The sequence below is a fragment of the Pantoea sp. PvP021 genome (assembly GCF_054056055.1).
Window position 1 is genome coordinate 1 of the sequence record NZ_JBSRXX010000007.1, and the last position, 56,848, is coordinate 56,848.

At 55.7% G+C, this 56,848-nt stretch carries 57 protein-coding genes and 2 tRNA genes; 24 read left to right on the forward strand and 35 right to left on the reverse strand.

The window, feature by feature from the left end:
* Positions 1-107 precede the first annotated feature (107 nt).
* The 17 genes from ACVKSX_RS17110 to rlmE all read right to left on the reverse strand — a co-directional run bounded on the left by ACVKSX_RS17110 (position 108) and on the right by rlmE (position 18,129).
* Positions 108-2,048: a DEAD/DEAH family ATP-dependent RNA helicase gene (locus tag ACVKSX_RS17110; RefSeq protein WP_010251762.1), complete on the reverse strand. Its 1,941-nt coding sequence runs from the start codon at positions 2,046-2,048 to the stop codon at positions 108-110.
* 16 nt (positions 2,049-2,064) lie between these two features.
* A complete protein-coding gene (gene yrbN / locus ACVKSX_RS17115; RefSeq protein WP_098053093.1) occupies positions 2,065-2,121 on the reverse strand; it encodes a protein YrbN in 57 nt (18 codons plus the stop codon).
* Positions 2,122-2,226: 105 nt separating this feature from the next.
* The gene (gene nlpI, locus ACVKSX_RS17120) at positions 2,227-3,111 is read right to left on the reverse strand and encodes a lipoprotein NlpI (protein ID WP_010251765.1); all 885 of its coding nucleotides are present in this window, start codon (positions 3,109-3,111) and stop codon (positions 2,227-2,229) included.
* A 129-nt stretch (positions 3,112-3,240) separates the two neighbouring features.
* Complete coding sequence (gene pnp / locus ACVKSX_RS17125) at positions 3,241-5,379, reverse strand: polyribonucleotide nucleotidyltransferase (RefSeq protein ID WP_354439241.1); 2,139 nt, start codon at positions 5,377-5,379, stop codon at positions 3,241-3,243.
* A gap of 310 nt (positions 5,380-5,689) precedes the next feature.
* A complete protein-coding gene (gene rpsO, locus ACVKSX_RS17130) occupies positions 5,690-5,959 on the reverse strand; it encodes a 30S ribosomal protein S15 (protein ID WP_003851063.1) in 270 nt (89 codons plus the stop codon).
* Between the two features lie 131 nt (positions 5,960-6,090).
* Positions 6,091-7,035, reverse strand: a complete 945-nt coding sequence (gene truB / locus ACVKSX_RS17135) for a tRNA pseudouridine(55) synthase TruB (protein ID WP_010671805.1) — start codon at positions 7,033-7,035, stop codon at positions 6,091-6,093.
* On the reverse strand, positions 7,035-7,442 hold the full coding sequence (gene rbfA / locus ACVKSX_RS17140; protein WP_010251785.1) for a 30S ribosome-binding factor RbfA: 408 nt from the start codon (positions 7,440-7,442) through the stop codon (positions 7,035-7,037). Before rbfA ends, truB begins: the two co-directional genes overlap by 1 nt.
* 65 nt (positions 7,443-7,507) lie before the next feature.
* Positions 7,508-10,201, reverse strand: a complete 2,694-nt coding sequence (gene infB / locus ACVKSX_RS17145; protein WP_010251789.1) for a translation initiation factor IF-2 — start codon at positions 10,199-10,201, stop codon at positions 7,508-7,510.
* Positions 10,202-10,218: 17 nt separating this feature from the next.
* Entirely contained in the window at positions 10,219-11,706 is a 1,488-nt protein-coding gene (nusA, locus tag ACVKSX_RS17150) for a transcription termination factor NusA (RefSeq protein WP_010251792.1), read from the reverse strand.
* A 24-nt stretch (positions 11,707-11,730) separates the two neighbouring features.
* A complete protein-coding gene (gene rimP / locus ACVKSX_RS17155) occupies positions 11,731-12,183 on the reverse strand; it encodes a ribosome maturation factor RimP (RefSeq protein ID WP_010251795.1) in 453 nt (150 codons plus the stop codon).
* Positions 12,184-12,395: 212 nt separating this feature from the next.
* Positions 12,396-12,472 (reverse strand) — tRNA-Met (locus ACVKSX_RS17160).
* A gap of 59 nt (positions 12,473-12,531) precedes the next feature.
* A tRNA-Leu gene (locus ACVKSX_RS17165) sits at positions 12,532-12,618 on the reverse strand.
* Between the two features lie 37 nt (positions 12,619-12,655).
* On the reverse strand, positions 12,656-12,994 hold the full coding sequence (gene secG, locus ACVKSX_RS17170) for a preprotein translocase subunit SecG (protein ID WP_010251798.1): 339 nt from the start codon (positions 12,992-12,994) through the stop codon (positions 12,656-12,658).
* Between the two features lie 216 nt (positions 12,995-13,210).
* On the reverse strand, positions 13,211-14,545 hold the full coding sequence (gene glmM / locus ACVKSX_RS17175) for a phosphoglucosamine mutase (RefSeq protein ID WP_010251799.1): 1,335 nt from the start codon (positions 14,543-14,545) through the stop codon (positions 13,211-13,213).
* Positions 14,542-15,381 (reverse strand): dihydropteroate synthase, encoded by an 840-nt coding sequence (gene folP / locus ACVKSX_RS17180; protein ID WP_010251803.1) that lies wholly within the window; start codon positions 15,379-15,381, stop codon positions 14,542-14,544. Before folP ends, glmM begins: the two co-directional genes overlap by 4 nt.
* Positions 15,382-15,460: 79 nt before the next feature.
* Complete coding sequence (ftsH, locus tag ACVKSX_RS17185; RefSeq protein WP_010251805.1) at positions 15,461-17,386, reverse strand: ATP-dependent zinc metalloprotease FtsH; 1,926 nt, start codon at positions 17,384-17,386, stop codon at positions 15,461-15,463.
* 113 nt (positions 17,387-17,499) lie between these two features.
* Positions 17,500-18,129, reverse strand: a complete 630-nt coding sequence (gene rlmE, locus ACVKSX_RS17190) for a 23S rRNA (uridine(2552)-2'-O)-methyltransferase RlmE (protein ID WP_010251807.1) — start codon at positions 18,127-18,129, stop codon at positions 17,500-17,502.
* Positions 18,130-18,256: 127 nt separating this feature from the next.
* Between rlmE and yhbY the strand changes: the two genes are divergently transcribed.
* Complete coding sequence (gene yhbY / locus ACVKSX_RS17195; protein ID WP_010251809.1) at positions 18,257-18,550, forward strand: ribosome assembly RNA-binding protein YhbY; 294 nt, start codon at positions 18,257-18,259, stop codon at positions 18,548-18,550.
* Positions 18,551-18,656: 106 nt separating this feature from the next.
* On the opposite strand, the gene greA is transcribed toward yhbY, so the two are convergent.
* A complete protein-coding gene (gene greA, locus ACVKSX_RS17200) occupies positions 18,657-19,133 on the reverse strand; it encodes a transcription elongation factor GreA (protein ID WP_010251811.1) in 477 nt (158 codons plus the stop codon).
* 249 nt (positions 19,134-19,382) lie between these two features.
* Here greA and dacB point away from each other — a divergent pair, with 249 nt between their 5' ends.
* Entirely contained in the window at positions 19,383-20,816 is a 1,434-nt protein-coding gene (dacB, locus tag ACVKSX_RS17205) for a serine-type D-Ala-D-Ala carboxypeptidase (RefSeq protein WP_010251813.1), read from the forward strand.
* Between the two features lie 63 nt (positions 20,817-20,879).
* Here dacB and ACVKSX_RS17210 read toward each other — a convergent pair whose 3' ends face one another.
* The gene (locus ACVKSX_RS17210; protein ID WP_191924152.1) at positions 20,880-23,147 is read right to left on the reverse strand and encodes a TonB-dependent siderophore receptor; all 2,268 of its coding nucleotides are present in this window, start codon (positions 23,145-23,147) and stop codon (positions 20,880-20,882) included.
* A gap of 250 nt (positions 23,148-23,397) precedes the next feature.
* Here ACVKSX_RS17210 and fes point away from each other — a divergent pair, with 250 nt between their 5' ends.
* From fes to ACVKSX_RS17225, 3 genes are all read left to right on the forward strand, one after another.
* Positions 23,398-24,603: an enterochelin esterase gene (gene fes, locus ACVKSX_RS17215; protein WP_191924151.1), complete on the forward strand. Its 1,206-nt coding sequence runs from the start codon at positions 23,398-23,400 to the stop codon at positions 24,601-24,603.
* A 99-nt stretch (positions 24,604-24,702) separates the two neighbouring features.
* Positions 24,703-24,921, forward strand: a complete 219-nt coding sequence (locus ACVKSX_RS17220) for an MbtH family protein (RefSeq protein ID WP_029519500.1) — start codon at positions 24,703-24,705, stop codon at positions 24,919-24,921.
* A complete protein-coding gene (locus ACVKSX_RS17225) occupies positions 24,914-28,843 on the forward strand; it encodes an enterobactin synthase subunit F (protein ID WP_191924150.1) in 3,930 nt (1,309 codons plus the stop codon). Before ACVKSX_RS17220 ends, ACVKSX_RS17225 begins: the two co-directional genes overlap by 8 nt.
* Before the next feature lie 43 nt (positions 28,844-28,886).
* On the opposite strand, the gene ACVKSX_RS17230 is transcribed toward ACVKSX_RS17225, so the two are convergent.
* Genes ACVKSX_RS17230 through fepD form a run of 3 tightly spaced genes read right to left on the reverse strand, consistent with a single transcriptional unit; the run spans position 28,887 to position 31,641 of the window.
* On the reverse strand, positions 28,887-29,678 hold the full coding sequence (locus ACVKSX_RS17230; protein WP_033769497.1) for an ATP-binding cassette domain-containing protein: 792 nt from the start codon (positions 29,676-29,678) through the stop codon (positions 28,887-28,889).
* Complete coding sequence (fepG, locus tag ACVKSX_RS17235) at positions 29,675-30,655, reverse strand: iron-enterobactin ABC transporter permease (RefSeq protein ID WP_163850461.1); 981 nt, start codon at positions 30,653-30,655, stop codon at positions 29,675-29,677. Before fepG ends, ACVKSX_RS17230 begins: the two co-directional genes overlap by 4 nt.
* Complete coding sequence (gene fepD / locus ACVKSX_RS17240) at positions 30,652-31,641, reverse strand: Fe(3+)-siderophore ABC transporter permease (RefSeq protein WP_072171285.1); 990 nt, start codon at positions 31,639-31,641, stop codon at positions 30,652-30,654. The genes fepG and fepD overlap by 4 nt, the downstream gene beginning before the upstream one ends.
* Before the next feature lie 145 nt (positions 31,642-31,786).
* On the opposite strand from fepD, the gene entS reads away from it, so the two are divergent.
* Positions 31,787-33,031, forward strand: coding sequence for an enterobactin transporter EntS (entS, locus tag ACVKSX_RS17245; protein WP_191924149.1), 1,245 nt, complete (start codon positions 31,787-31,789; stop codon positions 33,029-33,031).
* Here the strand turns inward: entS and fepB are convergent.
* Positions 33,026-33,994 (reverse strand): Fe2+-enterobactin ABC transporter substrate-binding protein, encoded by a 969-nt coding sequence (fepB, locus tag ACVKSX_RS17250; protein ID WP_060681576.1) that lies wholly within the window; start codon positions 33,992-33,994, stop codon positions 33,026-33,028. The two genes, entS and fepB, sit on opposite strands and share 6 nt — an antisense overlap.
* Before the next feature lie 177 nt (positions 33,995-34,171).
* Between fepB and ACVKSX_RS17255 the strand changes: the two genes are divergently transcribed.
* Genes ACVKSX_RS17255 through ACVKSX_RS17275 form a run of 5 tightly spaced genes read left to right on the forward strand, consistent with a single transcriptional unit; the run spans position 34,172 to position 39,027 of the window.
* The gene (locus ACVKSX_RS17255) at positions 34,172-35,350 is read left to right on the forward strand and encodes an isochorismate synthase (protein WP_033769492.1); all 1,179 of its coding nucleotides are present in this window, start codon (positions 34,172-34,174) and stop codon (positions 35,348-35,350) included.
* Positions 35,351-35,360: 10 nt separating this feature from the next.
* Positions 35,361-36,977: a (2,3-dihydroxybenzoyl)adenylate synthase gene (locus ACVKSX_RS17260; protein ID WP_191924147.1), complete on the forward strand. Its 1,617-nt coding sequence runs from the start codon at positions 35,361-35,363 to the stop codon at positions 36,975-36,977.
* 18 nt (positions 36,978-36,995) lie between these two features.
* Positions 36,996-37,850, forward strand: coding sequence for an isochorismatase family protein (locus ACVKSX_RS17265; protein WP_191924146.1), 855 nt, complete (start codon positions 36,996-36,998; stop codon positions 37,848-37,850).
* Complete coding sequence (gene dhbA, locus ACVKSX_RS17270) at positions 37,847-38,605, forward strand: 2,3-dihydro-2,3-dihydroxybenzoate dehydrogenase (RefSeq protein ID WP_022625267.1); 759 nt, start codon at positions 37,847-37,849, stop codon at positions 38,603-38,605. The genes ACVKSX_RS17265 and dhbA overlap by 4 nt, the downstream gene beginning before the upstream one ends.
* Positions 38,606-38,607: 2 nt before the next feature.
* On the forward strand, positions 38,608-39,027 hold the full coding sequence (locus ACVKSX_RS17275) for a hotdog fold thioesterase (RefSeq protein WP_029519501.1): 420 nt from the start codon (positions 38,608-38,610) through the stop codon (positions 39,025-39,027).
* Positions 39,028-39,099: 72 nt separating this feature from the next.
* Here ACVKSX_RS17275 and cgtA read toward each other — a convergent pair whose 3' ends face one another.
* From cgtA to rplU, 3 genes are all read right to left on the reverse strand, one after another.
* The gene (cgtA, locus tag ACVKSX_RS17280) at positions 39,100-40,272 is read right to left on the reverse strand and encodes an Obg family GTPase CgtA (RefSeq protein WP_003851092.1); all 1,173 of its coding nucleotides are present in this window, start codon (positions 40,270-40,272) and stop codon (positions 39,100-39,102) included.
* A gap of 242 nt (positions 40,273-40,514) precedes the next feature.
* Entirely contained in the window at positions 40,515-40,772 is a 258-nt protein-coding gene (rpmA, locus tag ACVKSX_RS17285; protein ID WP_003851093.1) for a 50S ribosomal protein L27, read from the reverse strand.
* Positions 40,773-40,787: 15 nt separating this feature from the next.
* Entirely contained in the window at positions 40,788-41,099 is a 312-nt protein-coding gene (gene rplU, locus ACVKSX_RS17290; RefSeq protein ID WP_008925416.1) for a 50S ribosomal protein L21, read from the reverse strand.
* A gap of 257 nt (positions 41,100-41,356) precedes the next feature.
* Here rplU and ispB point away from each other — a divergent pair, with 257 nt between their 5' ends.
* Together ispB and ACVKSX_RS17300 are read left to right on the forward strand one after the other, a co-directional pair.
* Positions 41,357-42,328, forward strand: a complete 972-nt coding sequence (gene ispB, locus ACVKSX_RS17295) for an octaprenyl diphosphate synthase (RefSeq protein WP_031592018.1) — start codon at positions 41,357-41,359, stop codon at positions 42,326-42,328.
* A gap of 237 nt (positions 42,329-42,565) precedes the next feature.
* Positions 42,566-42,850, forward strand: a complete 285-nt coding sequence (locus tag ACVKSX_RS17300) for a helix-turn-helix domain-containing protein (protein WP_022625265.1) — start codon at positions 42,566-42,568, stop codon at positions 42,848-42,850.
* 73 nt (positions 42,851-42,923) lie between these two features.
* Here ACVKSX_RS17300 and murA read toward each other — a convergent pair whose 3' ends face one another.
* The 8 genes from murA to ACVKSX_RS17340 all read right to left on the reverse strand — a co-directional run bounded on the left by murA (position 42,924) and on the right by ACVKSX_RS17340 (position 47,958).
* On the reverse strand, positions 42,924-44,183 hold the full coding sequence (murA, locus tag ACVKSX_RS17305) for a UDP-N-acetylglucosamine 1-carboxyvinyltransferase (RefSeq protein ID WP_010251868.1): 1,260 nt from the start codon (positions 44,181-44,183) through the stop codon (positions 42,924-42,926).
* A 66-nt stretch (positions 44,184-44,249) separates the two neighbouring features.
* Complete coding sequence (gene ibaG / locus ACVKSX_RS17310) at positions 44,250-44,507, reverse strand: BolA family iron metabolism protein IbaG (protein ID WP_010251880.1); 258 nt, start codon at positions 44,505-44,507, stop codon at positions 44,250-44,252.
* A gap of 113 nt (positions 44,508-44,620) precedes the next feature.
* The gene (gene mlaB / locus ACVKSX_RS17315; protein WP_010251883.1) at positions 44,621-44,926 is read right to left on the reverse strand and encodes a lipid asymmetry maintenance protein MlaB; all 306 of its coding nucleotides are present in this window, start codon (positions 44,924-44,926) and stop codon (positions 44,621-44,623) included.
* Positions 44,926-45,561 carry a phospholipid-binding protein MlaC gene (gene mlaC, locus ACVKSX_RS17320; RefSeq protein WP_010251887.1) on the reverse strand — a complete coding sequence of 212 codons (636 nt, stop codon included), beginning with the start codon at positions 45,559-45,561 and terminating at the stop codon, positions 44,926-44,928. The genes mlaB and mlaC overlap by 1 nt, the downstream gene beginning before the upstream one ends.
* A 15-nt stretch (positions 45,562-45,576) precedes the next feature.
* Complete coding sequence (gene mlaD / locus ACVKSX_RS17325; protein ID WP_010251890.1) at positions 45,577-46,122, reverse strand: outer membrane lipid asymmetry maintenance protein MlaD; 546 nt, start codon at positions 46,120-46,122, stop codon at positions 45,577-45,579.
* A 4-nt stretch (positions 46,123-46,126) separates the two neighbouring features.
* A complete protein-coding gene (mlaE, locus tag ACVKSX_RS17330; protein WP_010251894.1) occupies positions 46,127-46,909 on the reverse strand; it encodes a lipid asymmetry maintenance ABC transporter permease subunit MlaE in 783 nt (260 codons plus the stop codon).
* A 4-nt stretch (positions 46,910-46,913) separates the two neighbouring features.
* A complete protein-coding gene (mlaF, locus tag ACVKSX_RS17335; RefSeq protein WP_010251897.1) occupies positions 46,914-47,729 on the reverse strand; it encodes a phospholipid ABC transporter ATP-binding protein MlaF in 816 nt (271 codons plus the stop codon).
* Positions 47,701-47,958, reverse strand: a complete 258-nt coding sequence (locus ACVKSX_RS17340) for a hypothetical protein (RefSeq protein WP_124889623.1) — start codon at positions 47,956-47,958, stop codon at positions 47,701-47,703. The genes mlaF and ACVKSX_RS17340 overlap by 29 nt, the downstream gene beginning before the upstream one ends.
* Here ACVKSX_RS17340 and ACVKSX_RS17345 point away from each other — a divergent pair.
* From ACVKSX_RS17345 to npr, 11 genes are all read left to right on the forward strand, one after another.
* Complete coding sequence (locus ACVKSX_RS17345) at positions 47,957-48,937, forward strand: calcium/sodium antiporter (protein WP_010251901.1); 981 nt, start codon at positions 47,957-47,959, stop codon at positions 48,935-48,937. The genes ACVKSX_RS17340 and ACVKSX_RS17345 overlap by 2 nt on opposite strands.
* Positions 48,938-48,953: 16 nt before the next feature.
* Complete coding sequence (gene kdsD / locus ACVKSX_RS17350; RefSeq protein ID WP_010251903.1) at positions 48,954-49,937, forward strand: arabinose-5-phosphate isomerase KdsD; 984 nt, start codon at positions 48,954-48,956, stop codon at positions 49,935-49,937.
* 13 nt (positions 49,938-49,950) lie between these two features.
* Positions 49,951-50,517, forward strand: coding sequence for a 3-deoxy-manno-octulosonate-8-phosphatase KdsC (gene kdsC, locus ACVKSX_RS17355; protein ID WP_010251905.1), 567 nt, complete (start codon positions 49,951-49,953; stop codon positions 50,515-50,517).
* On the forward strand, positions 50,514-51,086 hold the full coding sequence (lptC, locus tag ACVKSX_RS17360) for an LPS export ABC transporter periplasmic protein LptC (protein ID WP_010251907.1): 573 nt from the start codon (positions 50,514-50,516) through the stop codon (positions 51,084-51,086). The genes kdsC and lptC overlap by 4 nt, the downstream gene beginning before the upstream one ends.
* Positions 51,061-51,612, forward strand: a complete 552-nt coding sequence (gene lptA, locus ACVKSX_RS17365) for a lipopolysaccharide ABC transporter substrate-binding protein LptA (RefSeq protein ID WP_010672013.1) — start codon at positions 51,061-51,063, stop codon at positions 51,610-51,612. The genes lptC and lptA overlap by 26 nt, the downstream gene beginning before the upstream one ends.
* A gap of 5 nt (positions 51,613-51,617) precedes the next feature.
* Positions 51,618-52,343, forward strand: coding sequence for an LPS export ABC transporter ATP-binding protein (gene lptB / locus ACVKSX_RS17370; protein ID WP_003851107.1), 726 nt, complete (start codon positions 51,618-51,620; stop codon positions 52,341-52,343).
* Between the two features lie 48 nt (positions 52,344-52,391).
* On the forward strand, positions 52,392-53,825 hold the full coding sequence (gene rpoN / locus ACVKSX_RS17375; protein ID WP_010251911.1) for an RNA polymerase factor sigma-54: 1,434 nt from the start codon (positions 52,392-52,394) through the stop codon (positions 53,823-53,825).
* 21 nt (positions 53,826-53,846) lie between these two features.
* Positions 53,847-54,134 carry a ribosome hibernation promoting factor gene (gene hpf, locus ACVKSX_RS17380; protein WP_010251913.1) on the forward strand — a complete coding sequence of 96 codons (288 nt, stop codon included), beginning with the start codon at positions 53,847-53,849 and terminating at the stop codon, positions 54,132-54,134.
* 152 nt (positions 54,135-54,286) lie between these two features.
* On the forward strand, positions 54,287-54,766 hold the full coding sequence (gene ptsN, locus ACVKSX_RS17385; protein ID WP_010251916.1) for a PTS IIA-like nitrogen regulatory protein PtsN: 480 nt from the start codon (positions 54,287-54,289) through the stop codon (positions 54,764-54,766).
* A gap of 47 nt (positions 54,767-54,813) precedes the next feature.
* Positions 54,814-55,668 carry an RNase adapter RapZ gene (gene rapZ, locus ACVKSX_RS17390; protein ID WP_010251920.1) on the forward strand — a complete coding sequence of 285 codons (855 nt, stop codon included), beginning with the start codon at positions 54,814-54,816 and terminating at the stop codon, positions 55,666-55,668.
* A complete protein-coding gene (gene npr, locus ACVKSX_RS17395) occupies positions 55,665-55,937 on the forward strand; it encodes a PTS phosphocarrier protein NPr (RefSeq protein ID WP_010251923.1) in 273 nt (90 codons plus the stop codon). The genes rapZ and npr overlap by 4 nt, the downstream gene beginning before the upstream one ends.
* Before the next feature lie 3 nt (positions 55,938-55,940).
* On the opposite strand, the gene mtgA is transcribed toward npr, so the two are convergent.
* Positions 55,941-56,660 (reverse strand): monofunctional biosynthetic peptidoglycan transglycosylase, encoded by a 720-nt coding sequence (mtgA, locus tag ACVKSX_RS17400; RefSeq protein WP_010251926.1) that lies wholly within the window; start codon positions 56,658-56,660, stop codon positions 55,941-55,943.
* Positions 56,661-56,848: the final 188 nt, after the last annotated feature.

The following is a 56,848-nucleotide window of genomic DNA, read 5'->3' on the forward strand; positions in this document are numbered from 1 at the left end:
CAGCGGCCGCACCTGTCGCTGAAATACAAAACGCCTGATGCAGTGCATCAGGCGTTTTAACGGCATAATGTGTCAACTTATGCCAGGACTAGTCAGACGCTAAGTCGTTATGCATCACGACGACGTGGAGCGGCGGCTGCGCCCTCTTCACGACGTGGACCACGGCTACCTTCACGGTTGAAAGTACGTCCGCCGCCTTCACGACCACCTTCACGGCGTTCAGAAGAGAAGCGACGACCACCTTCACGGTTAGCTGCGCCCGGACCGCCTGCACCTGGACCGCTGCGACGCTCACCGCCAGCACCAGCTGGACGACGGTCACCACGGCCTTCGTTCGGCTGTGCATCACCCAGTAACTGCATATTCATCGGCTTGTTCAGAATACGGGTACGGGTAAAGTGCTGCAGCACATCGCCTGGCATGCCTTTCGGCAGCTCGATAGTCGAGTGGGTACCGAACAGCTTGATGTTACCGATGTAACGGCTGCTGATGTCGCCTTCGTTAGCGATAGCGCCAACGATGTGACGAACTTCAACACCATCATCGCGGCCTACTTCGATGCGGTACAGCTGCATTTCGCCAACATCACGACGTTCGCGACGTGGACGATCGCCATCACGGCTTTCGCGGTTTTCACGCGGAGCACGAGAATCGCCACGCGCTTCACGGCTGTCACGACGGCCATCACGCTCGTCACGATCGCGGTATTCGCGACGTGCCGGACGCGGTGCTTCTGGTGGCAGAATCAGAGGACGTTCGCCCTGTGCCATCTTCAGCAGTGCGGCTGCCAGTGTTTCCAGATCCATTTCGTCTTCTGGCTGCATTTTAGCCAGCAGAGCACGGTACTGATCCAGATCGCTGCTTTCCAGCTGCTGCTGAACTTTAGCAGCAAACTTAGCCAGCCGACGCTCACCCAGCAGTTCTGCGTTAGGCAGTTCTACCTCAGGAATGGTCAGCTTCATGGTACGTTCGATGTTACGCAGCAGACGGCGTTCGCGGTTCTCAACGAACAGCAGCGCACGGCCAGCACGACCAGCACGACCGGTACGGCCGATACGGTGAACGTAAGATTCTGAGTCCATCGGGATGTCGTAGTTAACAACCAGGCTGATGCGTTCAACGTCCAGGCCACGGGCCGCAACGTCGGTTGCAATCAGAATGTCGAGACGACCATCTTTCAGGCGCTCAAGCGTCTGCTCACGCAGCGCCTGGTTCATGTCACCGTTCAGCGCGGCGCTGTTATAGCCGCTACGTTCCAGCGCTTCTGCCACTTCCATGGTTGCGTTTTTGGTACGCACGAAGATGATGGCAGCATCAAAGTCTTCTGCTTCCAGGAAGCGAACCAGTGCGTCTGTTTTACGACCGTAAGCGGTCCAGTAGCTCTGGCTGATATCAGGACGCGTGGTCAGGCTTGACTGAATACGCACTTCCTGTGGATCTTTCATGAAGCGTTTGGTGATACGACGAATCGCTTCCGGCATGGTTGCAGAGAACAGCGCGGTCTGATGATCGGCTGGAATTTGCGCCATGATGGTTTCAACGTCTTCGATGAAGCCCATGCGCAGCATTTCATCTGCTTCATCCAGCACCAGGCCACGCAGGTTAGAAAGGTCTAACGTGCCGCGTTTCAGGTGGTCAAGCAGACGGCCAGGCGTACCCACAACAACCTGTGGTCCCTGACGCAGTGCGCGCAGCTGCACGTCATAACGCTGGCCGCCGTAAAGGGCAACCACGTTCAGGCCACGCATGTGTTTAGAGAATTCGGTAACTGCTTCAGCAACCTGTACCGCCAGTTCGCGGGTAGGTGCCAGCACCAGGATTTGTGGCGCTTTAACAGTAGGATCAATGTTGTGTAACAGCGGCAGAGAGAACGCCGCGGTTTTACCACTCCCGGTCTGCGCCATGCCTAACACGTCACGGCCCGCCAGCAGGTGAGGAATACACTCAGCCTGGATTGGGGATGGCTTTACGTAGCCCATGCCATTCAGTGATTCAAGGATGTCGGCGTTCAGGCCAAGGTCAGCAAAAGTGGTTTGAATATCAGTCATGTAGTACACGTGCCTCTTAGATTGCGGCGGCCAGTCTACATAACTCGTCGTGAAAACTTTCAGTCATTTTCATCAAAAAGTGTGAACCGGCTCAAATTAAAAGTTTTGACGAACAGAAAAGCCTTCATCCTTTAAGATGATGACTTAACAGGTTTTACAGGCAAATTAAGTTCGTCAGCTATTGCTGGTCAGATTCTGATAAATCGTCTTGTGCCTGGCCGAGTTGCGCCAGTTCCAACAATGCGTATCGGTGTTCAACAAAGTTATTGACGTTGTTGGCCACCGCCAGTTTGAACAACGCTTTCGCGTCGTCCTTCTCCCCCAGACTTAGGTAGTACTTACCTAAATAGAAGTTGGTTTCACTGAGATGTTCAGCGAGCGAGGTGTTATCCGTTGCGTCCGCCTTGAGACTTTCCATCAACGTTTTCTCGTTGATATCTCCAAGGTAGAACTCGACAATATTCCATCCCCATTGATCTCTGACCGCTTTGTCGTGACGCTGTTGAAGCGCGACTTTTGCCTTGTCGACATCCATCTCACGTTCAACGAGATAGAGCCACAAACTGCGGAAAGGATCGTTAGGATCGTCTTGATAAAACGCCAGCAGATCATCTTGCGCTAACTTGTATCGACCGCCGTAATAGAGGGCGATACCACGGTTTAAATGCGCATAGTTGTAAGTTGGATCAAGCTCAAGTACAGAATCAAACGCTTCATAGGCGGCATCAAAGTTGCCCGCCTGCGTTAAATATATGCCTAAGTAGTTAAACACTTCGGGCATATCTGGTCTTATAGACAGCGCTTGCGAAAAATCGTTCCGCGCTAATGCCCGCAGACCTAAACTATCATACAACACTCCGCGCTCATATAACAGCTGTGCGCGTTCATCATCGGTGAGAGCGCGACTGGCAAGAATTTGTTCCATGCGCGCCAGTATCACTTCCTGCTGCAGTGTGGGCTGTAAAGGCACTGCAAGAACTTCGTTCTTACGCCAATTGGAGTTGCTGCATCCTGCCAGCGTCAAAGCTGTCGCAACAAAACACCAGCGCAGAAAAGGCTTCATTTCCCACTCCCGAATACAAACATTGGGATAACCATCCTGTCATCCGCCTGCTGTGCACAAGGATTCCCGCCCTCGCGATGATACAAACGCCCCTCTCTGCCAGGCAGAGAGGGGCAAATCAGCAACGACTTATTCAGCAGCGTCAGGCGTGGTCACCGCGACAGCTTCTTCAGCCTGCGGCTTAGATTCTGTCGCTTCTTTGATGCTCAGACGTACACGGCCCTGGCGATCAACTTCCATCACCTTAACCGGTACTTCCTGACCCATCTGCAGATAGTCAGTCACTTTCTCAACGCGCTTATCAGCGATTTGTGAAATGTGAACCAGACCTTCTTTACCACCACCGATTGCAACGAAGGCGCCGAAGTCAACGATACGGGTCACTTTACCACTGTAAACGCGGCCCACTTCGATCTCTGCGGTAATCTCTTCGATACGACGAATCGCTTCTTTCGCTTTCAGACCATCGGTCGCAGCGATTTTCACGGTGCCGTCATCTTCAATTTCAATCGTTGTGCCGGTCTCTTCGGTCAGTGCACGAATCACTGAGCCGCCTTTACCGATCACATCTTTGATCTTGTCAGAGCTGATTTTGATGGTGTAAATGCGTGGTGCGAATTCAGAAATCTCAGTACGCGGCGTGCTGATAGCCTGTTCCATAACGCCCAGAATGTGCAGACGTGCACCCCGGGCCTGGTTCAGCGCTTCCTGCATGATTTCACGCGTGATGCCTTCGATTTTGATGTCCATCTGCAGCGCGGTGATACCTTCACGGCTACCGGCTACTTTGAAGTCCATGTCGCCCAGGTGATCTTCATCGCCCAGGATGTCAGACAGAACAACAAACTTCTCATCTTCTTTCACCAGACCCATTGCGATACCGGCAACGGCGGCTTTGATTGGCACGCCTGCATCCATCAGCGCCAGTGAGGCACCGCAGACAGAGGCCATTGAAGAAGAGCCGTTAGATTCGGTGATTTCAGAAACAACACGAATGGTGTAAGGGAAATCTTCCGCTTTAGGCATTACCGCTAACACGCCGCGCTTCGCCAGACGACCGTGACCAATCTCACGACGCTTCGGCGAACCTACCATGCCGGTTTCGCCGACAGAGTATGGAGGGAAGTTGTAATGGAACAGGAAGCTGTCGGTACGTTCGCCCATCAGCTCATCAAGGTTCTGCGCATCGCGGGTCGTACCCAGCGTTGCAGTAACCAGTGCCTGCGTCTCACCACGGGTGAACAGTGATGAACCGTGTGTACGTGGCAATACGCCAGTACGCACGTCCAGACCACGGATCATATCTTTTTCACGACCATCGATGCGTGGCTCGCCATTCAGGATGCGAGTACGAACGACGGTTTTTTCAAGGCTATGCACGATGTCGCCGATTTCTGAACCATCCAGCGTTTCATCTTGAGCCAGCAGCGCAGCGATGGTTTCGTCTTTAATGACGCTAACCTGGGTGTAACGCTCCTGCTTGTCAGTGATGCGGTAAGCATCGCTGATGCGCGCTTCTGCCAGGGCAGCAACGCGAGAAATCAGTGCGGTATTGGCCGCTTCTGGCTGCCAGTCCCAGCGTGGTTTGCCCGCTTCAGCAACCAGGGCATTGATGTTTTCGATAACAATCTGCTGCTGGTCGTGACCAAAGACCACGGCGCCCAGCATCTGCTCTTCTGACAGGATCTCAGCTTCAGATTCAACCATCAGAACGGCATTCTGCGTACCGGCAACCACCAGATCCAGACGAGACTGTTTCAGCTCATCTGCGGTTGGGTTCAGGACATATTGATCGTTGATGTAACCAACACGCGCAGAACCAATTGGGCCATTGAACGGCAGACCAGAAAGCGCCAGTGCAGCAGAAGCACCGATCATGGCAACGATGTCCGGATGAACCTGTGGGTTCACAGAGACAACAGTGGCGATAACCTGAACTTCGTTAACAAAACCTTCCGGGAACAGCGGACGAATCGGGCGGTCAATCAGACGCGAAATCAGGGTTTCGCCTTCGCTTGGACGGCCTTCACGACGGAAGAAGCTGCCTGGGATACGACCAGCAGCGTAAGTACGCTCCTGATAGTTCACGGTCAGTGGGAAGAAATCCTGACCTGGTTTAGATTTTTTCTGACCTACTACAGTGACGAATACTGCAGTATCGTCCATGCTCACCATAACAGCGGCTGTCGCCTGGCGAGCCATCATGCCGGTTTCCAGCGTGACGGTATGTTGACCATATTGGAATTTGCGTACGATCGGATTCAGCAAAATCAAAGTCCTTAACTTCGGGGCATGGCTATCTGTAGCCCGCCATTGATTACCAATCTTCAGTTGCATCCTCGCGACTAATGACAACCCTCGACCGCCCCTGCGGTAAAGCCTCTCATTAGCCGCGCGAAATTCTGCAAACTAAAGATCACACTAAGCAACAATACATCAGTTTGGTCCGGATTGCTGCCGATTGCTCGAAAAAAGGGGCCATAAAGGCCCCCTCTTCACGAAACTCGCACAAATCTGATCGTAAGCTGCACAGAGTGCAAAAGCCCGCATAATGCCCCGACGATCAGATTCTTCAGACTTAGCGACGCAGACCGAGACTTTCGATCAGGCTGCTGTAGCGTGCAACGTCTTTACGCTTCAGGTAGTCCAGCAGCTTACGACGCTGAGATACCATGCGCAGCAGACCGCGGCGGCTGTGGTGGTCTTTTTTGTGCTCAGAGAAGTGACCCTGCAGATGGGTAATCTGCGCGGTCAACAGGGCAACCTGAACTTCAGTTGAACCGCTGTCGTTAGCACCACGGCCATATTTAGCAACGATCTCTGCTTTAGCTTCTACGCTTAGAGACATAATAAACTCCAGTAATAAATGAATGTATGGGTGCCGATCTCTAATTCAGCATCCCGCTTTAAAGCCGCGCTATTCTACTCTGCGCCCGATAGCAACGCAAATGCCCCATCAGCGAAAAGTGAACGCCTGGCTCAATCCTGATACTCAACCACTAAACGACGTGGCGCAAGCCGGCCATCGTCGGCAATTTCTGCCATACCGATAAACTTACGCGCTTCGCCTTCCGATACCCTTACCAGCCCCTGGGCAGGCGCATTGCTGGCCTGTACCGGCTGTCCCTGGCGGAAGAAATCTGCCACGGCAGGCGGGATATTCACTTCAGGGAAATCAGAGGCGGGGCTGTCCATCGGCAACAACAGCGGATCGAGCTGCGTTTCCAGTGGAATGCCGGCTTCTGTGGCTTCCGTCAGCAGGGTGTTGAGCTGTTCCAGCGTCACCATCCTTTCATATGGATAACGGGCAACCTGAACGCGACGCAGCATAATCACGTGCGCACCGCATCCCAGCTTTTCGCCCAGGTCATCGATGATGGTGCGGATATAGGTGCCCTTGGAGCAGTGAATTTCCAGCTCCAGCTCGTTATCCTGCCAGCGAATAAATTGCAGTTCATAGACAGTGATGGGACGCGGTTCACGCGCAATCTCAATGCCCTGACGCGCATATTCATACAGCGGGCGTCCCTGATGCTTCAGTGCCGAAAACATTGAAGGCACCTGCAGCGTTTCGCCGCGGAAGCTCTCCAGAGCACTGTCCAGATCGGCCTGAGTGAAGCTGACCGGACGCGTCTGCACGATGTTGCCATCGGCGTCTGACGTGTCGGTCCGCTCGCCCAGTCGGGCAATCACGCGATAGCGTTTGTCGGAATCGAGCAGATACTGCGAAAACTTAGTCGCTTCACCCAGGCAAATCGGCAACATGCCGGTAGCCAGAGGATCCAGCGCGCCGGTATGTCCTGCGCGATTCGCGTTAAAGATACGCTTCACTTTCTGCAGGACATCATTCGACGAGACGCCTTGTGGCTTATCCAGCAACAACACGCCATGGACGTCGCGACCGCGACGACGCGGACGACTCATTACGCCTCCTCGTCATCGCCAGTGGCGTCCGGACCACGGCGTTCAGTATCGTTCTTCACGACGCTGGTGACGAGATTGGACATGCGCATCCCTTCGACTAACGAGTTGTCGTAGAAGAAAGTCAGCTCAGGCACGATACGCAGACGCATCGCTTTGCCCAGCAGAATGCGGATATAACCTGACGCTTCTTTCAGCGCTTTCAGGCCATGTTTAATCGCTTCTTCATCTTTGTCATTGAGGAAAGTCACGAACACTTTTGCGTAAGCGAGATCGCGTGAGACTTCAACGCCTGATACGGTGACCATCATGCCAAGACGTGGATCTTTGATCTCACGCTGCAGGATCATCGCAATCTCTTTTTGCAGCTCTTGTGAAACGCGCTGCGGGCGACCAAATTCTTTCGCCATCATTATTTCTCCCAAATAATTCGGGAGGCCAGAGGCCTCCCAAATTGCAACACATCAGCAGTCTATTACTCGATGGTGCGTTTAATTTCGATGATTTCAAACACTTCGATCATATCGCCAACGCGAACGTCGTTGTAGTTCTTCACGCCGATACCGCACTCCATGCCGTTACGCACTTCGTTGACGTCATCTTTAAAGCGACGCAGAGATTCCAGCTCGCCTTCGTAAATTACCACGTTGTCGCGCAGGACACGGATTGGATTGTGACGCTTGATGTTACCTTCCGTCACCATACAACCGGCAATCGCGCCAAACTTCGGTGATTTGAACACATCGCGCACCGCAGCCAGACCGATGATCTGCTGTTTGTACTCTGGTGCCAGCATGCCGCTCATCGCCGCTTTAACTTCGTCAATCAGGTTATAGATGACAGAGTAGTAGCGCAGATCCAGGCTTTCTGCGTCAATGACGCGACGCGCAGAGGCATCGGCACGAACGTTGAAGCCAAGGAGGATGGCGTTAGAGGCAGCAGCCAGGGTCGCATCGGTTTCGGTAATCCCGCCCACGCCTGAACCCACAATCTTCACCTTCACTTCGTCGGTGGAGAGTTTCTGCAGGGAGTCGGAGATTGCTTCCACAGAACCCTGAACGTCCGCTTTCAGAACGATGTTCAGTTCAGACACTTCGCCTTCGGTCATGTTAGCAAACATGTTCTCGAGCTTAGATTTCTGCTGGCGAGCCAGTTTAACTTCGCGGAATTTGCCCTGACGATAGAGCGCAACTTCACGTGCTTTCTTCTCGTCACGTACCACGGTCGCTTCATCACCCGCAGCCGGCACGCCGGACAGGCCCAGAATCTCAACCGGGATAGATGGACCCGCTTCCATGACTTCGCGACCCAGTTCGTCACGCATTGCACGAACGCGGCCATATTCGAAACCACAAAGAACGATGTCGCCTTTGTTCAGCGTACCTTCACGTACCAGCACGGTGGCAACCGGACCACGACCTTTGTCGAGGAACGATTCGATCACCACGCCGCTCGCCATACCTTCACGGATAGCGGTCAGCTCCAGCACTTCCGCCTGCAGCAGGATAGCGTTTAACAGGTCATCAATGCCGGTACCCGCTTTCGCAGAGACATTAACGAACATGTTTTCGCCGCCCCACTCTTCCGGAATGATACCGTACTGAGTCAGTTCGTTTTTAACACGATCCGGATCCGCTTCTGGCTTATCGCACTTGTTCACTGCAACCACAACCGGCACTTTAGCGGCTTTGGCGTGCTGAATAGCTTCGACAGTCTGTGGCATCACGCCATCGTCTGCTGCAACCACCAGGATAACGATATCGGTCGCCTGCGCACCACGTGCACGCATCGCGGTAAACGCGGCGTGGCCCGGGGTATCCAGGAAGGTAACCATACCGTTGTCGGTTTCAACGTGGTAAGCACCGATGTGCTGAGTAATACCGCCCGCTTCGCCAGAGGCGATTTTAGTGGAACGAATATAGTCCAGCAGGGACGTTTTACCGTGGTCGACGTGGCCCATGATGGTGACAACCGGAGCACGAGACTCCTGCGCAGCATCAGTATCACGATCGTCCATTACCGCTTCTTCCAGCTCGTTCTCACGACGCAGGGTCACTTTGTGGCCCATCTCTTCGGCAACGAGCTGTGCAGTTTCCTGGTCGATGACCTGGTTGATGGTCGCCATGGCGCCCATTCTCATCATCGCTTTAATGACCAGAGAACCTTTCACCGCCATTTTGTTAGCCAGTTCGGCTACGGTGATAGTTTCGCCAATCACAACATCGCGGTTAACGGCCTGCGCTGGCTTGTTGAAGCCCTGCTGCAGTGCGCTAGGTTTGCGATGCTTGCCGCCTTTACCACCACGAACCTGCGCACGCGCTTCTTCACGGTCAGTTTTGGCTTCAGAGTGTTTGTTGCCTTTTTTCGCCGGACGCGCAGCTTTAGCAGTAGTACGCGCACGCGCACGACCTGCTTCAACCTGACGGTCGTTTTCATCTTCCGCCTGACGGGCATGGGTCGAAGTGGTGACGTGATAGTCGCCTTTATCCTCTTCTTCCGGTTTTTCCCATTCAGCTGATTTCTCTTCAGCCAGACGGCGGGCTTCTTCTGCTACGAGGCGGGCAGCCTCTTCAAGCTTACGGCGGGCTTCTTCTTCAGCTTTACGCTTCAGTTCGGCAGCTTCAGCTTCGCGACGGGCTTTGTCTGATTGCGCAGCCCTGGTCACTTCGTCGGTAGGTTGATTTGTCACTTTTTCGTTTTCCGCTGCTGCACGTTTGGCCTTGTCAGCGGCTTCGCGCCTGGCTTTATCTTCGGCTTCACGTTGCGCTTTCTGTTCAGCTTCGCGACGGGCTTTTTCTTCAGCCTCGCGTTGCGCCTGCTCTTCCGCTTCACGCTGCGCCTCGGCTTCAGCTTCTGCCTGAGCTTGCTCAGCCTCTGCATCACCCTTCACATAGGTACGCTTTTTGCGGACTTCAATTTGCACCGACTTACTTTTACCCCCGGTGCCTGGAATATTCAAGGTGCTGCGCGTTTTACGCTGCAGCGTCAGCTTAGCTGAACCGACCTGACCGTGTTCACGGTTCAGATGAGATAGTAAGGTTTCTTTCTCTTGCTGGGTCACCGCGTCATTTTCAGACTTAGGGATCCCCGCATCAGCAAATTGCTGTACCAGGCGATCGACCGGAGTCTGAATTTCTGCGGCCAGCGATTTTACGGTTACATCTGTCATGCTGTTCCTTCCTGTTATTACGCGTCATCGCCGAACCAGCAGATATTACGTGCGGCCATAATCAGCGCGCCGGCTTGTTCATCAGACATGCCTTCAATATCCGTCAGATCGTCAACACCTTGCTCAGCGAGATCTTCCAGCGTGCAAACGCCTTTCGACGCCAGGCGGAACGCCAGCGCACGATCGAGGCCTTCAAGATTCAGAAGATCCTCAGCGGGCTCCTGATTTCCAAGACTCTCTTCTTTCGCCAGTGCCAGGGTGGTTAACGCATTTTTTGCTCGTTCACGCAGGGCTTCAATGGTCTCTTCGTCGAGGCCGTCGACTTCCAGCAGCTCGTTGATTGGCACGTATGCCAGCTCTTCCAGCGAGGAGAAGCCCTCTTCCACCAGTACGGTGGCGAACTCTTCGTCGATGTCGAGATGTTTAGTGAACATATCGATCGCTGCATGTGCTTCAGCCTGATGCTTAGCCTGCAGATCATCGACGGTCATCACGTTCAGCTCCCAGCCACTCAGCTGTGAAGCGAGACGCACGTTTTGGCCGTTACGGCCGATCGCCTGAGCCAGATTGCCAGCTTCTACGGCGATATCCATGGTGTGGTTATCTTCATCAACCACGATTGACGCCACATCGGCCGGAGCCATGGCGTTAATAACAAACTGCGCCGGGTTATCGTCCCACAGCACGATATCGATACGCTCGCCGCCCAGTTCACTGGAAACTGCCTGAACACGCGCGCCGCGCATGCCCACACAGGCACCCACCGGATCAATACGTTTGTCGTTGGTTTTGACTGCAATTTTAGCGCGCGAACCCGGATCACGAGCAGCGGCTTTAATTTCAATCAGTTCTTCGCCAATTTCTGGCACCTCGATGCGGAACAGTTCAATCAGCATTTCTGGTTTAGAACGCGTCACGAACAGTTGCGCGCCACGCGCTTCCGGACGTACAGAGTAGAGTACGCCACGAATACGGTCGCCTGGACGGAAGTTTTCACGCGGCAGCATATCTTCGCGCAGAATCACCGCTTCGGCATTGCTGCCTAAGTCGAGGGAGATGTTGTCGCGGTTAACTTTCTTCACCACGCCCGTGATAATTTCGCCTTCCTGCTCACGGAACTGATCAACCACCATTGCGCGCTCAGCTTCGCGCACTTTTTGCACGATAACCTGCTTAGCGGTCTGGGTGGTGATACGGTCAAAGGTGACCGATTCAATCTGATCTTCGACATATTCGCCCAGATTGAATGCTTCATCTTCGAAGCGGGCCGCATCCAGCGTGATCTCGCGCGTCGGCTGTGTCACCTCTTCTACGATTTCCCAGCGGCGGAAAGTATCGAAATCGCCACTGCGGCGATCAATGCTGACGCGTACCTCAATTTCCTGCTCATACTTTTTCTTGGTCGCAGTCGCCAGCGCGCTCTCCAGCGCTTCGAAGATTTTCTCACGCGGCAGGGCTTTTTCGTTAGAAACGGCTTCTACAACAGCTAAGATCTCTTTGTTCATCCTGGTTAGCCTCAATCCGGACTTTTAAAAGTGGGGGACCAGGTTCGCTTTCTGAATATTACTCAGTGCGAACACTTCATCGCTACCCTCAACGTGCACCGTGATCATCTCGCCATCAACTGACTTAATGGTTCCCTGCCATTTACGGCGGTTCTGCACGGCCATACGCAACACCAGACTCACTTCTTCACCCATAAAGCGGGTGTAGTGTTCTGCAGTGAACAGAGGACGATCGAGTCCCGGTGAAGAGACTTCTAGGTTGTAAGGGACGGTAATGGGATCTTCAACATCCATTACCGCACTTACCTGGTGGCTGACATCGGCGCAATCATCGACATTGATGCCATCTTCACTATCAATATAGATGCGCAGGATAGATGTGCGACTACGAACGAATTCAATTCCAACCAGTTCGTAACCCAGCGCTTCTACGGGAGCCGATACCAACTCTGTCAATTTTTGCTCTAATGTGGACAAGCCCACCCCCAAGACATAAAAAAAGGGCCTATAGCCCAGTATTACGATTCGCTAATAACAAAAAACCCCGAATATTCGGGGCTTTTAATCACTGGACCCTGTATGCCGCAATGCGGCCCGGACTCCATCCAAAGAATTTTCTTTCAAAAAATAACCGTGAATGCGTCCGTCGATGCATACAGTATATTTGAAAAAGAACTCAAAGGGAAAATTGGTTGCGGGGGCCGGATTTGAACCGACGACCTTCGGGTTATGAGCCCGACGAGCTACCAGGCTGCTCCACCCCGCGTCCGAAAACGTGGCGAATAATACGCCAGACCTGCATAAAATGCAAGGGATACTGCTATTTGGTACCGAGGACGGGACTTGAACCCGTAAGCCCAATCGGGCACTACCACCTCAAGGTAGCGTGTCTACCAATTCCACCACCACGGCACTGCACTGACCACAACGATTCGTTGTGCTGACGACCTTACTTAGGAATATCGCTGCCCGGCGTTACCGGTTGAGCTGGCTTTTCAGTCTGTTGAGAAGACTGCGCCGGCGCAGAAAGATTTTCCCACTCGCTTCCTTTAGACGCTTTATTGCTGTTCAGATTACCCAGAACCAGGCTGATGATGAAAAACAGCGCTGCTAAGATGCCGGTTGTACGAGTCATGAAGTTACCTGAACCCGAAGAACCAAACACCGTACCGGATGCGCCTGCACCGAATGAGGCTCCCATATCAGCGCCTTTGCCTTGCTGCAGCATGATCATACCCACGAGGGCGATAGCTACAATAAGGAAAACTACTAAAAGAGCTTGGTACATATCATCCTGTTCCTTGCACGGTAATCGTACAGTTAAAGCTTCAACCAGTATTGATGGGGAGTCTCGTCATCACCCATCAGAAGCGGGTGTGAATACTAACCAAAGGCGCATATCTCTGCAAGTGCAATTTTTACTACCCATACTGTTTGCAGAAAAAAACGCCATCCCGGTGATTTTACAGGCAGTTCAGCACCCTGCAGACCGCCTGTTACTGTTTTAAACGGCCTTGACCTGGTCGGCGATGCGATTCGCCAGTTCGGTAACCTGCGCCTCATTTTCGCCTTCGACCATGACACGAATCAGTGGCTCAGTACCTGATTTACGCAGCAGAACGCGTCCGCGACCCGCCAGCGCTTTTTCCACTTCGGCCGTGACAGCTTTTACCGCGTCACTCTGAAGCGGATCATGTTCGCCCGCAAAGCGTACGTTAACCAGGACCTGCGGCAGCATCTTCATGCCACTACAGAGATCGTGCAGGCTCATGTGGTTACGCACCATCGCAGTGAGCACTTGCAAACTTGCAACGATACCGTCACCAGTTGTGGTTTTATCCAGCAGGATCACATGACCGGAGTTCTCTGCACCGAGACGCCAGCCCTTCTCCTGCATCTTCTCCAGTACATAACGGTCACCGACTTTGGCACGGGTAAACGGAATGCCAAGCTGTTTCAGCGCTAACTCCAGCCCCATGTTACTCATCAGCGTACCCACGACGCCACCGCGTAACTGTCCCTGACGCAGGGCTTCACGCGCAATGATGTAGAGGATCTGGTCGCCATCAACTTTGTCACCCAGATGGTCAATCATCATGATGCGATCGCCGTCACCGTCGTAGGCCAGGCCGATATCAGCCTTCTCCGCCAGCACGCGCTGCTGCAGCAGTTTGAGATCGGTGGCACCGCACTCTTTGTTGATGTTCATGCCGTCTGGCTGGACACCGATAGCAATCACCGTCGCGCCCAGTTCACGTAATACATTCGGCGCAATGTGGTAGGTGGCGCCATTGGCGCAGTCGACCACAATTTTCAGGCCATTCAGATTCAGTTCGCTGGGGAACGTCCCTTTGCAGAACTCAATGTAACGCCCTGCTGCATCGACGATGCGGCTGGCGCGGCCTAACTGCGCTGATTCAACGCAGGTAATCGGCTTTTCCATCTCCAGCTCAATCGCCTCTTCGACGTCATCGGGCAGTTTGGTGCCCTCGGACGAGAAGAATTTAATCCCGTTGTCGTCAAAGGGGTTATGTGACGCTGAAATCACAATGCCCGCCTCTGCGCGGAAGGTACGGGTCAGATAGGCGATGGCTGGTGTCGGCATCGGGCCGGTAAAGGCGGCCGTCAGGCCTGCTGCAGCGAGACCGGCTTCCAGCGCGGACTCCAGCATATAACCAGAGATACGGGTATCTTTACCGATGATGATCTTCTTTGAACCGTGGCGCGCCAGCACTTTACCTGCGGCCCAGCCCAGCTTCAGGACGAAATCGGGGGTGATGGGTGCTTCACCGACTTTGCCACGAATGCCGTCTGTACCGAAATATTTACGATTACTCATGATACTCCTTTTGCTCTTCGGGTCGCTTCGACCACGCGCATCGCTTCAGCCGTCTCTTTTACATCATGGGCGCGAATAATCTGCGCGCCCTGCATAGCAGCAATCACCGCGCAACTCAGGCTGCCGGTTAAACGCTGTGACGGGCCGACGTTTAACAGCTGGCCAATCATCGATTTACGCGACATCCCCACTAACAGCGGCAGGCCGAAGTGGTGAAAATCGCCAAGATGAGCCAGCAGTTCATAATTGTGGCTGAGATTTTTACCGAAACCGAAGCCCGGGTCGAGTATCAGACGCTCTTTTTTAATGCCCGCTGCTTCGCAGCGCGCTATCTGCTGAGCGAAGTAAGTGTCCACTTCGCTTAAAATATTTTCGTAAACCGGTGCCTGCTGCATGGTGCGCGGTTCGCCCTGCATATGCATTAAACAGACGGGCAGTCCGGTTGCGGTTGCGGCTTCCAGTGCTCCGGGTTCAGAAAGTGAACGCACGTCGTTAATGATGTGAGCACCCACTCGCGCAGCTTCCCGGATGACGTCAGCTTTAGAGGTGTCCACTGAAATCCAGACTTCGAAACGCTGGGCAATGGCATCGATGACCGGAATCACCCGCTCCAGCTCCTCCTCCACACTCACTTCATCCGCGCCAGGACGGGTTGATTCCCCACCCACATCGATGATGGTTGCGCCTGCATTGACCATCTCATTGGTATGCGTCAGCGCATCGACCAGCGCGTTATGCTTTCCACCATCTGAAAAGGAGTCCGGCGTGACGTTAAGAATGCCCATCACATGTGGAAAAGATAAATCGAGATGGGAATCACGGGCGAACAACTTCATAGCGGAAACTCCTTGCTGATCAATATCTGGATGTAAAAAACCCCGGACCAGCCGGGGTTTTGTCTGACGATGTTGCGTCTTATTTGTTGTACTGCTCTGACATGGTATTGCCTGGGTTTGGCGTACGCGGTTCATCAACCGGACGTGGCGCCTTTGGCGTACCGTTGCTGTCTGAGTTGCTGCCTGGATCTTCCCAGCCCGCTGGCGGACGCACTTCGCGGCGTGCCATCAGGTCGTCGATCTGCGGTGCATCAATGGTTTCATACTTCATGAGCGCGTCTTTCATCGCGTGAAGGATGTCCATGTTCTCACCCAGAATCTGACGAGCACGCTGGTAGTTGCTGTCGATCAGGTGCTTAACTTCCTGATCGATGATGCGGGCCGTTTCATCAGACATATGTTTCGCTTTCGCGACAGAACGTCCGAGGAACACTTCACCCTCTTCTTCTGCATAGAGCAACGGACCCAGTTTTTCAGAGAAGCCCCACTGCGTCACCATGTTACGTGCCAGATTGGTCGCAACTTTAATATCGTTGGACGCACCGGTAGAAACACGTTCTGCACCGTAGATGATCTCTTCTGCCAGACGACCGCCGTAAAGCGTTGAGATCTGGCTTTCCAGTTTCTGACGGCTGGCGCTGATCGCGTCGCCTTCAGGCAGGAAGAAGGTCACACCCAGTGCGCGACCGCGCGGGATAATCGTTACTTTATGAACCGGATCATGCTCTGGTACCAGGCGACCAATAATGGCGTGGCCTGCTTCGTGGTAGGCAGTTGACTCTTTCTGCGATTCCGTCATCACCATGGAGCGACGTTCCGCACCCATCATGATTTTGTCTTTCGCTTTCTCGAACTCTACCATCGAAACCACACGCTTGTTTGAACGGGCCGCGAACAGCGCTGCTTCGTTAACAAGGTTGGCCAGATCGGCACCCGAGAAGCCTGGCGTACCACGTGCAATGATTGCTGCATCAACATCAGTTGCCAGCGGCACACGACGCATATGCACTTTCAGGATCTGCTCACGACCGCGAACATCTGGCAGGCCAACTACAACCTGACGGTCAAAGCGACCTGGACGCAGCAGCGCAGGGTCCAGTACGTCAGGACGGTTAGTTGCGGCGATAACAATAATACCTTCGTTACCTTCGAAACCATCCATCTCAACCAGCATCTGGTTCAGCGTCTGCTCACGTTCGTCATGTCCACCGCCTAAACCGGCGCCACGCTGACGACCGACTGCGTCGATCTCATCGATAAAGATGATGCACGGAGCCGCTTTTTTGGCCTGTTCGAACATGTCACGCACACGGGATGCACCGACACCGACAAACATTTCCACAAAGTCAGAACCGGAGATGGTAAAGAAAGGCACCTTCGCTTCACCGGCAATCGCTTTTGCCAGCAAGGTTTTACCGGTACCCGGTGGCCCCACCATCAGAACGCCTTTTGGAATCTTACCGCCCAGCTTCTGGAAACGGCTTGGCTCACGCAGATATTCCACCAGCTCAGCAACTTCATCTTTCGCTTCGTCACAACCTGCTACGTCGGCGAAAGTGGTTTTAATCTGGTCTTCCGTCAACATGCGGGCTTTGCTCTTGCCGAAGGACATCGCGCCCTTACCGCCGCCGCCCTGCATCTGACGCATAAAGAAGATCCACACACCGATCAGCAGCAACATCGGGAACCACGAAATGAAGATTGAAGCCAGCAGGCTTGGTTCTTCCGGCGGTTCGCCAACCACTTTGACGTTTTTGGTCAAGAGGTTATCGAGCAACTTGGGATCGTTGACAGGAATGTAGGTCGTGTATTTATTGCTGTCTTTTTTAACGACGTTAATTTCACGCCCGTTAATACGTGCCTCGCGGACCTGATCCTGGTTCACTTCCGACAGGAAGGTTGAATAATCAACCCGACGGCCATTCGACTCGCTGGGCCCAAAGCTCTGGAATACTGACATCAGCACGACCGCGATGACTAACCAGAGAATCAGGTTTTTCGCCATGTCACTCAAGGGATTAACCTCATATTACAACGGTGTTAACAGATAGCGTAGGGTACTATAGATCCCGCATACATGGAATCGCAGCAAAACTGCGGACTTCTCCAGCAATTTGGTTATAGTTTGCGCCCAGTCGCCACAATATACACTTCACGTGAACGTGAACGTGAAGCGTCCGGCTTACGAATTTTCACTTTCGTAAACAGGGAGCGAATTTCCCGCAGGTATTCATCGAAGCCATCTCCCTGAAACACTTTCACTACAAAACTGCCGCCAGGTGCCAGGATATCTCGACACATCTCCAGCGCCAGCTCGACTAAATACATCGACCGGGGAATATCTACGGCAGGTGTACCACTCATATTCGGCGCCATATCGGACATGACAACCTGAACTTTTTGATCGCCAACGCGTTCAAGCAGCGCATTGACCACCGATTCTTCACGAAAATCGCCCTGAAGGAAATCGACACCGACTATCGGATCCATTGGCAGGATATCACAGGCAATGACTCGCCCTTTGTTCCCAATTTGCTGTACCACATATTGCGACCAGCCTCCGGGTGCAGCACCCAGATCTACCACGGTCATGCCGGGTTTGAAAAGCTTGTCACCCTGTTGTATTTCATCAAGTTTAAACCAGGCGCGCGAACGCAACCCTTTTTTATGCGCCTGGAGCACATATTTATCGCTAAAGTGTTCCTGAAGCCAGCGGCCGGAGCTGGCCGAACGCTTTTTACCCGTCATAATATTTCCAACTAAATCGTCATCGTAGCGATAAACCTGCACGCAATGGGTTGCGTCGATTTGGTGATATACCCGAGATGGCGGTAGAATGAACCGTTTTCAATCCCTGAGTAAGTAAAAAACTACGATGAATCTAAGTACCAAACAAAAACAGCACCTCAAGGGCCTCGCCCATCCGCTCAAGCCAGTGGTTATGCTGGGTGGCAATGGCCTGACTGAAGGCGTGCTGGCCGAAATCGAGCAGGCTCTGTCGCATCACGAACTGATCAAGGTAAAAATCGCCTCGGAAGATCGTGAAACGAAGCAGCTGATCGTTGAGGCTATCGTGCGTGAGACCGGTGCCAGCAACGTACAGGTGATCGGCAAAACGCTGGTGCTGTATCGCCCCTCTAAAGAGAGCAAAATTTCTCTGCCACGCTAAGTGGGCAAAGAAAGTGACATGCTCTTACCTCAGATAAAAGGCCGCAATGCGGCCTTTTTCCTTTCTTTACATTGTGCTTTAACGCTTTTCAAAGCGTAGCAACATCTTAAAGGTATTCCACCTTCAGGATTTCATACTCAACGTCGCCGCCCGGGGTTTTCACAATAGCCACGTCATCGGCCTCTTTACCCACCAGGCCACGCGCCATCGGCGAATTGACCGAAATCAGATTTTGCTTAAAGTCCGCTTCGTCATCGCCCACAATGCGATACGTGGCTTCTTCGTCGGTTTCGACGTTCAGCACGGTAACGGTTGCACCGAAAATCACGCGTCCGGTTTTCGGCATCTGAGTGACGTCGATAACCTGCGCATTGGAGAGTTTGGCTTCAATCTCCTGAATACGGCCTTCGCAAAAACCCTGCTCTTCACGCGCAGCGTGATATTCCGCGTTCTCTTTTAAATCGCCATGTTCGCGTGCGTCAGCGATAGAGGCGATAATGCGCGGGCGCTTCACGGTTTTCAGCTCGTTCAGCTCTTCGCGCAATCTTTCAGCGCCTCTTAACGTCATCGGAATCTGATTCATTTAAGCTCCTCGCCATCTTTCCTGTTTAACGATGTCATCCTGACCGGTGACTGCAGAAAAAAGCGTTCTGCGGCGCATTAGCCCGTTTTTGCAAATAAAAGAATCCTGACCCGGAGATGCTTCCAGGCCAGAAAAGAGTTTTGCAATTTGATACGTATTTTACCCCAGAGTTCCCTGCGGGTCATCGTTTACTTTGCACCGTCCAGCGACGTAGTATTGACGCCCTCACCTGCCAGTTACCGCGAGATTATGCGATTTTCACGACTTGTTACCGGATTAAGCTGCGCATTTATGCTGCAGGCACACGCAGCGCCAGTTGATGAATACATGCAGTACCTGCCAGACGGCGCCAATCTGGCGCTGATGGTACAAAAAGTAGGCGCATCAACACCGATTATTGATTATCACGGAAAACAGATGGCCCTGCCCGCCAGTACCATGAAAGTGGTGACGGCGCTGGCAGCATTGCTGGAACTGGGTGGCGACTTCCGTTTTCAGACCACTTTTGAGACTCGCGGCGCCATTATCGATGGCACCCTGAACGGCGATTTAGTTGCACGTTTCGGCGGTGATCCCACCTTAAGCCGTCAGGATCTGCGCAACATGGTGGCGGCGATAAAGAAGCAGGGCATTAACCATATCAAAGGCAATCTGGTTATCGACACCTCCGTTTTTGCCAGTCACGATATGGCGCCGGGCTGGCCGTGGAACGATATGACCCAGTGCTTCAGTGCTCCGCCGGGTGCGGCAATCGTTGATAAAAACTGCTTCTCGGTTTCGCTCTACAGTGCTAATACGCCGGGTGAGAATGCCTTTGTACGTATCGCCTCCTATTATCCGGCGCATATGTACAGCCAGGTGCGCACCATTGGCCGCAACAGCGGCGAAGGGCAATATTGCGAGCTGGATGTGGTGCCGGGCGAGCTGAACCGCTACACCCTCACGGGCTGTATGCGCCAGCGCGCGGAACCGCTGCCGCTGGCATTTGCGGTGCAGGATGGCGCGGCCTGGGCTGGCGAAATCCTCAAGGCGGAACTGCGGTCGTCTGAGATTGACTATAGCGGGCATCTGGTGCGACAGACGCAGGTCACCGAACCGGGTACCGTGCTGGCATCGACCCAGTCCGCGCCGCTGCATACGCTGCTGCACACCATGCTGAAGAAGTCAGACAACATGATTGCCGACACGGTGTTTCGCACCATTGGTCATCACTACTTCAATGTGCCCGGCACGTTCCGCGCCGGACAGGATGCCGTTCGCCGCATCCTGAAAGCCAAAGCCAATGTCGACATGGGTAATAGCATTCAGGTGGATGGTTCAGGTCTCTCCCGCCATGACCTGATTTCGCCGCAAACCATGATGCAGGTATTGCAGTTCATTGCGAAGAATGACAACACGCTGGATTATATTTCGATGCTGCCGCTGGCAGGTTACGACGGCACGCTGCAGTATCGCGGCGGGCTGCATGAGGCGGGGCTGGATGGCAAAGTCTCGGCGAAAACCGGCTCACTGCAGGGCGTCTATAACCTGGCGGGCTTTATCACCACCTCCAGTGGTGCGCGGGTGGCATTCGTTCAGTTCCTTTCCGGTTATGCGGTCCCGCCGGAAGATCAGCGTACCCGCCGTATTCCGCTGGTGCGATTTGAGAGCCGTCTCTACCGCGATATCAATCAGAACAACTGATTATTCAGTCATAAAAAAAGCGCAGCGGTCAGATCAACCGCTGCGCTTTTTATTGCCCGTCCATCAGAAGCGGGTATTCACGCTCATATACCAGGTGCGGCCCGACTCGTTAAAGGTATTGGCCCCTGCGCCATAGAGCCACGCTCCGGTGGTGGCATTGCCGGTGGTCTGCGCGTTGCCCTGACGGAAATGGCGCTTGTCGAACAGGTTGTCGATACCCACGGTGACGCTGGCATATTTATTAACGTCATAGGTGCCGCTCATGCCCACAACCGAATAGGGGCTCACCTGATCGGTGGCGCTACCGGTAACGGCGTTACCTTTATAGTCATATTTCTTCGGTACCTGTTTACCGTACCAGGTCAGGGTCGTTTGCAGGGAGAGGTCCTGCATCGCCTGCCAGCTCAGCGTCGAATTGAGCGTATATTCCGGAATAATCGACAGACGATCGCCGGTCTCTTTATTCTTACTCTGCAACATGTAAGTGAAGTTATTGTTCCACGTTACGCTATCGGAGAACGGGACATTAACCGTGCCTTCCAGCCCCTCGACGACCGCTTTAGGCACATTTTCCCATTTGTAGATGTCGGTTTTGCCGTTAGATGCGGTGCCGGTTGGCGCCGTGCCAGCCTCGATCTTGTTACGGTAGTCGTTGCGGAACCAGGTCAGGCCCGCCTGGTAGCCATCGCGCTTCCATTCGACCCCAATCTCTTTATTGATGCTGTTTTCCGCTTTCAGATCGTCATTACCCATCAGATAACAGGCACCGGCACTGGCGGCGCAGCCCTGACCATTGCTGTAGAGCAGATAGTTCGGGTTGGTCTGATAGAGGCTCGGGGCTTTATAGGCGCGCGCAATACCCATTTTCAGTGTGAACTCATCGCCTAATCCCTGTGACAGGTTGAGCGACGGGCTCCAGTTATCGCCGACAATCGAATGGTGATCGAAGCGCAGGCCCGGCGTCAGCATGGTGCTGTCGGTCAGCTCAATATTGTCTTCGGCAAACAGCGAGAAGATTTCCGCCTGTGAATAGGGTGTGCGGCCGGTCGTAGCGATACCGGGAATCGACCCGTAGCTGGCGGCCTGAGTCGTCGATGAAGGATCCTTCATCCGCTGCTGATTCCATTCCGTCCCGAAAGTCGCGGTCTGGTTCACCAGCCATTCAAACGGCACACTGATCTCACTGTGCAACAACACATCATCCAGCTGGATGGTATTGAAGTTGCTGTTGGCGAAGATGCCTTCGGTGCCGCCTGCCAGCCCCTCATTCAGACGCGCGTTGCGGGTGTTCTCATATTGCGCGTAGGTATTGGTGCTGATGCCATTGTCCCAGGCACCGGTCCACTTAACAGAAAAGTTCTGCCGATAGAGCCGGTTGGTCTCGTCACCATATTTGCTTTTCACCAGGGCGTTGGTATTGGTGTTCTGCGTGTCCCCGGCATAGAGGTTGCCCTGACGACTGTAACCGGCCCCCACTTCCAGCGTCTGCATCGGCGCAAATGCCCAGCGCAGCAGGCCATGAATATCTTTGTTGATCGAGCCTTCCCGGCCCGCCGGGTACGATCCGGCGTAACTGCCGGTGCGGTCTGCGGCGTGCCCTTCATTAATGTCGTAAGCATCAGCCTGCGTTTTTGCCAGTCCGCCATAGAGCCGGAAACTGACATCATCGCCCAGTGGCCCTTCAAGGCTGAAGTTGGTGCGACGGGTCGCGCCCTCCTCCTTGTGTTCCGGCACGTTGTAATAGGCGCTCCATGAGCCGTGCCACTGATTATCCATCTCTTTTTTGGTGATGATGTTCACCACGCCGCCCGCTGCACCGTTACCGTAACGGGCCGCTGCCGGACCGCGGATTACCTCAATGCGATCAATGATCTCTGGCGGCACCCAGTTAGTGTCGCCGCGCGTATCACGCTCGCCACGCCAGCCAAGCCGAACCGCGTTGCGGCTGGTCACCGGCAATCCATCGATCAGAATCAGGGTATTTTCCGGCCCCATGCCGCGGATATCGATCTGGCGATTGTTTCCGCGCTGGCCGCTGGTGGAGTTACCGGTCAGATTGACGCCAGGCATGGTGCGAATAATTTCGGCGACATCGCGTGCGGGTGGATGTTTTTTAATTTCGTCGGCGGTGATGGTCGACACGCCAGGTGCCTGCAACGTCTGCTCGGCGGCGGTCACCATCATGGTGTCGTCGTGGAGGGTATCGGAGGGGCTGCTGTCGATAGCCGGTTCGTGGGTGGCTTCAGCAGCCACGGCACCGGCAGAAATGAGAGAGGCGGTGAAACCCAGTTCAATCATAATGGCTAACGAAAGCCGGGATAACTTTTTCATTTTTCTGTTCCTGGAGTGCCGGCGAGGATGCCACTGCCGGCGTGCCGGTAAAAAAGTAATAACCTTGCCTGCAACGTTTTCCCCTTGTCGCCGGGCCAGCGTCAGAACCGCTTTGCATCAGTCTGAAAGCCGGTGCGGCAGAGAGGATGCGCGCGCTCCCTGTCGGGCGGAAACACCCTATTGCAAATGCAAATAATTATCAATACTATTATTCATAACATGTATGACCCTAATCAAGGGTGATCGAAAGATGGCGCGTATGACGTGGTTAAGTGAAGAAACCGGCAGTGAACGCTGGTGGCAACAGCAGCAGCAACGGGGCATTCCTCTGGTTGAAGCTGGCGAAAAGGGAACCTGTCAGGTCACCTTTTTCTGGCGCGATCCCAAGGGTGACACGCAGCACTCCGATACCCGGCGCGTCTGGATCAATATTACCGGCGTAACCGATCATCATCATTCAGCGGTCCCCTCCTCCTTAACGCCTGTTCCCGATACCGATGTCTGGTGGTGGCAAACCGCCCTGCCCGCTGACTGGCGCGGCAGCTACTGCCTGATTCCTGATAGTCAGGAAGAGACTTTTACCGGGCAGGCCGATATGCAGGCAGTGCGCCAGTGGTGGAGTCAGAAATTCCCGCAGGCGCAAAGCGACCCGCTGAATCCTTTGCGAAGCTGGGCGGGTGGACGGGGAATGAGGGTCTCGCCACTGCACCTGCCACACGCGCCGGATCAGCAGGTGTGGCGTGCAGTTGATGAGGGCCGTGCCGCCGATATTCCGCTGCAACACTATTGGTGGCGCAGCGAACGGCTGGGGAACCAGCGTCAGATCTGGATCTCTGTTACCGGAGACGCCAGTGCAGGCGATCGTCCGCTGGTACTGCTGCTGGATGGTCAGTTCTGGGCACAGAACATGCCGGTTGCCGGCCCGCTTCAGCAACTGACAGAGGCAGGCGAACTGCCCCCTGCGGTCTATGTCATGATCGACATCATCGACCGCGAGCACCGCACGCGTGAGCTGACCTGTAACCCTGACTTCTGGCTGGCGATTCAGCACGAGCTGTTGCCGCAGGTTCAGCGCTGGGCGCCGTTTCGTGCCGACAGCACGCTGGTAGCGGGACAAAGTTTTGGCGGCCTTTCTGCCGCTTACGCCACCCTGACCTGGCCGGAAACCTTTGCTGGGGCGATCAGCCTCTCCGGGTCGTTCTGGTGGCCCGCGCGCGGCGATCCCAATGGCTGGCTGCCACAGCAGTTACAACAGGGCTTACTGCAGGCCCCCCCTCGCCGCTTCTACCTGGAAGCGGGACGACGCGAACGGCTGATTCTGGCAGCAAACCAGCAGTTTCAGCACGATCTGACCGCTGCCGGACATCAGGTCAGCTATCACCCGGTCGAAGGTGGTCACGATGCGCTGTGCTGGCGCGGCGGACTGCTGGCAGGCCTTAAAGCCATGTGGCAATAGCCCTAACCCGCTTATATTCCGCCTTCTGCGCGCCACTGAAAGATATCTATGCAGGACAGCGGCGTTAGCGCGCCCGGTGACTGCGGACAGGAGACCGACATGCAACAACTTAACCCTTTCGACGATCCGCAACAGGATTGTCAGGTGCTGAAGAACGATCAGCAGCAGTACAGTTTATGGCCCGCCTTTTGTGCGGTTCCGGCAGGATGGCAGCCGGTGTTTGGCCCCGGGCCACAGGCTGACTGTCTGAGCTGGCTGAATGAAAACTGGCACGATATCCGTCCGGTTATGACGCAGGACAGAGGCGAAAATGTCTGAGATCACCCTCAACCCGCAGACAGAACAAAAAACGCTGCCACTGGTGGCCGCTCAGCCCGGAATCTGGATCGCTGACCAGCTATCGCCCTATTCCAATGCTTACGCCGTGGCGCATTTTGTCGAACTGCGCGGTGCGCTGAACAGCGCGTTGCTGTCACGGGCCATAATTGCTGGCATGCAGGAAGCAGACACACTGAATATGGCCTTTGGCGAGCAGGAGGGTGAACCGCTACAGTGGCCTGAACCCCAGGCTTTCCGCGAGCCTGAGGTGATCGATCTGCGCGACGCCGCCGATCCGGAGGCCGCAGCACGTGCGCTGATGCAGCAGGATATGACCGGCGATCTGCGGGTGCTGAGCGGCGCGCCGCTCTACCATCACAGCCTGTTTCGGCTGGATGAGGATCACTGGTACTGGTATCAGCGATACCATCATCTGGTGGTCGATGGTTTTAGTTTCACCGCCCTGACCCGCCGTATCGCCAATCTCTACAGCGCCTGGCAGCGCGGCGACACGCCGGAGCCGAGCCCGTTTGTGCCGTTCAGCGACGTCGTTGATGAATATCAGCGCTATCAGCTATCTTCGGGCTGGCAGCGCGATCGCCAGTTCTGGCTGGAGAAAGGCGCGCAGCTACCTGCGCCCGCCTCGTTGTCCGCTCTGCCGCTGGCCGGTGAGAGCGCCAGTACCGACCTGCTGCGCCACACGTTTGCCGTGGATCGCGACACTTTTCAGGCTTTGCTGACGCACACCGGGCAGCACAACCTCAGTGCTGCGGATACCGCCTTTGCGCTGGTGGCCTTATGGCTGGCGCGCCTCACCGGTCAGCATGCGTTCGCCGCCGGTTTCATCTTTATGCGCCGCATCGGCTCGGCCGCGCTCTGCGCCACCGGTCCGGTGATTAACGTGCTGCCAATGGCGGTGCATTACGATCCGGCACAGCCGCTGACGGCACTGGCCGGGCGTCTGGCGGCCGAAGTCAAAAAAATGCGTCGTCATCAGCGTTACGACGCTGAACAGGTGCAGCGCGATCTGGGTCGCTCCGGCGACAGCGATCCGCTCTATGGGCCGGTAATCAACCTGAAGATGTTTGATTACCAGCTCGATTTCGCTGGCATCAAAGGCATAACCCATCAGCTGGCGTCAGGACCGGTACGCGATCTGGAGATTGCTATCTACCTCAGCGAACAGGGCGACCTGACGCTGGAGTTACTCGCTAATGCACAGCGCTACAGCGACACAACGCTAAAGCAACACGCCAGCCGCTTTGGCCTGCTGCTTCAGCAGCTTGCCGTCCGGCCAGCCAGTGCCTGTGGCGAGCTGGATATGCTGATGCCGGAAGAGCATCAGCAGCTCGCGGCGATCAACCAGACTGCCGTAATGCTGCCTGCAGAAACCCTGAGCAGCCTGCTGCTCCGTCAGGCACAGCGTTCGCCGCGCGCTCCGGCACTGGCAGATGAGGGGCATCAGCTTGACTATCAACAGATGCAGCAGCAGGTCGCCGCGCTGGGGCAACAGTTGATTGCGCAGGGAGTGACGCCGGGTGATATCGTCGCCGTAGCGCTGCCGCGTTCGGTCTTTTTATCGCTGGCGCTGCAGGCGATCGTCAGCGTGGGGGCAACCTGGCTGCCGCTTGATACCGGCTACCCGGACGATCGGTTACAGATGATGCTGGAAGATGCCGCGCCGAAAACGCTGATCACCTGTCGTGAACTGGCCAAGCGGCTGGCGGCACTCTCACCCGTCGCGCCGCTGTTTTACGACGCGCTGTTAACACCCGTGGATAGCGTGCTGATGCAGGCCCCGCGTCCACAGGATGGCGCATACATCATCTATACCTCCGGCTCGACCGGTCGGCCAAAAGGGGTGCTGGTCAGTCATGAGGCGATCGTCAACCGTCTGTTATGGATGCAGGATCGCTATCCGCTCGGCAGCGATGATGTGGTGTTGCAGAAAACCCCGAGCAGCTTTGATGTTTCGGTATGGGAGTTCTTCTGGCCGCTTATCGTCGGCGCACGGCTGGTGATGGCTCCGCCCGATGCTCATCGCGACCCGGACGCGCTGCAGCAGCTGTTTGCCCGCTACCGCGTGACCACCACCCATTTTGTTCCGTCGATGCTGGCTGCTTTTGTCGCTTCGCTGCAGGAAGGTGACGCGATAGCGCGCTGCGCCACCCTGCGCCGGGTTTTCTGTAGCGGCGAAGCGCTGCCCGCAGAGTTATCGCGCCAGTGGCAGGCACTGACCCGGGTGCCCTTGCATAATCTTTATGGCCCGACCGAAGCGGCGGTTGATGTCAGCTACTATCCGGCCTTTGGCCCGGAGCTGGCGGCCGTCGAAGGGGCCAGCGTGCCGATTGGCTTCCCGGTCTGGAACACCGGCTTACGGATTCTGGATGCGCGTCTGCAGCCGGTGCCACCGGGCGTGGCTGGCGATCTCTATCTGACCGGCGTGCAGCTGGCGCATGGCTATCTTGATCGTCCCGACCTCACTGCCAGCCGGTTTGTCGCCGATCCGTGGGGACACGGCTCCCGGATGTACCGCACCGGTGATGTGGCGCGCTGGCTGCCGGATGGTGCGGTGGAGTATCTGGGCCGCAGCGACGATCAGCTTAAAATTCGCGGACAGCGTATCGAGCTGAACGAGATCGACCACGCCATGGCTGCGCTACCTGGCATTGAGCAGGCCGTCACACATGCGGTGGTGCTGGGGAGCAGCAGCGATCAGCAGGGCGATGCCCGCCAGCTGGTCGGCTATGTAGTGGCTGATGGCCCGATCGATACCGACGCAATGCGTCAGACTCTGGCCACACAGTTACCGGCGCATATGGTGCCGGTGGCGATTGTTCAGCTGGCGGCGTTACCGCTCAGCAGCAACGGTAAACTGGATCGCAAAGCGCTGCCGCTGCCGCAAACGCAGGCAGCGCTGGCTGGTCGCGCGCCGCATCCCGGACTCGAAACGACACTGGCACAGGCGTTTGCCAGGCTGCTGGAGTGCGAACCGGTGAGCGCCCAGGATGATTTCTTCTCGCTGGGCGGCCACTCGCTGCTGGCGATGCGGCTGGCAGCACAGCTGCGCCGGACGCTGAATCAGCCGGTGTCAGTGGGCCAGATCATGGTGGCATCCACGGTAGAAAAGCTGGCGACACTGCTCAGCAGCGAGCCCGCGGATGTGGCTCGTGCCGGATTTGAAGCGGTATTACCCTTGCGACGCGGCACTGGCCCAACGCTGTTTTGCTTCCATCCCGCCTCCGGTTTTGCCTGGCAGTTCAGCGTGTTGCAGCGCTATCTGGATGCACGCTGGTCGCTACTCGGCATTCAGTCACCCGACATCACCAGCCCGCTGAACCAGGCGCAGCACCTTGACGCGGTGTGTGAGGCGCATCTGGCGACGGTGCGTCAGCAGCAGCCACAGGGGCCTTACTATTTCCTGGGCTACTCGCTGGGCGGCACGCTGGCGCAGGGTATCGCCGCGCGGCTGGAGGCCGAAGGTGAAACCGTTGCCTTCCTCGGACTGCTGGATACCTGGCCGCCGGAGACGCAGAACTGGGATGAACGGCGCGGTGAAAACGTGCTGGATCCGGCGGTGCTGGAAGAAGTTAATCGTGAGCGCGAGCAGTTTATCGCTGCGCAACGGCAGCAGGCCGGTGAAGGAATGGAGGCACTGTTTACCACCATTGAAGCCAACTACGCCAGTTCAGTGCGCCTGCTGGCAACAGCGCGCAGTGCCCGCTTCACCGGACACGCAACTCTGTTCCTGGCGGAACAGACGCAGCAGCCCGGTCAGGATGCGCGCCGCGCCTGGGCGCCCTATGTCGGCAAGCTGACTATCTGGCCGCTGGACTGTGCGCACGTCGAGATCATCTCACCGCGCATGTTCGAACAGATTGGGCCACGACTGCAGCAGTGCCTGGTGTCGCTGAATCCCTGAACCGTTCTGACTTTGCGCTTTCTTCGGGTGGAGAAAGCGCAGGTCAGCCTCTTCCCAGCGGCACAATCATCGGCGTACCGGCCACCGGATCGTTAATGATGATGCAGCGCAGGCCGTAGATCGCTTCTATCAGTTCCGGCGTAACGATCTCCGCCGGTTTCCCTTCGGCAATAATTTTCCCGTCTCGCATCGCAATCAGGTGGCTGGCATAGCGGCACGCCTGATTGAGATCATGCAGCACCACCACCAGCGTACGGCCATGCTGCTGATTGAGATCCTGCATTAATTCCAGCAACTCAATCTGATGGGCGATGTCGAGCCAGGTGGTCGGTTCATCCAGCAGCAACAGTGGCGTCTGCTGAGCCAGCACCATCGCAATCCACACCCGCTGCCGCTGGCCGCCAGAGAGCGTATCAACCTGCTGCTGCGCCAAATCTGCCACGCCGGTAGCCTGCATTGCCTGCTGAACAGCCGTCTCATCTTCCTGTCGCCAGCGACCAAACAGCGACTGGTGCGGATAACGCCCGCGCGCGACCAGTTCGCTGACGCTGATGCCCGCTGGTGCATTCGAGCTTTGCGGTAGCAGACCCAGCCGACGCGCCACCTCTTTGGTAGCGTAGTGAGTAATCGCATTGCCATCCAGCAGCACCTGGCCTTTCAGGGGCGAGACCAGGCGGCTTAAGGTACGCAGCAGCGTCGACTTTCCACAGGCGTTGGGGCCAATAATAACGGTCAGTTCACCGTCGGGGATCGCGACGGTGAGATTCTCCGCCACGATTTTTTTGTCATACCCCAGCGTCAGCGCGTCGCCCTGCAAACGTGTTTTCACTGTCATTGGCGTCGCGCCTCCCGTACCAGTAAAGCAATCAGATAGAGTCCGCCCAGGCTAACCGTGATGACGCCAACCGGCAGCTGATAAGGCAGGAAAAAGTGCTGCGCGGCGTAATCCGCGGCGGTTAACAGCAGCGCGCCGCACAAGGCAGCCAGCGGCAGCGCGCCTTTGATACCGCCACATAGCCGACGAGCAATCTGCGGTGCCAGCAGCGCAATAAAGGAGACAGGACCGACCAGCGCGGTAGAGGCGGCGGTGAGGATCACGCCCGTCAGCATCAGCAAAACGCGGCTGCGTTCAACCGGTACGCCCAGCGCGCAGGCAGTGTCGTCACCCATCTCCAGCAGACGCATGCGCCGGGCCAGCATGCTTGTCGCCAGCAGCGCCAGCAGAAGCACGGTAATCACCGGCGTCGTTTTCGCCCAGGTAATGCCGTTGAGTGAACCGGCGCTCCAGAGCCCGGCGCTCAGTGCCGCCTCCAGTGAGGCGCTGATAATCAGCCAGCTGTTCAGCGCCATCAGCAGCGCCCGCACGCTGATGCCCACAATGATCAGACGAAAGGTCTCCACGCCGTTGCGCCAGCTGAACAGCCAGACCACGCCCGCCGTGAGCAGTCCGCCAAGCAGTGCCGCCAGCGTCATGCCCTCCATGTTTTGCTGGAACAGCACCAGTGCCACCAGGACGCCGCTGTAAGCGCCGGTATTGAAACCCAGAATATCGGGGCTGCCCAGCGGGTTGCGCAGCAGCGACTGAAAAATTGCCCCGCTGACGCCCAGTGCCGCACCAATCAGCAGCGCCATCATGACGCGCGGCAGTCGCCACTCCAGTACAATCAGCTGTATGTTACGCGCCGCCTCGCCGTTGATAAGGGCCCACAACTGGCTGGCGGAGATCGGTAAGGTGCCGCGCGTAATGCTCAGAAAGGTCAGCACCCCGCAGGCCACCAGCAGCATCAGCGCATTAATCATCACCCGTTTCATAGCTGCCCTCTTCCCGACTTGCGGCGCACCAGCACAATCAGCATCGGCGCGCCCAGTATGGCCGTGACAATCGACACGCGCAGTTCGCCCGGTACCAGCAGCCGTCCCAGAATATCGGCGGCCAGCAGCAAACAGGGGGTGATAAGAAGGGTTCCGGGCAGCATCCAGCGATGATCGTTACCCAGCAGCCAGCGGGCCAGATGTGGCGTCATTAAGCCGACAAACGCGATGGGGCCGACAGCGGCTGTCGCCGCCCCACTCAGCAGCGCAATAGCCAGTAATCCCACCAGCTGGGTACGCATCACCCGGGTACCCAGCGCAGTCGCCATATCACCGCCCATACTCAGGCTGTTGAGCGAACGCGCCAGCAGCAGCGCCAGCAGGCTACCGGCGACTACCGCCGGAAAGGTGGTGCGCAGAATGGCAAAATTGCGGATATCCAGCGAGCCACTGTGCCAGAAACGCAGATGATCGTAGATGTCAGGATTGAGCAGCGATAAACCAGAGGTTAACCCCTCCAGCACCGCGCCCAGCGCCACGCCTGCCAGCGTCAGACGCACCGGATTAACGCGGCCACCGCCCAGCGCACCGGTCAGCGCCACCAGCAGGGAGGCCAGCAGTGCGCCCGTAAAGGCAAAGCCAAGCCAGTCCGCGGGGGAGTCAGCGCCAGACAGGGCGATGCCCAGCACCACCGCAAAGCCCGCACCGGCGTTGATACCGAGAATGCCGGGATCGGCCAGCGGATTGCGCGTCAGGCTCTGCATCAGCGCGCCCGCCAGACCTAAACTGATCCCGGCCAGCAGACCCGCCAGGGTGCGCGGCAGTCGGGCATCGCGCACGATGACACAATCGACGCGGTTACAGTCGCTGAATAAGGCCTGCGTGACATCATGAAAGGGGATAGATTTGGCACCCAGCATCAGGCTGAGCGCGAGAAGCAACAACAGCAGCATCCCTGAACCTGCTATTGCACGAAGTTGACGCATAACGTTTAAACCTTCACCGATTCATTGAGATCGCAGCACGAGTCATTATGATAATGATACTTGTTATCGTTATTAGTGATTTTTTGTATGTTACCATGACTCCCGGACTCAATGATGAGGAAAATGGGTGCAAAAAAGCGACGTTATGAACAAACCCTCCCACTTTATCGATCTCAGCCTGCTGAGAACCCACCCCGCCTTTCGCGCCATTTTTATCGCCCGCTTTATCTCCATCGTCGCCCTCGGCATGCTGGCGGTGGCGGTACCGGTTCAGATTCAGCAGCTAACGCAGTCGCCGCTGCTGGTGGGTCTGGCGGTGACGCTGGCCAGTGCCGGCATGTTTATCGGCCTGCTGACCGGCGGCGTGCTGGCGGATCGCTATGAGCGCCGACGTCTGATCCTGTTTGCCCGATCCACCTGTGGCCTGGGCTTTGTCGCCTTATGCATCAATGCCCTGCTCCCTTCGCCGTCGGTGATCGCCGTCTTTGTGCTGGGACTATGGGATGGTTTTTTCGGCGCGATAGGCGTCACCGCGCTGCTGGCGGCGACGCCGGCGCTGGTCGGGCGTGAAAACCTGATGAAAGCAGGTGCGATTACCATGCTGACGGTGCGATTTGGCGCGATTCTCTCACCCGCCATTGCCGGACTGGTCATCGCGCAGGGCGGTGTGGCGTGGAACTACGGACTGGCGGCGTTCGGCACGTTGCTGACGGTGTTAACCCTGCTGCGGTTGCCGCGGCTTGCGCCACCGCCGCAGCCGCGTGAGCATCCGCTGAAAGCACTGGTCAGCGGCGTGCAATTCCTGTTTGCCAGCCCGATCGTTGGCATGGCGGCGCTGGTCGGCGCGCTGGTGACGTTAGCCAGTGCGGTGCGCGTGCTCTATCCGGCGCTGGCGCCACACTGGCAGGTCGGCGTGACGGAGTTAGGGCTGATGTATGCCGCCGTTCCGCTGGGTGCTGCCACAGGTGCCCTCACCAGCGGACGGCTGGCACAGTCACCGCAGCCGGGCCGCCTGATTCTGGCGAGTGCTATTGCTGCTTTCGTCGCGCTGGCTCTGTTCAGCCTGATGCCGTGGTTCAGCGCGAGTCTGGTCTGCCTCGCGGCCTTTGGCTATTTCAGTGCCATCAACAGCCTGGTGCAGTACGCGCTGATCCAGACGCTGACGCCTGATGCGCTGCTCGGCAGGATCAACAGCCTCTGGACAGCGCAGAATGTCACCGGCGATGCGATAGGTGCAGCGATGATTGGCGCGATGGGTTCACTGTTGTTGCCGCAGCAGGCGGCCAGCCTGGCTGGTCTGGCAGCCACCGTGCTGGGCATCATCATGTGGCTGCTGATGGCGCGTCTGCGTCGCTATCAACCGTCTGCACCGGCGGAAACGGGATCATGATTTAACGAACAACGTCTCCAGCCGCGTCAGCAAATTGCTGGCGCTGTAGTAGTCGAGCCGGAAGCTATCCAGCCCCAGCGCATAGACCGCTTTTGCGCGCACAGCTGGGGTCTGCGCCAGGAAAGGGTTGCTCATCACCTGTGCGGCGGTGGGCTCTTCAGCGGCAAACAGCAGATATGATTGACCATTAAGGCCTGCCGCCAGATTTTCTCCTGACAGTTGCAGGATATCTTTACGCTGTCCCATGCTGTGACCAGACTGAAGAGTGGCCGGCGGCGTCGCCAGAGTGAAGCCCAGTTGCTGCAGTAATTTCCCCTGCGCCGATGCATCCGTCCACAGATTGACTGCCCGGCCATCCCCGTTCCACACCATCGCTGATACCGGCTGCGGCGGCAGGGTCAGCTTCGCTTTCAGAGCCTTTTCTCGCGCATCAAACTCAGCTTTCCGGGCGGCAGCTTCCGCTTCATGCCCGGTCGCCTCCCCCAGCAACGTCACCAGTTGCTGCCAGCTTTTATCGTCGTAATTCACCACCAGCACCGGCGCAATCGCCGCAAGCTGTTCAACCAGTTTGATCGCCGAATCATTCCCGGTGGCGCTGACCACAATCAGGTCTGGCGCTTCAGCAGCAATCGCTTCTGCACTGGGCTCACCAATGTAGAGACGTTTTACGCCGCGCTGTTTGGCCACTTCGCCCCACTGACGGAAGAATCCCTGCTTATCAGCCAGCCGACTGCCGGGTGCGGTTGCGCCACTGGCGACGACCGGCGCATCAATCGCCAGCAGCGAGCCGGTCAGGGTAACGCTGGTCGAAACGATACGCATCGGTGCCTGGGTCAGTGTGATATTGCCTGTTGTCCCGGCGACAGTTCGCGGCCAGCCGGTCTGGGCAGCAGCGGTAACGCTGAACAGGCTGATGCTCAGGAAAAACAGCGCTATCGCCGATGTGACACCATGTTTACTCATAGATTTTCGTCCACTTTTACCCGGAAAAAGAGAGAGACCATTTGTGCTGATTTAACCGGCCATGCCAGCTGAATCGCCGCGTAATTATTGACACTTTCGGCTAATCAACGTAGGTTACTGGCCCACAATACAAATGATAATCATTATTAGTTATCTTATCATTTATAGGTGGAAATTATGGTGGAATCGCTGGCGTTTGAACATCCCTTGTTGCAGGATTTCCCGGCACTCTGCCGTGGCTTTCTGTTTACCTCTCCCTGGCAAAGCCTGACCACACAGGGCTGTTTTACTACCCTTACCGCGCCGGTAAGGCAGGGTGAGCAGCTGACAGGGGAGTTTCAGCAGCAACTACAGCACCATTTTGCTTCAGCCAGAAAACAGGGCATTGCCCATCCCATTCTGGTGGGTGCAATCCCCTTCGACGTGGATCAGCCCGCTGCGCTGTTTATCCCTGAGTCGTATCAGACCTTTAACCGTGACGATCTCAACGCCAGTGCCTCTCTGGCTGAGGCTGAACTGCCGCAGGTGCGTCGCCGCACGGCGGTGCCGGACCATGACATTTTCATCGACATGGTTGCGCAGGCGGTGGCGGCTACGCAGCGCGGCGATCTGGATAAAGTGGTGTTGTCGCGGCTGATGGATATCGTGGCGGAACAGCCGGTTGATACGGCCGCCCTGATGCAGCGCATCGTGGCGCAGAACCCTAACAGCTATCACTTTCATCTGCCGCTGCCCGATGGTGGCGCGCTGGTTGGCGCCAGCCCGGAACTGATGATTCGTAAGCAGGGCCGCCAGTTCAGCTCCTGTCCGCTGGCCGGTTCAGCGCCGCGTCATCGCGATCCGCAGCGTGACCAGGCCTCTGGCGACAGCCTGATGCACTCAGCAAAAGATCGTCATGAGCATAAGCTGGTCACGGATGCGATGCGCGCGACGCTGCAGCCGCGCAGCCGCCTGCTGTCGGTCCCCGAGACACCTTCACTGCTGACCACCGCAACACTGTGGCATCTCGCTACGCAGATTCAGGGTGACGTGCTGGACGATCGCGAAAATGCGCTGTCACTGGCCTGTCTGCTGCATCCGACACCGGCCCTCAGCGGCTTCCCTCATCAGCGTGCTCAGGCGCTGATTCAGCGACTGGAGCCATTTGAACGTCAGCTGTTTGGCGGCATCGTCGGCTGGTGTGACGATCAGGGCAATGGCGAATGGGTCGTCACCATTCGTTGCGGTACGGTGAATGGCCCGCGGGTGCGGCTGTTTGCGGGCGCAGGCATCGTAGCGGACTCACAACCTGAATCAGAATGGCGTGAAACCGGCGTCAAACTCGACACCATGCTTCGCGCTTTTGGACTGCAATAAAGGAACCTGTATGACGATTTCCTACAGCCGCTGGCCGGACGATCTGGCCGCACGTTACCGTGAAAAAGGCTACTGGCTCGATCTGCCGATGACAGACATCCTGGAACGTCATCGCGACAGCGAGAGCGTGGCGGTGATTGATGGCGAACGACAATTTACCTATCGCCAGCTGGCGGCGCTGAGTGACAACCTGGCCGCGGCATTGCAGCGTCGCGGCCTGAAGTCAGGCGATACGGCGCTGGTGCAGCTTGGCAACGTGGCGGAATTTTACCTGACGCTGTTTGCCCTTTTCAAAATCGGCGTTGCCCCGGTTAACGCCCTGTTCAGCCATCAGCGCACCGAACTGGCCGCCTATGCCAGTCAGATCTCGCCGAGCCTGTTAATTGCCGATCGCAGCCACGCACTGTTCGCCGATGATGCGTTTATTACGCAACTTTGCCGCGATCAGCGTTCACTCCAACAGGTGATCCTGCGTAATGACGCTCAGACGGAAAACAGCCTCGACGCCCTGCTGGCTGAACCCGCGGGCAACTTCATCGCAACCCCGACCGCAGGCGATGAAGTCGCCTTTTTCCAGCTGTCGGGTGGCAGTACCGGTACACCGAAACTGATCCCACGTACCCATAATGATTACTACTACAGCATCCGTGAGAGTGACGTTATCTGCGATATTACCGCCGACACCCGCTACCTGATCGCCCTGCCCGCCGCGCATAACTTCCCGATGAGTTCGCCGGGCGCGCTGGGCGTTTTTTACGCGGGCGGACAGGTGATCTTAGCCGCCGATCCCAGCGCAACGCTCTGCTTCCCGCTGATTGAAAAGCATCAGGTCACCGATACCGGCCTGGTTCCGCCCGCCGCCAGTCTCTGGCTGCAGGCGATTCAGGAATGGGGCAGCAATGCTGCGCTGGCCTCGCTGCAACGCATTCAGGTCGGTGGCGCAAAGCTGGGTGAAACACTGGCCGCGCGCATCCAGAACGAGATCGGCTGCACCCTGCAGCAGGTATTTGGTATGGCGGAAGGTCTGGTGAACTACACCCGGCTGGATGACGATGAGCAGACCATTCTCACCACGCAGGGACGCCCGATCTCCCCGGATGACGAGGTATGGGTTGCCGACGATCAGGGTAACCCATTGCCAGCAGGCTCCATCGGTCGCCTGATGACGCGTGGTCCTTATACCTTCCGCGGCTACTACAACAGCCCGGAACATAACGCCGCCAGCTTCGATGACCAGGGCTTTTACTGCTCTGGCGATCTGATTGAGATCACGCCCTCTGGCAACATCATCGTGCAGGGCCGGGAGAAAGATCAGATCAACCGGGGCGGCGAAAAGATCGCAGCCGAAGAGATCGAAAACCTGCTGCAGCGCCATGCGGATGTGATCCACGCTGCACTGGTCTCCATGAGCGACGAGCTGATGGGTGAAAAGAGTTGTGCCTTTATCGTCACCCGTCAGCCGGTTAAACCGGTGGCGCTGCGTCGTCACCTGCGTGAACTTGGCGTGGCAGAATTTAAGCTGCCCGACCGTATTACCTGCGTAGATGCCCTGCCGCTGACCGCGGTCGGAAAGGTGGACAAAAAACGTCTGCGCCAACAACTTGCCGATCAACAAGCGCAAGCCTGATCTGTCCGGAGATTTTCAATGGCTATTCCACAACTGACCTCTTATCCGCTGCCAGCCGCTACCGAGTTGCCCAACAACAAAGTGAAATGGATGCTGGAGACGGACCGTGCCGCCCTGCTGATCCACGATATGCAGCGCTATTTTCTCAACTTCTGGGGCGAAAATAGCCCGCTGGTTGAGCAGGTAGTCGACAATATTGCCCGCCTGCGTCGCTACTGCAAAGCGCAGGGTATTCCGGTGTTTTACACCGCTCAGCCAAACGCGCAGAGCGATGAAGATCGTGCGCTGCTCAACGACATGTGGGGACCGGGCCTGAATAAACATCCCGATCAGCAGAAGATCGTGGATGCGCTGGCACCGGATGAGGACGATCAGGTCCTGACCAAATGGCGCTACAGTGCATTTCACCGCTCGCCGCTGGAGTCGATCCTGCAGGAGATGGGTCGCGATCAGCTGATTATCACCGGCGTCTATGCCCATATTGGCTGCCTGACCACCGCCACCGATGCGTTTATGCGCAATATTCAGCCGTTCATGGTGGCCGATGCGCTGGCTGACTTCAGCCGTGAGGAACATATGATGGCGCTGACCTACACCGCGGGCCGTAGCGGAAAAGTGGTGATGACCGCCGATCTGATGCCTGTGCCACTCAGCAAAGATGATTTGCGCGCGTTGATCCTGCCGCTGCTGGAAGATGATGAGGTGCCGGAAGATGATGAAAACCTGATTGATTACGGTCTGGACTCAGTACGCGTGATGGCGCTGGCGGCACGCTGGCGTCAGGTACATCGTGATATCGATTTCGTCAGCCTGGCGAAAAACCCGAGCATTGATGGCTGGTGGGCGCTGCTGGCGCGGGAGCCGGCGAAATGAGCCACACATTCGACTTCAGCGGTAAAATCGTCTGGGTAACCGGTGCCGGCCAGGGCATAGGCTATCATACTGCGTTAGCCTTTCATCAGGCTGGCGCACAGGTTGAGGCCTTTGATCAACGTTTCAAGGGCCATGATTACCCGTTTCCCTGCCACACGATGGATGTGGCCGATCCGGCGCAGGTCAAAACGATCTGCCAGCGCGTATTGGCCGTGCAACCGCGCATTGATGTGCTGGTCAACGCAGCCGGTATCTTACGGATTGGTGCCACCGATGAGCTGTCGTTTGCCGACTGGCAGGCGTGTCTTAACGTCAATGCGGGCGGCGCGTTTAATCTGTTCCAGCAGACATTGCCACGCTTTCGCGAACAGCGCGCCGGTGCCATCGTCACCGTCGCGTCTAATTCGGCTCACGCCCCGCGTATCGGCATGTCCGCTTATGGTGCTTCAAAAGCGGCGCTGCGCAGTCTCTGTCAGACCGTGGGTCTGGAGATGGCGCCCTATGGCGTCCGCTGCAACATCGTTTCACCGGGTTCTACCGACACCGATATGCAGCGCAGCCTGTGGCACACACCGACGGGTGAGCAGGAGATGATTGCAGGCTTCCCGGATCAGTTCAAGCTGGGTATCCCGCTGGGCAAGATCGCGCAGCCGCAGGAAATTGCGGCCACCGTACTGTTTCTCGCGTCGGATCTTGCCAGCCATGTGACGCTGCAGGATATTGTGGTTGATGGTGGCGCAACCCTGGGAGCCTGATGATGACAGCGATCTGGAAGCGATCCATTGATCTTCCCGCCCTGAATGCGCTGGGTGAGAACTCTCTGGTGGCCCATCTGGGTATCGTTTTTACCCTGATAGGTGATGATTATCTGGAAGCGACGATGCCGGTCGATGCCCGTACGCAACAGCCGTTCGGGCTGCTGCATGGCGGTGCGTCCGTGGTGCTGGCGGAGTCGATGGGCTCAATTGCCGGATATCTGGCGGTTGAGGAAGGCAGCAGCGTGGTTGGCGTAGAAGTGAATGCCAGCCATCATCGTGCGGTTTCTGCCGGTCTGGTGCGGGGAATTTGCCGTCCACTGCATCTGGGTAAACGCAGTCAGAGCTGGCAGATTGAGATTCGGAACGGTCGGGATCAGCTGTGCTGCAGTGCGCGACTGAGTGTGGCGGTGATGAGCTAGCTGCAGAAAGAACAATGCCCCCTTTCAGGCCTGAAAGGGGGCATTGCATATCACGCTGTAGCAGGCGATCGGTTAACGCTGATAGATAATTTCAACGCCTTCGTCGTCTTCATCATCCCAGTCGTCATCCCACTCTTCATCTTCCACTTCAACCGTGTTTTCAATGGTTTCTTTGTGGTAATCGTCCCACATAAACTCCACTTTCTCCGGCTGCTTCTCTTCAAGCTCCGCTTCTTTCGGGTTAGCGTTGATGAAGCTCATCACGTCCCAGCAGAGTTCGTTGACACCGGTACGGCTTGCGGCAGAAATCAGGTAATACTTATCTTCCCAGCCCAGCGCTTCAGCCACCGCTTTAGCCCGTGACTGCGCCTCTTCTTCACTGATCAGATCAATTTTGTTGAAGACCAGCCAGCGTGGCTTGTTGAACAGCTTCTCGCTGTACTTTTCCAGCTCGCCGAGAATGATGCGGGCATTTTCAACCGGATCGCTTTCATCAATGGGGTCGATGTCGATCAGGTGCAGCAACACGCGGCAGCGCTCAAGGTGCTTCAGGAAGCGAATGCCGAGGCCTGCGCCATCGGCTGCGCCTTCAATCAGGCCAGGGATATCGGCCACGACGAAGCTCTGCTCGCTGTCCATACGAACCACGCCCAGGCTCGGCACCAGCGTGGTAAACGGATAGTCCGCCACTTTTGGCTTCGCTGCCGATACGGCACGGATAAAGGTCGATTTACCGGCATTCGGTAAGCCCAGCATCCCGACATCTGCCAGCAGCATCAGCTCCAGCTGCAGATCGCGCTTTTCACCTGGGGTACCCATGGTTTTCTGGCGCGGACTGCGGTTTACAGATGATTTAAAGCGGGTGTTACCCAGGCCATGCCAGCCGCCTTTGCCGACCATCAGTTTCTGGCCGTGACGCGTCATGTCGCCCAGTGTCTCGCCGGTACCCTGATCGATAACCCGGGTGCCGACCGGCACTTTAACTTCGATATCTTTACCGCGTTTGCCAGTACAGTCGCGGCTCTGGCCGTTCTGCCCACGCTCGGCGCGGAAAGATTTTTCGAAACGATAATCGATAAGGGTGTTGAGGTTTTCATCAGCGATCAGATAAACGTCACCGCCGTCACCGCCATCACCCCCATCAGGGCCGCCTCTCGGGATATATTTTTCGCGGCGGAAGCTTACGCAACCATTACCGCCATCACCGGCGACGACCAAAATTGTCGCTTCATCTACAAACTTCATTTTCTATCTCCGTCACACAATCGCCTGCAGCACTCTGCAGACGGGTCCGCCAGGGTCTTCTGCGCTGACCAGCGGCGGATAAATCAGGATTGGCTTTCGCCAGTGCGTACATAAAGTGTACAGCAAACTTTTGTGATGCGTCGCTTTTACCGCAACAGACCGCAGAATGTAAAAAGCCCCGCAGGAGCTGCGGGGCCTTCAATTCGTGCGTTCAGACGTCAAACGTCTGCGTCACGACAACCTTACTCAGCAACGATGCTGATGTATTTACGGTTGTTCGGACCTTTAACTTCGAACTGTACTTTACCGTCTGCGGTAGCAAACAGGGTGTGGTCACGACCACAACCTACATTGGTACCGGCGTGGAATTTGGTGCCACGCTGACGAACGATGATGCTACCTGCCAGAACAGATTCGCCACCGAAACGTTTTACACCCAGACGTTTTGCATTGGAGTCACGACCATTTCGAGTCGAACCACCAGCCTTTTTATGTGCCATTTGTCAGATCTCCTCTTATGCCGTGATACCAGTGATTTTCACATCAGTGAACCACTGGCGATGGCCTGCTTGCTTACGGTAGTGCTTACGACGACGAAACTTAACGATCTTAATTTTCTCGCCACGACCGTGAGCAACAACTTCTGCCTTGATCATTCCGCCTGAAACCAGTGGCGCGCCGATTTTCACGTCTTCGCCATTAGCAATCATCAGAACCTGGTCAAACTCAATCGTTTCACCGGTTGCGATGTCCAGCTTTTCCAGGCGAACGGTCTGACCTTCGCTTACTCGGTGTTGTTTACCACCACTTTGGAAAACCGCGTACATATAAAACTCCGCTTCTGCGCTTGCCTTTTAGTTCATCAGGCGGCGCGCTAAATATTCACAATAGGGCGCGAATTCTACGCAAAACTCCAGAAGAAGACAAGAGCACTTTGCACACTCTTGCAGAAAAAAAACACAGGCTGAATGCAACCGTTTCTCAGGCAGAAAATTCAAGTACAATCAGTAACAGATTACCTGAACGCTGGCTGGGTAAAAGCACTTACCATGGCAGAGATAACGAGTCATAGCTGAAAAGACGAATGAACTTAGAACAGATTAATGAATTAACCGCACAGGATATGGCTGCCGTTAACCAGACCATCCTCGACCAGCTGAATTCAGATGTCTCGCTCATCAACCAGTTGGGCTACTACATCATCAGTGGTGGGGGCAAGCGTATCCGTCCCATGATTGCCGTGCTATCCGCACGTGCCATGGGCTACAAGGGCGATCTTCACGTGACCAATGCGGCGCTGATCGAATTTATCCACACCGCCACGCTGCTGCATGACGATGTCGTGGATGAATCCGATATGCGTCGTGGCAAAGCGACCGCGAACGCGGCGTTTGGCAATGCGGCAAGCGTGCTGGTCGGTGATTTTATTTACACCCGCGCCTTCCAGATGATGACCAGCATGGGTTCGCTGCGTATCCTGGCGCTGATGTCAGAAGCGGTAAACGTGATTGCTGAGGGCGAAGTCCTGCAGCTGATGAACGTCAACGATCCCGACATCACCGAAGAGAGTTACATGCGCGTGATTTACAGCAAGACCGCGCGTCTGTTTGAAGCGGCCTCGCAGGCCTCGGCGATACTGGCTGAAGCCACACCTGAAGAGGAAAAAGCGCTACAGGATTATGGGCGCTATCTGGGCACCGCTTTCCAGTTAATTGACGACTTACTGGATTACAGTGCTGACGGCGAGACGCTGGGCAAAAATACCGGCGATGATCTGAGTGAAGGCAAACCCACGCTGCCACTGCTGCATGCTATGCAGCACGGCTCACCTGAGCAGGCGAAGATGATCCGTGAAGCCATTGAGCAGGGAAATGGCCGCCATCTGCTGGAACCGGTACTGGAAGCGATGAATCAGTGTGGTTCACTCGAATGGACGCGCAGCCGCGCCGAACAGGAAGCGGATAAAGCCATTGACGCCTTGCGCATTCTGCCCGAATCGCCGTGGCGCAGTGCGCTGGAGTCGCTGGCGCACATGTCAGTTCAGCGCGATTTCTGATCCCTCACGGAGCCTGACAGGCTCCGTTTTACGTCCCTGCTCTCACTTCTTTTTGTTATCTCTTAGCTGTTGCACTCCTTTTGCATGCCACCCCACAGATCAGATGCTGGATCCAAATATTACTGGAAACTAATGGGAACTATTTGCTATAAAAACCTCAATCTTTCCAGATAACGGTAAAAAGGAAAGCTCACGTCCTGCTGGACGACGCAATGACAGGGAAAAGGAGAACAGGATATGCAAAAAAGGATGGAAGACTGGCACCCGGCTGACATTATCGCGGCGCTGCATAAGCGTGGAATGACACTCGCGGCGCTGTCACGCGCAGCAGGTCTCAGTTCATCAACGCTGGCTAATGCGCTCACGCGTCCATGGCCCAAGGGCGAATGGTTGATCGCTGACGCGATCAAGGTTCATCCTTGTGAGATCTGGCCCAGCCGCTATTACGATCCCGAGACCCACTGCCTGCTGGATCGCAGAAAACGTATCCGGGCGCCTGTCGATCATTCCGATACCGCCTGAAAACTCAGGCGATCCTCAGGCGAAAAAAAACCAGCCCCCAAAGGGGGCTGGCTCTTTCAGAGCATCTGCGGGATTACTCTTCGCTGACGCGCTCGATGTTTGCGCCCATGGCTTTCAGCTTATCTTCGATGTGCTCATAGCCACGATCGATGTGATAAATGCGATCAACAAACGTCGTTCCTTCCGCAATACAACCGGCCAGAACCAGGCTGGCAGACGCACGCAAATCGGTCGCCATCACCTGCGCACCTGACAGGGTTTCAACCCCATGACAGATCGCCGTGTTGCTCTCAATCTCAGCATGTCCGCCCATACGAATCAGTTCCGGGATATGCATGAAACGGTTTTCGAAGATGGTTTCGGTAATCACGCCCGTGCCTTCCGCAACCATGTTTAACAGTGTGAACTGCGCCTGCATATCGGTCGGGAAACCTGGATGCGGTGCAGTGCGCACGTTGACCGCTTTTGGCCGCTTGCCGTGCATATCCAGACTGATCCAGTCTTCGCCGGTTTCGATATCGGCACCCGCATCACGCAGCTTGGCCAGCACAGCATCCAGCGTATCCGGCTGGGTTTTGTGACACATCACTTTGCCACCCGAAATGGCGGCAGCCACCAGGAAGGTACCGGTTTCGATACGATCCGGCAGGACACGATAAACACCGCCACCCAGACGCTCTACGCCTTCGATGGTGATTTTATCGCTGCCTGCACCACTGATTCTGGCGCCCAGGGTGTTAAGGAAGTTGGCGGTATCGACAATTTCCGGCTCACGCGCCGCATTCTCAATCACGGTAGTACCGGTCGCCAGCGTCGCAGCACTCATGATGGTCACGGTCGCGCCGACGCTGATTTTGTCCATGACAATCAGTGCGCCCTTCAGGCGGCCATTGACTGACGCTTTCACGTAGCCCTCTTCCAGCTTGATCTCGGCACCCAGCTGTTCAAGACCGGTAATGTGCAGATCAACCGGACGCGCGCCGATAGCGCAGCCACCCGGCAGGGAAACCTGACCCTGACCAAAACGCGCCACCAGCGGGCCCAGCGCCCAGATTGAGGCACGCATAGTTTTGACCAGATCGTAAGGCGCACAAAATACATCTACCGCGCTGGCATCGACATGCACAGAACCGTTGCGTTCCACCTTCGCACCCAGCTGGCTCAGCAGCTTCATGGTGGTATCAATGTCGCGCAGCTTTGGCACATTCTGGATCTCGACCGGCTCTTCAGCCAGCAGCGCAGCAAACAGAATAGGAAGCGCGGCGTTCTTTGCCCCGGAAATGGTTACTTCACCACTTAAGCGGGTGGGGCCTTGCACACGAAATTTGTCCATTAACACGGCTCTCAATTAACTAGCTAAAGATTGGACTCGCCAGCGACGAGTTCACCACGCTGGGGATCAGAAACCGTTGAGTTTACGGTCACGCGCCCATTCAGCGGGAGTATAGGTTTTGATAGAGACAGCATGAATGCGGTTATCCGCGATAAATTCCATCAGCGGCGCGTAGACAGCCTGCTGCTTTTTTACGCGGCTCAGTTCGCCAAACAGTTCGCCTACGGCGATCACCTGAAAATGGCTGCCATCATTGCTCATCACATGCACTTCATCTAAAGGCAATGCTGCCATCAGCACGGCCTGAATTTCACTGTTTTCCATTGGGCTTAACTTCACTTAATAATAATAAGGCTGACATAGTAGAGGAAAGCGGCTGACTCTTAAATACGCAAAAGCCCCTGTTGAAAACAGGGGCTTAGCATAACAACCGGAAATCAGGCGCTTTTATCCGCAGAAACAATAATCTGTTGCAGATTGTAAAGCGTTATCAGCGAATGCAGTTTGTCGCTGATGCCCGTAAAGCGAGGGGTAATACCCTGTGCCCGCGCGATTTCCCGCAGGTGCACCAGCAGGGCAAGCCCGGAAGAGTCCACACGCTCCAGCGCCGCGACGTCGATGGTATCGACATCTTTAATCAGCGTTTCACGTTGCTGCCACAGGCTCATCAGCGTGTCGCGATCCAGTTCGCCTTTCAGTAATAGCGTGCTGGCTTCCCGCTCCCAGCGTAACGATTCGTGCATTATTGTTGTTTATCCAGCGTGATTGGCTGTGCCGCAGAAGATTTCAGCTGCGCCGTCAGACCATCGATACCTTTGGTACGTAACAGATCGCTCCACTCATTTTGTTTGGTGGTGATCATGCTGACGCCTTCAGCGATCATGTCATACGCCTGCCAGTTACCGCTCTGGCTGTTTTTACGCCACTGGAAGTCGAGGCGAACCGGTGGACGGCCATTTGGATCGATAATGGAAACGCGAATAGCGACAATCTGGGCATCGCCTAACGGCTGCTCAGGCTGAATCTGGTAGCTCTGTCCGTTGTACAGTGCCAGTGCCTGACCATAAGCCTGCGCCAGATAGTCACCAAAGGCGCTGAAGTAGGCTTCACGCTGAGCGGGCGTCGAATCACGATAGTAGCGGCCCAGCACTAACGCGCCCGCATATTTGATCTGTACATAAGGCAGAAGCTCCTGACGCACAATCTGACGCAGGTAGTTAGGGTCCTGCTTGATTTTCGGCTGCTCGTTTTTCAGACGGGTGAACGTCTTTTGCGCCGCTTCATTCATCAGTTTGTAGGGGTTGCTCTGATCGGCTGCGGTTGCCGTCAGCGGTACCGCAACCACCAGCATGGCAATCATCAGTAAACGTTTAAACATGGTATACCCTCTTCTTTAAGGTTGAGCCGGTGCCGCAGGCGCAGCACTGTCGCCTTCCTGCGCATCCTTGTTTTCACTGTTTTGTTTATTATCGCCGCTCTTATAAAGGAACTGACCGATCAGGTCTTCGAGCACCATGGCGGATTTCGTATCGCGCAGCGTATCGCCATCTTTCAGCATCGCCGAACCCAGTTCAGGATCGTCAAATCCTAAATTGAGTGCCAGGAATTGCTCACCCAGTAGTCCCTGAGTGCGAACCGCCAGCGAGCTGGTGTCTGAAATTTTATTCGCATACTGATCGCTGATGTCCATGGTGACACGCGGCAGCAGCGTTTTCGGCTCTAACTCAATGTCGGTCACCCGGCCAATCACCACCCCACCAATCTTGACCGGCGAACTGGCTTTGAGACCACCAATATTGTCAAAGGTGGCGTAGAGCTTCCACGTCGGCTCGGTGCCCATTGACTTTAAATCGGCGACGCGCAGCGCGAGAAACAGCGCCGCCAGCAACGCCATAATCATAAATATGCCAACCCAGATTTCGCTTTTTTTGCTTTGCATTGCATCAATTCCCAAACATCAGTGCTGTCAGCACAAAATCCAATCCGAGCACCGCCAGTGACGCGTGCACCACAGTGCGCGTCGTCGCGCGACTGATCCCTTCAGAGGTTGGAATCGCATCATAGCCGTTAAACAGCGCAATCCACGTCACGGTAATGGCAAATACCGCACTTTTAATCAGGCAGTTAACCACATCGGCACGAAAATCGACGGCATTCTGCATCGCCGACCAGAAGAAACCAGGATCAATCCCTTTCCAGCTCACCCCGACCAGCGCCCCACCGGCAATCCCTACCGCGGTAAAAATCAGCGTCAGTAACGGCATACTGATAAAACCGGCCCAGAAGCGCGGCGAGACCACCCGGCGCAACGGGTCAACCGCCATCATCTCCATACTGGAGAGCTGTTCGGTGGCCTTCATCAGGCCGATTTCGGCGGTCAGCGCAGACCCTGCCCGTCCGGCGAACAGCAGCGCGGTCACAACCGGCCCCAGTTCGCGCAGCAATGACAGCGCCACCAGCATACCGAGGCTGGTTTCCGCGCCATAGGTGTTTAAGACCAGATAACCCTGAAGGCCAAGCACCATGCCGATAAACAGACCGGAAACCACGATGATCAGCAGCGACAGCACGCCGACGCTATAAAGTTGTTTAATCAGTAGCGGCGTGTGTCTGCGGAACGCTGGCTTGCCCACCAGCGCATGAAAGAGCATGAGTCCTGCGCGTCCAAAACTGGCGCACGTTTCAATTCCCTGACGTCCAAATGTCGCCAGCGCCTTCAACACCATCAGTTTAGTTACTCCCTGAGCCGGTTAAATCAGCGAGATAGTCGCCGGCAGGAAAACGGAAGGGAACCGGACCATCCGCATCGCCATCAATAAACTGGCGAACGCGCGGGTCATTGTTCGCTCGCAACTCCGGCGTGGTGCCGTGTGCGATAATTTTTTGTCCGGCCACGATATAGGCATAGTCCGCAATACTCAGTACTTCCGGTACGTCGTGCGAGACCACAATACAGGTCAGGCCCAGAGCATGGTTCAGTTCATCAATGAGTTTTACCAGCACGCCCATCGTGATCGGATCCTGACCGACGAAAGGCTCATCAAACATGATCAGTTCCGGCTCCAGCGCTATAGCGCGCGCCAGTGCCACACGACGCGCCATTCCGCCCGACAGCTCCGCGGGCTTCAGCTGGGCCGCGCCACGCAGACCCACCGCTTCCAGCTTCATCAGCACTGTGCTGTGCAGCAACGGAGGAGGCAGACGGGTATGTTCACGCAGCGGCCAGGCAACATTTTCATAGACCGTCAGGTCAGTAAACAGCGCGCCAGACTGGAACAGCATGCTCATTTTTTTGCGCGCTTCGTACAATTTAGTGCGAGACAATGACGGAATGTTTTCACCACGGAAAAAGATTTCACCGCTGGTCGGCTGAAGTTGCCCCCCAATCAAGCGTAGCAGCGTGGTTTTTCCTATCCCCGACGGCCCCATTATCGCCGTCACTTTGCCTTTTGGCACGGTCAGCGAAATGTCATCGAAGATGGTGCGATCTCCGCGCGAAAAACTCACGCCACGAACCTCAACCAGATTCGATTGCTGCTGGATCATTATAACCTCTTGTAAGGATCGGGCGTAAACATGGGGTACGATGGTAGCCTGTTCGGTCCTGATTCACGATAGCTTTACAGAAACTTACCGCTAAGATTTGGCGAAAATGGTCATTAAATTTACTTTTGCCGTCCGGACGGTCAAAATCAGCGCCTGTCTCGCCAAACAGAACCTTAAACCGGTCGGGAAAGGCATTGCCGGCCTGGGTTTTTACGCAAGGATTTTTCATGTTCGTAGCTTCTGCACTGCTGATTATCGGTTTGCTTTTACTGGCATATGGTGCCGATCGTCTGGTGTTTAGCGCCTCTATACTGTGTCGATCATTTGGCATCCCGCCACTGATTATTGGCATGACCGTTGTCAGCATCGGCACCTCGCTGCCAGAGATGATCCTCTCCTTTTCCGCGGCGCAGCATGGCCAGATGGATCTTGCTGTTGGCACCGCGCTCGGCTCGAATATTACCAATATTTTACTCATCCTGGGTGCCGCTGCGCTTATGCACCCGCTCAGCGTCCATTCTAATCTGATACGCCGTGAACTGCCGTTAATGTTGCTGGTTACCCTGCTCAGCGGTTTCATGCTGTTTGACAATCAGCTTAGTCGACTGGATGGAATAGGCCTGATCGCCATTGCCGCGATTTATCTGATGGTGGTGATTCGCATTGCGCGTAAAGCAGAACGAGATAACAACGACACCCTGACCCGCGAGCAGCTGGCCGAGCTGCCACGCGAAGAGAGCGGAAATACGGTGGCCTTTCTCTGGCTGGCCGTCGCGCTGATTATCCTGCCGATGTCGACACGAATGGTGATCGACAATGCCACGGCGTTTGCCGACTATTTTGGCGTCAGCGAACTGGTGATGGGCCTGACGCTGATCGCCGTGGGCACCAGCCTGCCCGAGCTGGCAACGGTTATTGCCGGTGCGCTGAAAGGCGAAGATGATATCGCGATCGGCAATCTGATCGGCGCCAACATTTATAATATTGCCATTGTGCTGGGTCTGCCTGCGCTGATTCACCCTGGCAGTGTCGATTATCACGCCTTCGCCCGTGATTACTGGGTGATGCTGGGAGTCAGCGTGCTGTTTGCCCTGCTCTGCCTGCTACGTCGCCGCCGCGTTGGCCGTACGGCAGGCTTATTTTTACTCTGTGGTTTCTTCGTCTGGGTGACGCTGCTGTGGATGCAGCCGGCATTCATGGACGGCTAACAAGGACAGACTCACTATGTCATATCAGCAACCAACAGCATTTGATTTCCAGCAGGCGGGGAAAACCGTACTGCGCATTGAGCGCGAAGGTCTGGAACAACTCGATCAATATATTAACGACGATTTCGCCCGCGCCTGCGCCCTGATCTACGCCTGTCAGGGGAAAGTGGTGGTGATGGGCATGGGCAAGTCTGGCCATATCGGCAAAAAAATGGCGGCGACCTTTGCCAGTACCGGCACGCCCGCTTTTTTTGTTCATCCGGCCGAAGCCAGCCATGGCGATCTGGGCATGGTGAGCAAAAATGATGTGGTCATCGCCATCTCCAACAGCGGTGAGTCGAACGAAATCCTCGCGCTGATTCCGGTTTTAAAGCGTCAGCACATTACGCTGATCTGCATGACCGGAAGGCCTGACAGTGCGATGGGCCGGGTTGCCGATGTGCATCTGTGTGTCCATGTTCCGCAGGAAGCCTGCCCGCTGGGTCTGGCACCGACCACCAGCACCACGGCCACGCTGGTGATGGGTGACGCGCTGGCGGTTTCGCTGCTGGAAGCGCGCGGCTTCACCGCCGAAGACTTTGCTTTGTCCCATCCTGGCGGTGCGCTGGGTCGTAAACTGCTGCTGCATGTGGCTGATATCATGCACAGTGGCGATGAACTGCCGCACGTCACACGGGACGCCTCGCTGCGCGATGCGCTGCTGGAGATTACCCGCAAAAATCTGGGGCTGACGGTGATCGTCGACGATCTGATGAAAATTGAAGGTATCTTTACCGATGGTGACCTGCGCCGCATCTTTGATATGGGCATCGATTTCCAGCGCGCCACCATCGGGGAAGTGATGACGCCAGGTGGCATCCGCGTCCGGCCTAATATGCTGGCGGTGGAAGCCCTGAACCTGATGCAGACCAAAAACATTACCTCAATTCTGGTGGCCGATGACGACCATCTGCTCGGTGTGGTACATATGCATGACATGCTGCGCGCTGGCGTAGTCTGAACAGGAAGAGAAAATGCAACAGGCAACCCACCCGATTGAAACCTGCTACGGCCCGGTCAGCGCTGACGTTATGGCGCGCGCCAGCAGGATTCGTCTGCTGATCTGCGATGTCGATGGCGTGATGTCCGACGGGGTGATCTACATGGGGAATAATGGCGAAGAGCTGAAGGCATTCAACGTGCGGGACGGTTACGGCGTTCGCTGTTTGCTGACCTCCGATGTGGAAGTGGCTATTATTACCGGCCGCAATGCCCGTCTGATGGAAGATCGCTGTAAAACGCTCGGCATCCGTCATCTTTATCAGGGACAATCGGATAAGCTTTTGGCCTATCGTGAACTTCTGGATAAACTGTCTCTTTCCGACGACCAGGTCGCCTACATCGGTGACGATCTGATCGACTGGCCGGTTATGGCAAAAGTGGGATTAAGCGTGGCGGTGGCGGATGCACATCCGATCCTGTTGCCGCGCGCGCATTATGTCACGCGGATTGCCGGTGGACGCGGTGCAGTTCGCGAAGTATGTGACCTGATCTTAATGGCGCAGAACAAATTTGAGGATGCCAAAGGGCAATCAGTATGAGTAAAAGCAGGCGTTGGATAACGCTGATTCTGACCTTGATTGCACTGGTTTTGATCGGCTGGAATCTTACTAACCAGGATGACGATGGCACGCCAGTCGGCACGGACAGTCAGTCACCGACCTACACCAGTGCTGATTCACACACTGTGGTTTATAACCCGCAGGGCGCGCTGTCATATAAACTGGTCTCTGACAAAGTGACCTATTTCTCGGATGATGAACTGAGCTGGTTCGACAATCCGGTCATGACCACCTTTGATGAGAACAAAATCCCTACCTGGACGTTACGCGCGGATAAAGCAAAGCTCACCAAAGATCGTATGCTTTACCTGTATGGCCATGTTGAGCTGAATACGCTGACGCAGGATTCTCAGCTTGAGCGGATCAAAACCGATAACGCCCAGATTAATCTTGTCACTCAGGACGTTACCTCTGATGACCAGGTGACATTGTATGGCCGCAGTTTTAACTCCACCGGCATGAAAATGCGCGGCAATTTACGGACAAAAAACGCCGAGTTAATCGAGAAGGTCAAAACCTCTTATGAAATTCAAAATGAACAAAAATAGCCTGAAGCTTTTACTGGCCAGCATGCTGCTGGCAACCAGCGTTCCGGCGCTGGCTCTGACCGGTGACTCGGACAAGCCCGTCAATATTGACTCGCAGAATCAGGCGCTGGATTTGCAAGGCAATGTCGCGACCTTTACCGGCAATGTCATCGTGACGCAGGGCTCAATTAAAATCACGGCAGATAAAGTCGTGGTGACCCGTCCGGGCGGCGACAGCAAGAAAACCATCGTTGACGCCTACGGTAATCCCGCCACCTTCTATCAGATGCAGGACAGCGGTAAGCCGGTGCAGGGCCATGCCGCAAAACTGCACTATGAACTGGCTAATGATTTCGTTGAACTGACCGGCAATGCGTTCATTGAGCAGCAGGACAGCAACATCAAAGGCGATCGTATTACCTACCTGGTGAAAGAGCAGAAAATGCAGGCTTTCAGTCAGGGCCAGAACAAGCGCGTCACGACTGTACTGGTGCCGTCGCAACTTCAGGACAAAGGTTCGTCCAACAGCGGAAAGAAGAGTAACTGATAGCTATGGCCACATTAATCGCAGAAAACCTGGCGAAGGCATATAAAGGCCGTCGCGTGGTAGAAGATGTCAGCCTGCAGGTAAAATCCGGCGAGATTGTCGGCCTGCTGGGCCCGAACGGTGCCGGTAAAACCACCACCTTTTACATGGTAGTGGGCATTGTGCCGCGTGACGCTGGCCGCATTATTATTGATGATGAAGATATCAGCATCCTGCCGCTGCATGCCCGTGCGCGTCGTGGCATCGGCTATCTGCCGCAGGAGGCATCGATCTTCCGTCGCCTCAGCGTCTACGATAACCTGATGGCGGTCTTGCAGATCCGTGACGATCTGACCGAAGAGCAACGCCAGGATCGTGCCCGTGAGCTGATGGAAGAGTTTCACATTGAGCACCTGCGCGACAGCATGGGCCAGGCACTTTCGGGTGGTGAGCGACGTCGTGTTGAGATTGCGCGGGCGCTGGCGGCTAATCCTAAATTTATCCTGCTGGATGAACCTTTTGCCGGTGTTGACCCCATCTCCGTTATCGACATTAAGAAGATCATTGAGCATCTGCGTGACAGCGGCCTCGGTGTGCTGATTACCGACCATAACGTACGCGAAACGTTAGCGGTCTGTGAGCGGGCTTATATCGTCAGCCAGGGGCACCTGATCGCACACGGCACACCGAATGAAATTCTTGCGGATGAGCAGGTTAAGCGGGTTTATTTGGGTGAAGAGTTCAGACTCTGATAAGGTGTCGTTAATACCGATGTTTACCTGGGAACGATCATCCTGTCTATGAAGCAAGGTTTACAACTCAGGTTCAGCCAACAGCTGGCAATGACTCCGCAATTGCAACAGGCGATTCGCCTGCTGCAACTCTCTACGCTTGAACTCCAGCAGGAGCTTCAGCTTGCGCTGGAAAGTAATCCGCTGCTTGAGCAGACTGACCTGCATGAAGAGATCGATTCACGGGAGTCTTCAGAGGCCGAGGCGCTGGATACACGCGAAGCGCTTGAGCAGAAAGAGATGCCTGATGAACTGCCGCTGGATGCGACCTGGGATGAGATCTACACCGCGGGTACGCCTTCCGGCACCGGCACCGATTACCAGGATGATGAGTTACCGGTTTATCAGGGCGAAACAACCCAGTCGCTGCAGGATTATCTGATGTGGCAGGTCGGCCTGACGCCGTTCAGCGATACCGATCGCGCCATTGCCACCTCTATTGTCGATGCTATTGATGACACCGGGTATCTCACCGTTTCGCTTGAGGAGATCCTTGACAGCATCGGCGATGATGAGCTCGAAGCGGATGAAGTTGAAGCGGTGCTGAAACGCATCCAGCGCTTTGACCCGATTGGTGTTGGCGCGCGCGACCTGCGTGACTGCCTGCTGGTGCAGCTTTCACAATATGCGCCCGAAACGCCGATGCTGGCAGAGGCGCGCCTGATCGTCAGCGAACATCTCGATCTGCTGGCAAACCACGATTTCCGCAGCCTGATGCGGGTCACACGCCTCAAAGAAGAGGTGCTGAAAGAGGCGATGCTGCTGATTCAGTCGCTGGACCCGCGTCCGGGTCAGTCGATCAACACCGGCGAACCAGAATATGTCATTCCCGATGTGCTGGTGCGTAAGATCGGCAGCCGCTGGACGGTTGAACTCAATGCCGATAGCGTGCCACGCCTGAAGATCAATCAGCACTATGCGGCAATGAGCGGCGCGACGCGGAACGACAGCGACAGCCAGTTCATTCGCAGTAATCTGCAGGAAGCCCGCTGGCTGATTAAGAGCCTGGAAAGCCGCAATGATACCCTGCTGAAAGTGACGCGCTGTATTGTTGAGCAGCAGCAGGCCTTTTTCGAGCAGGGTGAAGAATTTATGCGCCCGATGGTGCTGGCGGATATCGCTCAGGCCGTTGAGATGCACGAATCGACCATCTCCCGCGTTACCACGCAGAAGTATCTGCACAGCCCGCGTGGCATTTTTGAACTGAAGTACTTTTTCTCCAGTCACGTGAATACCGAAGGTGGCGGTGAAGCCTCCTCTACCGCGATTCGTGCCCTGGTGAAAAAATTAATTTCGGCGGAAAATCCAGCCAAACCCTTGAGCGACAGTAAACTGACCTCCATGTTATCTGATCAGGGGATCATGGTGGCACGGCGTACCGTCGCCAAATATCGTGAGTCTTTATCCATCCCGCCATCGAACCAGCGTAAACAACTGGTTTGAAAGAAATGAGAAGGAAGACCTATGCAGCTGAACCTGACCGGGCAACACGTTGAAATCACTCCACCTCTGCGTGAATTCGTCAACGGTAAATTTGCCAAACTGGAACACTATTTTGAACATATCAATCAGGTCTATATTGTCCTGAAGGTTGAGAAAGTCACGCAGGTGGCTGACGCAACACTACACGTGAATGGTGGCGAGCTGCACGCCACATCCGAAGCGGAAGATATGTATGCGGCCATTGACGGACTGATCGATAAGCTCACCCGTCAGCTGACCAAACACAAAGATAAACTGAAAAAACACTAACCTTCACGCTAGCGACGCGCGCCTGGCGCGCAGAGCCGACAGGATGGGGCGGATAATCCGCCCCGTTTTGTCATCTGAGCAGGCGCCGTTTGTCACACGCGTCAATACGCGCTGGCGGTGAATGGCCTGGTGAACACGCAAGTGAAACGATAATGAACAACGATCTCACACTGGAATTGAGCACAGTGCTTTCGCCAGACTGCACCCGCAGCGGCGTCCACTGCCAGAGCAAAAAACGTGCGCTGGAAATCATCAGCGAACTGGCCGCTAAGCAGCTCAACCTGCCGCACCAGACGCTTTTCGAAGCGATCCTGACCCGCGAACGCATGGGCAGTACCGGTATTGGTAACGGGATAGCCATCCCGCACGGCAAGCTGGAAGAGGATACGCTGCGCGCGGTTGGGGTGTTTATCAGCCTCGAACAGCCGATTGCGTTTGATGCCGTCGACAACCAGCCGGTCGATCTGTTGTTTGCCTTACTGGTCCCGGCTGACCAGTGCAAAACACATCTGCACACCCTGTCACTGGTGGCAAAGCGTCTGGCAGATAAAACGGTTTGCCGTCGTCTGCGCGCAGCGCAGAGTGATGAAGAGCTCTATGCCATTATTACGGAAGTCCAGTCGGAGCAGTAACGCGTCTTTACCGGCCCGGTGCCGGTTTTAAAACGGGAGAGAAGGTCATGGTGCTGATGATCGTTAGCGGTCGTTCAGGCTCGGGGAAGTCAGTGGCGCTCCGTGCGCTGGAAGATATGGGGTTCTACTGCGTTGATAACCTGCCGGTCGTGCTGCTGCCTGAGTTAGCTAACTCGCTGGCTGAGCGCAATATTTCGGCGGCGGTCAGCATCGACGTGCGTAATATGCCCGAATCCCCGGAAATTTTTGAAACCGCACTGAATAATCTGCCTGATACATTTTCCCCTCAGCTGCTGTTTCTCGACGCCGATCGCAACACCCTGATTCGTCGTTACAGCGATACGCGCCGTCTGCATCCCCTCTCCAGCAAAAACCTCTCGCTGGAGAGCGCGATTGATGAAGAGAGCGATCTGCTGGAGCCACTTCGTTCGCGTGCCGATCTGATCATCGACACCTCAGAGATGTCGGTGCACGAGCTGGCAGAGATGCTGCGTACCCGCCTGCTGGGCAAGCGTGAACGTGAGCTGACCATGGTGTTTGAGTCGTTTGGCTTCAAGCATGGCATTCCGATTGACGCTGACTATGTATTTGACGTGCGCTTTCTGCCCAACCCCCACTGGGATCCCAAACTGCGCCCGATGACCGGCCTCGATCGTCCTGTGGCGGCCTTCCTTGATCGCCACACTGAAGTGCATAATTTTATCTACCAGACGCGCAGCTACCTTGAACTCTGGCTGCCGATGCTGGAGACCAATAACCGTAGCTATCTTACCGTGGCGATTGGCTGCACCGGCGGTAAACACCGCTCAGTCTATATTGCAGAACAGCTGGCAGATTACTTCCGTTCACGGGGTAAGAATGTGCAGTCACGCCATCGTACGCTGGAAAAGCGCAAATCATGACCGTCAGACAAACTGTAGAAATCAAAAATAAGCTGGGCATGCATGCACGTCCGGCGATGAAGTTATTTGAGCTGGTGCAGAGCTTTGATGCCGAAGTATTACTGCGCAATGAAGCGGGCACTGAAGCCGAAGCCAGCAGCGTGATTGCGCTGCTGATGCTCGACTCGGCAAAAGGCGGCCACATTGAGATTGAAGCCAGCGGCCCGGAGGAGATCCCGGCGCTGGCAGCGGTCATTGAGTTATTTGAAGCGGGTTTCGATGAAGATTAACGCTTAATCGAGCTGATTACGCTGCAGGAAGCCTTCCCCGCCAAGCTGGCGCATCTGACGCAGTATCCACTGCTGCCGCTCTCTGACGTAGCCTGAGGGTGCAGCAGCACGATAACGTATCGGATTAGGCAGCACCGCTGCCAGTAAGGCGGCATCTGCTGCGGTCAGCCGGCTGGCAGGCTTATGGAAGTAACGCTGAGAAGCCGCCTCAACGCCAAAGATGCCGGGCCCGAACTCCGCAATATTGAGATAGACGGTTAAAATACGCCGCTTCGTCCAGACCGTTTCAATTCCTACCGTCAGACCCGCTTCCAGACCTTTACGCACCCAGCTGCGACCATCCCAGAGGAACAGATTCTTCGCCGTCTGTTGAGACAGCGTGGACGCCCCACGCATCCGGCTATCGCTGTTATCCAGTACAGACTCAATCGCCGCCACATCAAAGCCCCAATGGGTGGGAAACTTTTGATCTTCTGAGGCGATAACGGCCAGCCCCATCCAGGGCGAAATCTCGTCATGGCCGACCCAGTCTGAATGGGCGACATAACTAAAATCACCGCGTAACCAGGCTCCGATCTGTCGTTCAGCCATCACCGCTGAGAACGGCACGGGTAAGAACGAAAAGAGTAAAATGCCCGCCAGCCATATTCCCAGCCACACCAGTACGATACGACCAACAATACGTCTGATACGCTGTCCGACGCTTCCTTTATGCTTGTTCATGCAATCTTCCCACACTTGTTTCAGACGTTAATCAATCACTCATGTAATCACTGCTAAAAAAGCAGCCTTTTTACGATTATCGCTGAAAACTGACAGGCTGTTTCCAGACTTTATTCAATCATTTTGCATCAACATGCTGCAACAGTTCGAAATAGTTCAAGTACTTCCGCAAAAAAGGAATCGGTTCC

Bases quoted from the DNA above. Each gene is read 5' to 3' on its own strand.
- greA (WP_010251811.1), bottom strand. From the start codon at position 19,133: ATGAATCAGATTCCGATGACGTTAAGAGGCGCTGAAAGATTGCGCGAA.
- glmM (WP_010251799.1), bottom strand. From the start codon at position 14,545: ATGAGTAATCGTAAATATTTCGGTACAGACGGCATTCGTGGCAAAGTC.
- entS (WP_191924149.1), top strand. From the start codon at position 31,787: ATGAACAAACCCTCCCACTTTATCGATCTCAGCCTGCTGAGAACCCAC.
- fes (WP_191924151.1), top strand. From the start codon at position 23,398: ATGGCGCGTATGACGTGGTTAAGTGAAGAAACCGGCAGTGAACGCTGG.
- nlpI (WP_010251765.1), bottom strand. From the start codon at position 3,111: ATGAAGCCTTTTCTGCGCTGGTGTTTTGTTGCGACAGCTTTGACGCTG.
- fepG (WP_163850461.1), bottom strand. From the start codon at position 30,655: ATGAAACGGGTGATGATTAATGCGCTGATGCTGCTGGTGGCCTGCGGG.
- lptB (WP_003851107.1), top strand. From the start codon at position 51,618: ATGGCCACATTAATCGCAGAAAACCTGGCGAAGGCATATAAAGGCCGT.
- mtgA (WP_010251926.1), bottom strand. From the start codon at position 56,660: ATGAACAAGCATAAAGGAAGCGTCGGACAGCGTATCAGACGTATTGTT.
- folP (WP_010251803.1), bottom strand. From the start codon at position 15,381: ATGAAGTTGTTCGCCCGTGATTCCCATCTCGATTTATCTTTTCCACAT.
- kdsC (WP_010251905.1), top strand. From the start codon at position 49,951: ATGCAACAGGCAACCCACCCGATTGAAACCTGCTACGGCCCGGTCAGC.
- ACVKSX_RS17220 (WP_029519500.1), top strand. From the start codon at position 24,703: ATGCAACAACTTAACCCTTTCGACGATCCGCAACAGGATTGTCAGGTG.
- yhbY (WP_010251809.1), top strand. From the start codon at position 18,257: ATGAATCTAAGTACCAAACAAAAACAGCACCTCAAGGGCCTCGCCCAT.
- ACVKSX_RS17275 (WP_029519501.1), top strand. From the start codon at position 38,608: ATGACAGCGATCTGGAAGCGATCCATTGATCTTCCCGCCCTGAATGCG.
- ACVKSX_RS17255 (WP_033769492.1), top strand. From the start codon at position 34,172: ATGGTGGAATCGCTGGCGTTTGAACATCCCTTGTTGCAGGATTTCCCG.
- ACVKSX_RS17265 (WP_191924146.1), top strand. From the start codon at position 36,996: ATGGCTATTCCACAACTGACCTCTTATCCGCTGCCAGCCGCTACCGAG.
- npr (WP_010251923.1), top strand. From the start codon at position 55,665: ATGACCGTCAGACAAACTGTAGAAATCAAAAATAAGCTGGGCATGCAT.
- mlaF (WP_010251897.1), bottom strand. From the start codon at position 47,729: ATGATCCAGCAGCAATCGAATCTGGTTGAGGTTCGTGGCGTGAGTTTT.
- kdsD (WP_010251903.1), top strand. From the start codon at position 48,954: ATGTCATATCAGCAACCAACAGCATTTGATTTCCAGCAGGCGGGGAAA.
- nusA (WP_010251792.1), bottom strand. From the start codon at position 11,706: ATGAACAAAGAGATCTTAGCTGTTGTAGAAGCCGTTTCTAACGAAAAA.
- lptC (WP_010251907.1), top strand. From the start codon at position 50,514: ATGAGTAAAAGCAGGCGTTGGATAACGCTGATTCTGACCTTGATTGCA.
- mlaD (WP_010251890.1), bottom strand. From the start codon at position 46,122: ATGCAAAGCAAAAAAAGCGAAATCTGGGTTGGCATATTTATGATTATG.
- mlaB (WP_010251883.1), bottom strand. From the start codon at position 44,926: ATGCACGAATCGTTACGCTGGGAGCGGGAAGCCAGCACGCTATTACTG.
- ftsH (WP_010251805.1), bottom strand. From the start codon at position 17,386: ATGGCGAAAAACCTGATTCTCTGGTTAGTCATCGCGGTCGTGCTGATG.
- dacB (WP_010251813.1), top strand. From the start codon at position 19,383: ATGCGATTTTCACGACTTGTTACCGGATTAAGCTGCGCATTTATGCTG.
- rpoN (WP_010251911.1), top strand. From the start codon at position 52,392: ATGAAGCAAGGTTTACAACTCAGGTTCAGCCAACAGCTGGCAATGACT.
- cgtA (WP_003851092.1), bottom strand. From the start codon at position 40,272: ATGAAGTTTGTAGATGAAGCGACAATTTTGGTCGTCGCCGGTGATGGC.
- dhbA (WP_022625267.1), top strand. From the start codon at position 37,847: ATGAGCCACACATTCGACTTCAGCGGTAAAATCGTCTGGGTAACCGGT.
- fepB (WP_060681576.1), bottom strand. From the start codon at position 33,994: ATGAGTAAACATGGTGTCACATCGGCGATAGCGCTGTTTTTCCTGAGC.
- hpf (WP_010251913.1), top strand. From the start codon at position 53,847: ATGCAGCTGAACCTGACCGGGCAACACGTTGAAATCACTCCACCTCTG.
- ACVKSX_RS17210 (WP_191924152.1), bottom strand. From the start codon at position 23,147: ATGAAAAAGTTATCCCGGCTTTCGTTAGCCATTATGATTGAACTGGGT.
- ACVKSX_RS17340 (WP_124889623.1), bottom strand. From the start codon at position 47,958: ATGAAAAATCCTTGCGTAAAAACCCAGGCCGGCAATGCCTTTCCCGAC.
- rpsO (WP_003851063.1), bottom strand. From the start codon at position 5,959: ATGTCTCTAAGCGTAGAAGCTAAAGCAGAGATCGTTGCTAAATATGGC.
- truB (WP_010671805.1), bottom strand. From the start codon at position 7,035: ATGAGTCGTCCGCGTCGTCGCGGTCGCGACGTCCATGGCGTGTTGTTG.
- rpmA (WP_003851093.1), bottom strand. From the start codon at position 40,772: ATGGCACATAAAAAGGCTGGTGGTTCGACTCGAAATGGTCGTGACTCC.
- ACVKSX_RS17345 (WP_010251901.1), top strand. From the start codon at position 47,957: ATGTTCGTAGCTTCTGCACTGCTGATTATCGGTTTGCTTTTACTGGCA.
- fepD (WP_072171285.1), bottom strand. From the start codon at position 31,641: ATGCGTCAACTTCGTGCAATAGCAGGTTCAGGGATGCTGCTGTTGTTG.
- rlmE (WP_010251807.1), bottom strand. From the start codon at position 18,129: ATGACGGGTAAAAAGCGTTCGGCCAGCTCCGGCCGCTGGCTTCAGGAA.
- ptsN (WP_010251916.1), top strand. From the start codon at position 54,287: ATGAACAACGATCTCACACTGGAATTGAGCACAGTGCTTTCGCCAGAC.
- mlaE (WP_010251894.1), bottom strand. From the start codon at position 46,909: ATGGTGTTGAAGGCGCTGGCGACATTTGGACGTCAGGGAATTGAAACG.
- ACVKSX_RS17225 (WP_191924150.1), top strand. From the start codon at position 24,914: ATGTCTGAGATCACCCTCAACCCGCAGACAGAACAAAAAACGCTGCCA.
- ACVKSX_RS17230 (WP_033769497.1), bottom strand. From the start codon at position 29,678: ATGACAGTGAAAACACGTTTGCAGGGCGACGCGCTGACGCTGGGGTAT.
- ibaG (WP_010251880.1), bottom strand. From the start codon at position 44,507: ATGGAAAACAGTGAAATTCAGGCCGTGCTGATGGCAGCATTGCCTTTA.
- infB (WP_010251789.1), bottom strand. From the start codon at position 10,201: ATGACAGATGTAACCGTAAAATCGCTGGCCGCAGAAATTCAGACTCCG.
- ispB (WP_031592018.1), top strand. From the start codon at position 41,357: ATGAACTTAGAACAGATTAATGAATTAACCGCACAGGATATGGCTGCC.
- ACVKSX_RS17300 (WP_022625265.1), top strand. From the start codon at position 42,566: ATGCAAAAAAGGATGGAAGACTGGCACCCGGCTGACATTATCGCGGCG.
- secG (WP_010251798.1), bottom strand. From the start codon at position 12,994: ATGTACCAAGCTCTTTTAGTAGTTTTCCTTATTGTAGCTATCGCCCTC.
- ACVKSX_RS17260 (WP_191924147.1), top strand. From the start codon at position 35,361: ATGACGATTTCCTACAGCCGCTGGCCGGACGATCTGGCCGCACGTTAC.
- murA (WP_010251868.1), bottom strand. From the start codon at position 44,183: ATGGACAAATTTCGTGTGCAAGGCCCCACCCGCTTAAGTGGTGAAGTA.
- rplU (WP_008925416.1), bottom strand. From the start codon at position 41,099: ATGTACGCGGTTTTCCAAAGTGGTGGTAAACAACACCGAGTAAGCGAA.
- rapZ (WP_010251920.1), top strand. From the start codon at position 54,814: ATGGTGCTGATGATCGTTAGCGGTCGTTCAGGCTCGGGGAAGTCAGTG.
- rbfA (WP_010251785.1), bottom strand. From the start codon at position 7,442: ATGGCGAAAGAATTTGGTCGCCCGCAGCGCGTTTCACAAGAGCTGCAA.
- lptA (WP_010672013.1), top strand. From the start codon at position 51,061: ATGAAATTCAAAATGAACAAAAATAGCCTGAAGCTTTTACTGGCCAGC.
- mlaC (WP_010251887.1), bottom strand. From the start codon at position 45,561: ATGTTTAAACGTTTACTGATGATTGCCATGCTGGTGGTTGCGGTACCG.
- ACVKSX_RS17110 (WP_010251762.1), bottom strand. From the start codon at position 2,048: ATGACTGATATTCAAACCACTTTTGCTGACCTTGGCCTGAACGCCGAC.